Here is a 57,241-nt window from a genome sequence, read left to right on the forward strand (position 1 = left end):
CCCTCACCACCAGCTCCGAAGCCATGATCCACGTCGCCTCCATCGACAACCTCACCAAGCGCATAACGGACGAGACCACACCAACCTGGCGAGGAGCTTACTAGGGCATAAGCGGCAATACGCCTACTTCAAACGCCCTCTCAGAACCTACCGAAGGCGACGAAGAGGCAGATGAGCAGGAGGAGCATATTGGTTCCGAAGACCTGCTTGTACTCCCGAAGGCTCCAGTGCGCGGCGGCTGCACCGATCATGACCGCGACAAGGCCCACGGCAGCCAAGGGGGTCAGGAGTGGGGCTATGCCGGTCAGTTGGGGAGCGATGAGCCCGAGTGCCGCCACGATCTCGAGCGCCGCGACCACACGGATCACCGGCAGGGAGAAGGGCGCAACGCCGGTCTGGCCCGTGGCAATCATTGCCTCCTTCGTCTGCGTCGACTTCAAGAATCCTGAACCCAGGAAAACGGCAGCCAGCAGGCCCTGCGCGATCCACAATGCGATGTTCATCAAACCACTCCCACTATCCGTGTTAGTTGATCAGCTGTGCTGGCACCGCTCAGGAAGCGGGCTGCTGGAGGAGCCCCTCGGCGAGGTCCACGAAGGTAGCCACCAACCGGTCCTCATCGAGGCTGCTGGGGTGGGTGCCGAACACGTCACGCAGTAGCCAGAAGTGCGAGACGGCCCCCACAAGCACCACCGCGATCGCGTCCCAGTCCCGTTCACCAGAGTCGGCCTGCATGCGCAGCCACTGCGCCACCGCGGCGTGGATGCGGCGCATCTCGCCCTCGCGGACCTCTTCCAGCAGCGCCGGAAAGGCGGCCAGGTCGCGCACCATGATCCGGTTGAGGTCGCGCTCCTCGTCCAGACGCCGCAGGCCGGCACGAGCCAGTGTCGCCAGACGCTCGCGCAACGGCAGCGCCGCTGCGGCCTGCATACCACCGAGGAGTGCGAGCAGCCCGGCGTTCTCGGCGACCTTCGAGCGCACACCCTCGGCCAGCAGCGCCTCCTTGGAACGGAAGTGCCGGTAGAGGGCTCCGGACCCAGGTGAGAGCCCGGCGGCCCGTTCAATCTCGGCGATCGTCGTCTTGGCATAGCCCTGCTCGCCGAAGAGCCGCATGGCCTCAGCCACGATGCGCGTACGACTGTCCATGCTTCTTCACCTTCCTACAAGTAAGCACTTACTTATCATCCTAGCGAAAGCTGCGACGCACACAAGAGCGGGCGGACGGCAGGGGCGCGGATGGTAGCCGCGCCACCCCCAGGGCGATGCCGCACGGTGACAGCAACCCGGATGGACCGGTGCTGGGAGTACGGCGCGGGCGCTACGCCGCGGATGGAGTGGCACTTGGGCCGGGAGCCCCCAAGGCGGCCCCTGGAGCGCTCCCTGAATGCGATCCGAGTCGGCTTCGGCTCGGGTACCCCCGACGAGCACGTGGAGTGCTTCGTCCGCGCTGTGAAGGATCTCGTCGCGGGCGGCGCGAAGTGGCAGTATCCGCATGGAAGAGGGCCGCCGCACCCTGGCCGTCTGGCATCGTTCGGACCATGACCTACTGGGACCCGATACCGACACTCGCCATACTGCAGCCCGGGGCCGAGCCGGCCTTCGGTTCGGGGTGGATGGGCCGGTGGGAGGAGCGTAACTGGCGCAACGTACCAGGCCCGTTCTACGGGGCGCAGACGGACACCTGCTGGACCGGGCGGCTGCACGCACCCGACCTGATCCTGTACGACGACGTGTATGGCCAGGAGTTCGTCTACCGCCAGCCCCGCAACCCTGAGGAGGTCAAGGACCTCCTCACGGCCGCCTGTGAAGAGACCGTCGCCGGGTACAACCATGATGGAGACCTGCACTGGACCCCGGATTCGGTCCGGGCCTGGTGGCGGGACCGGGGGCGGGTGCGTGCGTGGGCGACGTCCCTTGGGTGGAGTGACTGGGTGACCTCCGAGCACCCGGAGGAGAGGTCTGCTGCCGCCGCAGCCCGCCACTACGCCGCATACGTCGACGCAGGCTTGGCGGAGTATCTGCGCGGGTACCTGTTCTGGCTCGTGGAGGGCCGCCCGGCCGCGCACGGCCAGACCCTGCCGGAGCTGGCCGCATGACGTACTGGGACCCGATGCCCAGCGCACGCGTGCTGGAAGACGGGCCGCTGCCTGACCCGGACGGCGGAACGTGGCTGCCCGATCCGGCGTACGGAGGGTTGTGGAATCCCCGGCCCGACCGCTGGGCGCAACGCGACTGGCGCAACGTGCCCGGGCCGTTCTACGGAGCTGGGACCGACAGCTGCTGGATGGGCCGGCTGATCGCCCCGGCCAACGTGCTCTACGAGGACGACTGGCACGGGGAGGTCGTCTACCGCCAGCCCCGCAACCCGGCGGAGACCCGCGCAGTCCTGGGAGCGGCCGCTCAGGACCCGGTCGCGGGCTACGCCTGCGACGGCGACAACCACTGGACGCCGGAGCTGGTCCGCGCCTGGTGGCAGGAGCGGGGCAGGGTCCGCGAGTGGGCGGTGGCCCTGGACCGCAAGTGGTCCGGGTGGGAGCGCGAGCAGGAGCGGGAGGCCGCCGGCGGCGCACGGGCGTACGTGGCCCACATTGATGGAGAGCTGGGGGAGTACCTGCGCGGCTACCTCTTCCGCCTGGCCGAAGGCCGCCCGCCGGAGCGGGGCGAGACCGTGCCGAGTCTCTGAACAGGGGCACCCAGGACATCCCGAGGGGCCTCGCGGATGGGCCGGGAGTCAGGATCCCGCCCGGCTGGACGGGCCCTGGCGGCGAACCCCGCTGGAAGCGTCAGGCGTCGAAGCCGATCGCGAAGGCCGCTTCCAGGTCAGGCTCGGAGTACGTGCGGAAGGCCACGTGGGTGTCCGTAGCCTCGACGCCCCGGGATCGGGCACGCTCACCCACTCTCCGAACGTCGAATCCGCCCTAGCCTCGCCGTTTCGGTTGGGGTGATGAGACGTCGCTGATCGTCTGCTGCCAGGTGGGCGAGGTGACTTCGTTGCTTGAGCATGGCGGAGTCCCGGCGCGGGGGTCGGGTTCTCCAAGGTCTTTCGGGTCGTGGGCTGTGAGGGGTCTACTGGTCAGCCAGCGGGACGGGGCAGTGCGGCAAGGCGGTGGAAAGCCGTGGCCAATTCGTGTCTCCAGGGCCGGGTCTGCGATATCCGCAAGCGCAGTCGCCGACCGCCCCTGGTGAGGCGGGCGGCGACGTGCAGCAGCCGGTAGCGGAGCTTCCTCGGCTCGGCGTCAGCCAGCTCCCCGTCCAACAGCAGGACGCGCATCCAGGCCAGCAGGTCGATCGCCGCGACGCTGAGTTCGAGCCAGGCCGAGTTGATCGCGAAGTGGCGGGAGGGAAAGCGGCCGAAGCCGGTGGTCCTGCCGCACCGGATATGGTCCTCGACGGTGGCATGCCCGCGGTGACGGACCTCCAGGAACTGGGCGGAGCCACCACCGGAGTAGGGAGTGTCGGTGAGAAACACCTGGTGCCGCAGGCCCTCGTCCTGGTCGAACAGGGACAGCTGCCGCGCCGGGGTGCGGTCGCTCGCGGCGCACGATGATGCGCGTGCCGGCCGGATAGCCGGTCAGCTCGGCCATCCCGGTCAGCTCGGCGGCCTCGGCACCGGCACGGAGCGAGCCGTCCTGGTCCAAAGCGGGATGCCAGAGACGGTCGGGCATGGCTCGGATCGCGTGGCGAACAGGCTCGGTGACCGCGCATCCGACTCAGAAGAAGGTACGGATTCCTCGTTTCCGCGCATCTCGGACATGGGTGAGGAAGGCCCTCGCGGATCCGGCGCTGTCGGTGCGGACAAGGATGTCAGTGCCGTGCCGGTGGGCGTCGGGGATCTGCGCGAGTGCCTGGTCGAGCACCGTGATGTGGCCGCTCGCCAGAGGACTTCGTTCTGGAGACTGTGTACTGGGACGCGGGCACGGCAGGCTATTGCCCCGGCTGCTCAAGGGGCGTACGAGCGGGCCAGTGTTCGTCACCCACCGCCGAGCTGGCCCTGGGAAGGTGATGGGCCCGCGAGACGTGTGCTTGGACGCAGGCTTCGCCCGGCTGTCATACGGCCAGGCCCGCGCCCTACTGGATGGGCATACCGCAGTTCGTGGACCTGGCAGCGGTTGGGACCTTCACGAGTACCGGCACTCTGCTCTCACGCACCTCGGCGAGCAAGGCGCGTCACTGCTCATGCTGACGGCCAAGTCGCGTCACAAGAAGCCGGAGAACCTCCGGCGTTACTTCAAGCCCTCACCGGCGGCCATCGCCGAGCTGACCAGCCTTCTGGCCCCCGGTGACAGCCGGCGGTGAGCCAGAACCTTGATCAACCTGTGTACGGACGGCAGGCGGGGGTGGATCGGACTCGCGTAGATCGCACACCGTCCGCCGGTGCGCGCTGCGCAGGGAGCCCGATCGAACGATACCGTCACCCTCCGCGACCTCCCCCCAAGATCTCTGCCAGAACCCAGGAATCACCAACGTTCGCTCTCCCCTCTCCGCTCTCGGACAGGCACAAATTCTGTGAGGATGATCAACGAGTTTGGCCTCGGTGACGTAGCGTCGTCTGGGGCCGCCGCGTGATCGTGGGGGCGATGCGCGGCAAGTTGGAGGAGGGGCAGTCAGTGCGGTTGCGTGATGTTGGGCTTGGCGACGTCGAAGCCTACGTTCGGATGCGATGCGACCCGGCCATGATGGTCGACCTCGGCGGACCGCTCCCTCCCGAAGGGATGGCGGCGAAGGTCGAGCGCGATGTTCAGAGTGCGGCAGCGGGCACTCAGTGGATCAAGATGATCATTCCCGACGAGACCGAACCGGCGGTGCTGGCGGGAACCGTGACTCTGTGGTCCCACGACACTGACGGCCAGCAGACTTCCGAGATCGGCTGGATGGTTCTGCCAGAATTTCAGGGACGCGGCCTAGGCAAGTTGGCTGTCCGCACATTGCTTGAACTGGCCCGCGATGAAGATCGGTGGGGTCTCGTGCATGCGTTCCCGGCGATAGCTAATGCTCCATCGAATGGCATATGTCGGTCCCTCGGCTTCAGGTCCGTAGGTGAGGAAGATGTGCCTTTCGCCGACCGGGTCCTGCGAACAAACCACTGGACCATTGATCCTCGCACCGAACTGAAGTGAGGCTGCGGCACGTCATGACAGTTCGGTATTGAGCCATGCGGACAGCGACTCGGTCACATGTCCGTGAGGACGATCAACGGGTGCTGTCACCGCCTACGGACCACTCCTGGCCGAGGGGCGGTCAGCGGTCAGAAGGCTGGCGAGGTCCAACCCGCTTAGCGCTGAAAGTGCTCACGGGTGGCCGCTCGGCCCGCTCCGCCCCCAGTTGGGCGAGTGCGGCGAGCTGCTCGGCGTCGAGTCGGTCGCGGCGGGCCTTCTGGTTCCCGATCCAGATGCCGGTTTGCGGGCGGTACTTGTGCCGGTCTGCCAGGTGAGGTTTCGTGTTTCCCAGCCGAGTGGGAGTTGGGGGAGGCCGATGAGGGCGTCGATGCCGAGGTGTTCGAGGAGGAGTGCCTTGAGGTGTCGGCCGTCGATGAGTTCCAGTCGATGCAGCGGAGCGAAGTCGTGACTGGCTTTGCCGAACCAGGCGGTGGTGACGACGATGCCCTTGGAGGCGACTTTGTCGTCGGCCCTGGTGGCTTCGTAGGCGAGAACTGCTTCTCCCCTATGCAGCCAGAAGCGGCGCCCACCACCTCGTCACACTGGCCGAGCTTATGGCTCCGATGAGGTCTTCGGCCGTGCGGAAGCCCGGGCCGCCGTGGCTTCCTGGTGCCCGGGCGCGTGAGTGGGTCGCCTGCGATGGCATGGCACCCGGGCGGCGAGGTCTGCTGCTTATGTCATCTCGTCGCGGATCGCGTTGCGGTGTTCCTCGTAGATGAGCCGCGCGTCATCGCTGGGGAGCGCCTCGGTGGCGAGGCCGCAGGTGCACGTCACGACGGTGAGGCCGGATGGAGTGCGCAGTGTGTGCCCCTCGGGGCTGGTCCAGGCTTTACCTGCCGGGTTCTCGTACCGGAGGTTGTGGCGGTATTGGGGAGCGCCGACATGGCTCGGTGTGCAGCCGGTGCTGGTCTGGTCAACGGTGGGGCGATGCTCGCTCATGGTTCCAGTGTGGCGAATCAAGACAGCCGCCTCATCACTGCCTTCACACGACGCGCTGAAGGCAGTAACGCCGGATACCGCCGCACCGCCGAATCAGTGAAACCAACGGTCGAGGCTTGAGTCGGGGCGCGCCCGCGGTCCTCGGCGGCCTCGCGCGTACTGTTCCAAGGCGTGACGTGCACGGGGCTTCACGGAAACCCCAAAAGCCCAGGTCAGAACCTTCCTGCGGAAGCTGCCGAAAACGCTCCGCTCCCATTCTCGGAACGCTCGCAACCGGCACCCTGACCCGCCCGCCGCTGCTCATCCTCGGCCGCCACGACGCCGCGGGCCGGCTCCGCGCGGTGGGCCGGACGGTCCCCCTGCGCTCGGACGCGGCCCGGCAGGTCGGGGAGCACCTGGCCGTGACCGGCCCCGGGCACCCCTTCGAAGGGGTGCGATCCACGGCGGCCCGGGGGAGCCGTGATGTCCTGGACACGGTGCTGGTCCGCCCGGATCTGTTGGCCGAGGTCGCGCTGATCGGGCCGTTGACCGGGCCGTTGACCGGGCCGTTGACCGGGCCGTTGACCGGGGCGCTTTCCGTCACCCGCTCCGCTTCAAGCGCTTGCGCTTGGACATGCCGGTGGAGGACATTCCGCGGTTCGGGGCGGGGCTGGCTGCGGCTGCTGGCTGAGCACCCCGCAGGGGCCGCGCGGGATACCCGGTGGCGCCCTGGGGGGAAACTCCTGGTGCAACGCTCTCTGAAATCTGACCCCCATGTTGTTGGTCGCCGAGTGCCCTGATCACTTCGGCAGGCTGTCAGCCGTGGATGTCAGAATCGGCGGTACGGCGCTATGCGACTACTTCTCCGCTGCTGACGACCAGGCTGCCATCGCGGTCCTGCAGTCTCCGGGAGGGCCGGGTCGGGCAGAGCTCGACGTGGTCCTCCTCAAGAACATTGACCCGGTCGTCGCGATTGCCCAGCTTGAAGCCATCATGACGGGCTGCAGTTACGAGGAGGCCAGCGAACGCCCACGGTCCGGGCAACTGCTGTCATCGCCGGAGGACGGCCCTCCCTTCGTGGTCTGCTTGTCGGACACCCTGTTCGATACCCTCGTCACTGCGACGGATGACGACCTCGTTCGCTTTGCAGAACCGTGGTCGAAGACCGACGAACTCCGGCAGATTCGGATCAGCGTTGAGGTTGCGGCGGATGTTCTGAAGGGCCTGGTTGGACTGGCTCAGCGCGCCCGGGCCTCCGGTCAGCGGTTGTATTGCTGGTGGGCGCTGTGAATTACCGGCGTCCAGCGCCGTTTTCCTTGTTCAGCAGTGCGTGTCGTTGGCGGGTGCGGTAGGAGTCGCCGGTCAGGGTGAGAACCTCGGCATGGTCGGCCCAGGACCTCACGATGCCCCGTCGTGTGGGGCAACGATCGGCAAACGGGTGATCCCAGGACCACCGCGGTCTTCGCCCGCCCGCCCATGGGGAAACGTTCACCTGCGAGGCGAATGCCGGGATCTACTCCCGGACCACCGCCACTTCGCGGCGAGCCGCCCTCCGACCGGATGTGAGGCCGGGCGGAGGGCGGCGCAAAGCCAGACGGTGGCTCCCGGTAGGGCGGGGCCGGCCGTCAGTCCCTGGCGATGGCCATGCCGAGGAAGATCCCCACCAGCAGCGAGACGCTGCCGGTGACCATCACGGACCACGTCCCCGCGTGCGTCGCGGTGAACGTCGAGGTCATCCCCGCCTGCGTAGCCGCCTGCGTGGCCTGCGCCCCGGCCATGTTCGCCTCCTGGACGGCCAGAGCCGTCTCCAGCTGCTGAATCTTGTTCTCCAGATCAGACTGTTCCATCGTTCGGTTCCTTTCTCACGGTGTGCCGCCGAGATGCTCCCGGCATATCACCGTCCATGGCTTCCCCGTGACGCGGACACGGTCGCGCCGGCTGCCTGCGGTGCACTCGTTTGCCGACGACGGGCGCCCTCGCCGGAGGTCGGCGCGTTACGCGGAGAGAGTGGGGGACACAGCCCTACCAGCCTGCTGGCACCATCTGGACGTCCCGCGGCCGGCGCCGAATCCACGACGCTCGGCGATCGTCGGCAAGCGCCACAGGCGGAGCCGGTAGCGGTAATCCAGAAAGCGCCCATGGGGGTGTCAGGTGCACGGCGGCGCGTGGCAATGGAAATAATGGCTGATATGCGGACGTACTGGGTGTGTCAGTTTCGGGACGGCCCGGAGCGCAAGGTCGTCGAGGTCTTGGCCGAGCAGGATGGAAGGCCCCGGCAGATCCGGGTACGGGAGTGCCCCGGTACGCATGGGCTGGTGGACGGGTACGTGCTGCAGCACGTCGATGCGACGGCCCGGGCTGCCGTCTACACCTGGGTGCGGCGCGGTGAGCCCGAACCGGTTGCTGCCCATCTGCTGGAGCTCCTGGCCGAGGTCTGCCCGCAGGAAAACGCCTGGTGATGTTCGACCCCTCGGCTGGAGAGCGGTCGCCCAGGACGCGGCGGGGACGCTGGTTGAGTTGTTGCTCGACTTGCGCGAGGTCATGCGCGGTGTATCGGGTCAGGTCGGTCCCCTTCGGAAAGTACTCGCGGAGCAGTCGGTTGGTGTTTTCGTTGGTGCCGCGTTGCCTGGAGTGGCGCGGGGCAGCCAGCCGTCGGCGAAGTCGGAGCGGTCCCGTGCGCGCTGCGCCCGCTCCTCGAGGAGCCGACGGAAGCCCGCCGACGCGTAGCGCTCCCCGGTGGCCGCCCTGGCCTAGGGGATGCCGGCCACCGTGGCGGCGGCGCTTCCGAAGCCATGACCAGGCCCACGTGGCCCTCGCTCTCGAAGTGCTGGCCCATCTATGGCGCGCCATGGCCGAGTTCACCCGGCGTCACATCAACGTCGCCCCGGCCGCAGGCCACATCGAGGCCCCGAACCGGCGGCATGGATCACGTTCCGGGCGAGGCCTGGTGAGGGCAAGGCGCGGATACTCACGTGCGGGAGGGTGCCTTTATCTGGATTCGCACGAGTCATGGCTGGCGAGTCCGCGCCATGGCAAAGACTTGCCTTCGTCAGGCGTTCACCTGCGGATTGGCAGCCAGTAGACCCATGGCATGTTCTCAACCTCACTATCGTCCGCTTTCCGCCGCAGGCGCTGGCAGTTGGTCTCGGCCGCCACCGCGGTGCCGCTGCTGGCGTCGGGACTCGTAGTTCTGCAGACGCCCGCACAAGCCGCTCCGAGCAAGCCCACCGTTCCCGCCAAGCCCTCGGCAACCCACAAGGTCACCCTGATCACCGGCGACGTCGTCACGGTCACCACAATGGCCGACGGCAAGCAGACCGCCGACGTCGACCGGCCGGACAACGCCGTCGGCGGCGTGAAGATCCAGCAGATCAAGGACGACCTGTTCGTCATCCCGGACGAGGCGGCGCCGCTGCTGGGCACGGACAGACTGGACCGGCGGCTGTTCAACGTCAGCGACCTGATTGAGATGGGCTACGACGATACGAAGTCGGCCGCGGTGCCGCTGATCGCGACGTACGCCGAGCCGAACTCCCGCTCGGCGGCCCCGCCTGCCGCCCCCCGGGGCAGCAAGCTGACCCGCGACCTCAAGAGCATCCGGGGTGCCGCGCTCAGTACCGAGAAGCAGCAGGCCCGCACGTTTTGGACCGATGTCGCGCCGCGGGGCAGCGCGTCGTTGGGTGCGGGCGTGGCGAAACTGTGGCTCGACGGGCGGGTGAAGGCCAGCCTGAAGGAGAGCGTGCCGCTGATCGGCGCGCCCGAGGCCTGGGCGGCCGGGTACACCGGCAAGGGCGTCAAGGTCGCGGTGCTCGACACCGGCATCGACGTCAACCACCCCGACTTCGCCGGCCTGATCGACGGCACGACCAGCTTCGTGCCGGGTGAGGGCGTCACCGACGTCAACGGGCACGGCACGCACGTGGCCAGCACGATCGTCGGTTCGGGCGCCGCCTCCGGAGGCGACAACAAGGGTGTCGCCCCCGGCGCCGACCTGTTCGTCGGCAAGGTGCTCGGCGGCGCGGAGGGCTCCGGCCAGGACTCCTGGGTCATGGCCGGCATGCAGTGGGCCGCCGAGTCCGGTGCGGACGTCGTCAACATGAGCCTCGGCAACTCCTACCCGACGGACGGCAGCGACCCCATGTCGCAGACTGTCGACGCGCTGTCCGCGCAGTACGGCACGCTGTTCGTCATCGCCGCCGGTAACGCGGGCCCGGAGAGCATCTCCGCCCCGGGCGCGGCCGCCTCGGCGCTGACGGTAGCCGCCACGGACAAGCAGGACCGGCTCGCGTCCTTCTCCAGCACCGGCCCGCTGGCCTACTCCGGCGGCATGAAGCCGGACATAGCGGCACCCGGCGTGGACATCACAGCGGCCCGCTCGCAGGAGATGACCGACGGTGGCCAAGGCCTCTACCGCACCATCAGCGGCACATCGATGGCTACCCCTCATGTGGTCGGCGCGGCGGCGATCCTGGCCCAGCAGCACCCGGACTGGACCGGCGCGCAGCTCAAGGAACACCTGATGAGCACCGCGAAGGGCTTGGACGGCGGATACTCGCCGTACGAGGTCGGTGCCGGACGGCTCGACGTGGCCGCCGCCGTGCGCACCACGGTCCGCGGCACCGGACCGCTCTTCTTCGGCGATTACACCTGGCCGCACGAGCCGGGCGACACCGCCGTCACCAAGGACCTGACCTTCACCAACTCCGGTTCCACCGGCATCACGCTGAAACTGGCCCTGAGCAACGACGGCGGCCCCTTCACTCTGGGAGCCACCACCGTGACCGTCCCGGCGGGCGGCACCGCCGCCGTCCCGGTGACCGGCGACCCGCGAAACGCCTCGGCAGGCCGGCACGTCGGCTACGTGACAGGCACCGACGCGGCCACCGGGAAGCCGGTGACGCGCACCTCCGTGGCGCTCATCAAGGAGGAGGAGCGCTACGACCTGAACATCAAGCTGGTCGGCCGGGACGGAAAGCCCGCCGCCGGGATGGTCGCGATCAACCTGGCCGGCGACTTCTGGCCGTGGTCGGTCTACGTCGACGGCTCGACCACCATGCGTATGGCGCCGGGCCTGTACACCACCGCGGCGTACCTCGACGTGGCCGGCGAGAAGGCGGACCGCTCGGGTCTGGCCGTGCTGGTCGATCCCGAGACCGTGATCAAGGACCGGTCCGCTGAGGTGGTGCTCGACGCGAGCAAGTCACGCCTGCTGCAGACCGAGGCGCCGCAGCGCACCCAGGACCGTCAGCGGAAGGTCGACTTCAACGTCCACTACAAGGGCTTCGACCCCTTCATGGACTACCGCAGCGCGTACGTGCTGCCGCCTTCGTACGACGACGTCTACGTCGCGCCGACGGAGCCGATGAAGCAGGGCGAGTTCCTGCTGGTCACCCGCTGGCGCAAGGGCGAGCCGCCGGTCAGTCTGAGCACGCCGGGCGACCGGCTTCGTTTCGAGACGCTGATGCAGGCGGGCAGCGCCCTGGGCACGGCCACGGACCGGCGGGACGCCGTCTACGCAGGCAGCGGCGCGGCGGACGCGTACGAGAAGGTCAAGGCAAGGGGCAAGGCCGTCGTCATCGAGCGCAGCGACAAGGTGTCGCCGCAGGAGCGGGCCGAGGCCGCGGTCGCGGCCGGTGCTGAGGCGCTGATCGTGGTCAACGACGGGGTGGGCGCCCTGATGGAGTACGTCGGCGAGTCGACCGTCCCGGTCGTCTCCGTGCACCGCGACGCGGGCAAGACCCTCATCGCGATGGCCAAGGCCGGCGACCTCAAGCTGACCGTCCAGCAGACCGAGTACACGCCTTTCCTCTACGACCTGACCCGGGACTACCCCGGGCAGGTGCCGGACCGGGCCCTGGTCTACAAGCCGACCCGGGGCGACCTCGCCCGGATCGACGCGCGCTACTACTCCGCCGCGGGCGGCCGGTTGGCGGAAGGCTACCGGTCCGACTTCACCCTCAGCCCGTCGTTCAACTTCGCCGAGAAGGAGTGGCACCCGGGTACCCGTACCGAATGGGTGACCCCGGGACAGGTCTGGAGGGAGTTCCACACCCAGGGCGTCGACGGAGCCCTGCCGTGGTCGATGGTGTCGGGCGACAATACGTATGCCAAGGGCAGCGCCACCCGTCTGGACTGGTTCGCTCCGGCGACCCGGCCCGGTCAGAGCGAGTCCTTCGGTGTGTACAACTCCCGCTGGGGGAACTACATGACCTGGAACGTGCAGGCGTGGGCCTCCGCCAGCGACAACATGCGGCTGGGCGGCTACCTGCCGTGGGGCGAGACGCCGTCCCACTTGCAGGTCTTCCAGGGTGACAAGCTGATCCACGACAATCCGGTCGGCGGAGACATGCAGTGGCAGGAAGTGCCGGCGGGCAACCTGCCCTACCGCGCCGTCCTTGACGCGGAGCGGCCCGCTGGCGCCTTCCGGCTGTCGACGCGAACCCACACCGAGTGGACGTTCATGTCGGACACCGTCGACTCGGACCAGTTCGAGCCGTTCCCGGTGCTGAGCCTGGACTACAAGCTGGAGTCGGACCTGCACGGCGACGTCAAAGCCAATGCGACCCAGCAGATAGCACTCAAGCCCGTGTCCCTGAACCTCGCCGCCGTGCCGGGCACCGTGATGACGGTGAAGCTGGACGTCTCGTACGACGACGGCGCCACCTGGCAGAAGGTGGCCTTGACCAGGGGCGCCGACGGCTACTGGAAGGGTTCGTTCAGGACGGCCAAGAAGCCCGGCGGCTTCGTCTCGGTCCGCGCGAGCGCCGATACGAAGAGCGGCCTCAGCGTCGAGAACAGGAGCATCCGGGCCTACGGCCTGCGATGAACTGCATCGTCGGGCCCCGGGGAGGCGATTCCCCGGGGCCCTTCCCTCCACACCCGATCCCAGCAGGCACTATTCAGTGTCTGCCGCCATGGCGCATACTCTCTCCGCTGCGGAAAGCGGAAACGAGGCGGTCGCCGATGCTGGACGTTTTGGGCCTCGAACCCGATGACGAGCGCGTCTACCGGGCGCTCCTCGGACTGCCGAACTCCACCGCAGTGCCGCTGTCGGAGCTGCTCGGCCTCTCGCAACGCCACGTCGACCAGGCGTTGTCCCGCCTGGTCGGGTGGGGCCTGGTGACCAGGTCGGCGGATGAGCGGTTCACCGCCGCGCCGCCAGCCATGGCGCTCGGCGCTCTCATCAGCCAGCGCCGAGACGGCCTGCGCCTGGCCGAGCAGGCACTGGTGACCTTTGCCGAGGAACACCGGGCGGCGATGACCGGGAGCAGCATCAGCGACCTGATCGAGGTGGTCACGGGCGCCGACGCCATTCGCCATCGCTTCCTACAGGTGCAGCAGGCGGCCCGCACTCAGGTCCGCAGTTTCGTCACCGCGCCGTTCGTCGCCTTGCCGCCGGACGAGAACACGGCCGAACCCATGGCCATTGGTCGCGGCGTGCACTTCCGGGCGGTATTGGACCGGACCGTGCTGGCAGAGCCGGGCATCATCGACGAGGCGATCGATTCACTGCACAACGGTGTGGAACTGCGTGTCGCCGACCAGTTGCCGATGAAACTCGTGCTGGCCGACGCCGACCTCGGCCTTGTTCCGCTCGCGGTCACACCAGCCGGAGAGCCCGGCGCCGTGCTGCTGCACCGCAGCGGGTTGCTGGATGCGTTGGACGCGCTGTTCGAGACGGTTTGGCGCACTGCCCACCCACTCGGGCTGTCGGGCACCGGCGGAGAACCCGGAACCACCGTCGAGCTCGGGTCCGGCGGCCCCACTGACGTCGACCGGAAGATCCTCGCGCTCCTGCTGGCCGGTCTGACCGACCTGACGGCCGCGGCACAGCTTGGCCTTTCACCGCGTACGCTGCACCGACGCCTGCGCCACCTCATGGACATGGCCGGGGTCCGGACCCGGATGCAGCTCGGCGGTCATGCCATCCGACACGGCTGGGTGGAGCCGCACTGAAGGCCTGGTGCCGTTCACCATCGTCCCGGGTTCGTGTGAGGCCCGGTGTGACGCACGCACAGCGGGCCAGGTTTCGTCACCGCATCCATGTGGTGTGCGCTCGGTCGTGCCTGGCGGGGGACGGACAGCTCGAACCACGTGGTCTTGCCGATGGTCGTGTGGGCGCTGCCCCAGTTGTGGGCGAGAGCGTCGACGAGCTCGCCTCGCAGGTCGGAACCGTACTGTCCTGGAGGGCGGCTCGGTCGGCGACCTTGCCACTGCGGTCGAGCCGCCGTGATCCGTTTGCGGAGAAGGCTTCTTCAGTTGCTGCGGGGGCCGCGGGCCGCGGCCCCCGAGCGAATCGGGTGGGCTACCTCGGGCTGATCGTGACCTTGTAGGTGGCTCCGGCCCTGCCGTGGGTGCTCACGGTGACGGTCTGGCCGTGGTCGTCCCAACTGGCCTTGCCGCCTTGGATATCGATGCGGTAGCCGCCTGGGTACGTGTCCCTGGGTACGGTGATCTGGGTGGGCCCCTCTGCGTTGTCGCGGGTGCGGAAGGTGAGCGTGTAGGTGCGCGTAGCCGGGTCGTACGCGAACTTGAGCGGGTCGCCCGCGACGGCCCGCGCGTACGGCTGGACGAGCAACTGGGCGTTGGGCTTCGCGGCGCCCGTCTGGTCGAGGAAGCAGTAGCCGCCGCCCCGGCACCACTGCCACCACGTCCAGCCACTGGAGAAGCGGTCCAAGGAGGCCGTCATGTCGGTGACGAACTGGCTTGCGTGCGGAACGTAGGGGTTGCCGCCCCACTCCCCCACGATCACCGGCATGCGGTTACGGGTCGGGTAGTCGCTGATCGCGGCCTCGTAGGCGGGGATGAAGGTGCCGTTGGGGTCATAGTCGGCGCCGGTTTCCATCGCGGTCTCGTAGAAGTGCGGCGCGTAGCCGGCGTGCGGGTCGTCGATGTGGCCCATCTGGGTTGGGACGCCGAGACCGACGATGACGGTTGGTTCGACGAATACCCACGACCTGTGGTCGACCAGGCGGATCGCCTGGGCAAGGCGGTTCCACAGCTCGGTGAGCTCGGTGGCCTCGAAGCGAGCCGCGGCGGCGGGGAGGTCTTCGCCTTCGAGGAACTTCGCGAACGGCTCATTCATCAGGTCGTAGCCGAGCAGCGCCGGGTGCCTGCCCAGGGCGGAGGCGACCGTCATCCACATGCGAGCGTGCGCGGCGCGGAGGTCGGCGTCCTTGTACAGGTGGTCAAAGGCGGTCTGTACGGACGGCTGGAAGTACCCGGCGAACCAGTCGTCGGGTGTGGGCGTGAACGGTAACCCCTCGTCGCGGGTGGCCCAGTCGGGGATGCCGCGGGAGCCGAAGCGGGGGCCGTATACGTCCTGGTGGGCGTCGAGGATGACCTTGATGTGGTAGCGGTTGGCCCAGTCGAGGATGCGGCGCATCTTGGTGAGGTAGCCGCGGTCGTAGTGCCCGGGGGTGGGTTCGAGGTCGTCCCAGAGGAACGCGAGGCGCGCGAGGTTGAAGCCCCGGGCGGCCATGTCTTTGAGGTCGCTCTCGTGGATGTCGGCGAACGCGTTGGCGCCTCGGCTGTTCTTGTCGGCGAGGTTGAAGCCGCGCCACTGGAGCGCGCGGCCCTGGCCGTCGGCGATGAAGGTGCGGTCACCGACAGTGACCCGGTCGGGGGCGCGGTCGGGGTCGGCCTGGGCCTGCGCGGGGAGGACGCCGAGCAGGAGGGCGGCCACGGCGAGGGCGACGGGGGCGACGCGGGAGGTCAAGCGCATGCAGGAGAGCCTTTCGAGGATGGCTGCTTGGGCGCGTGCTACTGGCCGGTCGGATGTTACTGGCGGGTGGGTTAAGTTCCCAGGATTTCGCGGGAGTTGGCGGGACTTCCTTCTTTACGGGCTTCCCCGGCGTCATCGCCGGGGGTTCCTCGGGCTCTTCGCGTCGCCCGGCCCGCGCCAACCGCCTCAAACCCGGCTACCTGCACGGCATCCTCACCGGCTCGCCGAACTGGTTCGGCACACCCCGCCTCGAACGTCTCGCGCTCCTGACCGGACACCCGCCAGAATTCCTGCAACACGTCCTGGCCCATACCCGTTCGTCTCACCGGCGCTGCAAGCCGAGCCTGGCCTCCGCACCTCCCAAGAAGATCGACAAGGGAGAGCTTCGGACGGGCCCTCATTTGCCGTAAGGCCTCGCGGTCCGCCGCTTGAGCTCCCGCCTGCGACCGCCTGCGAGGGCCTGCCGTCCGCTGGGCTTTTTGGAGGCGTTCGGCGGGCTTGCCCTGTGTGTGAGCGGCGAAGCTTGGGCTGTGGGCCGTAGGCCCGCGAGGAGGTGGCGGGGTGACGCTCAGGCCGCCGGCCCGCCTCCGGATCCCAGGCGAGGAGTTCGCCATCAAGGACCAGGCCGCCGGGCAGTGCGGGCTCGGGGTGCTGCGCCCGGTACGGCTGACCACCGCGCCAATCTCACATCGCAGTGTTCATTCGAACTCGGCTGTGTTAGAAAGTGGGTATGGGAGTAGCGAATCGTCTGGATCTGACATTGCGGCTGGTGCAGGGCGCGGGCCGGGTTTCCGTCGCGGAGTTGTCGCAACGTCTGGGCGTCTCGGAGATGACGGTGCGGCGCGATCTGGACGAACTGGAGCGTCAGGGGCTGGTGAAACGGGTGCGTGGCGGCGCGGTCGCCACCCGTTCGCGTGAGGAGGAGGCCGGATTCGCCGCACGGGAGGGATGGCAGGCGGCGACGAAGGACCGTCTGGGGCGCGCGGTGGCGGAGTTGGTGGAGCCGGGCTCCACGGTGCTGCTCGACGCGGGTACGACGACCGTGCATGTCGCTGAACACCTGTGCGCCCGGGCGCCGTTGACGGTGGCGGTGCTCAGTCTGCAGGCAGCGGTGCGGCTTGCGGACCGGCCGGGTATCCGACTGCTGGTGATCGGTGGCCAGTCCCGTCCGGGTGAGCAGTCTCTGGTCGGCCCGCTCGCACTGCGCGCCCTCACGGCGATGGCGTTCGACGTGTTCGTGATGTCGATCGGGGGTGTGCAGGCCCAGCACGGGTGGTCGGAGTTCTCTCTCGACGACGCCGCCGTGAAACAGGCCGGACTCGCCCAGGCTTCGCGGACGATCGCGGTGGCCGATGCCACCAAACTCGGCGTGCGCGCCTTCAGCCAGGTCGCCGCCGCAGGCGCGGTGGACACCTTCGTCACCGATACCGCCGCCGATGACGCCGCCACTCACCCCAAGGGGCCTGAAACGCTGTCGGCCCTGCGCGACGCGGGCGTCGACATCGTCCTGGCCTGACGGCCTCCCGTTCCCCCGTCCTGGCCCTGTCGGCCCAGGACCCCGACTGCGTACGGAGTGATGTCATGCCTGCTTCCCCGCATCCGCTGATGATCCTGGTCGCCGGCCCCTACCGGTCGGGCACCGGGGACGATCCCGTCAAACTCGCCGCGCACGCACGGGCGATGAACGAAACCGCTCTCGACCTCTTCAGTGCCGGACACCTGCCGGTGACCGGGGAGGCCCTGGCCCTGCCCCTGCTGGAGATCGCAGGCAGCGCCCGCCCGGGAGACGGCCCCTTCGAAGAGATCTTCCACCCCGTGGCCGAGCGGCTGCTGGAGCGCTGCGACGGGGTGCTGCGGATCGGCGGCCCCTCGGCGGGGGCGGACATGATGGTGGAGCAGGCCCGTGCCGCCGGCAAGGACGTCTACACCGCCCTCACCGAGATCCCGGTGGCACGATGACCGCGGGCATCGACACTCCCGACCGCCGGGGCCGCACCGGCCTGGACCGCCAAGGCCGCGACCTGACCGGGAACCCACGGGTGCGGGTGCGCGAGGTCGAGGTGCTGTCCTGCGACTGGTACGTGCTGCGCAAGACGACCTTCGACTTCCAGCACGCCGATGGCCACTGGAGCCGCCAGCAGCGCGAGACCTACGACCGGGGCGACGGCGCCACGATCCTGCTCTACGACCCCGACCGCCGCACCGTACTGCTGACCCGACAGTTCCGCTTTCCCGCCTACGCCAACGGTCACCGGGACGGAATGCTGGTGGAAGCTGCGGCCGGCCTGCTGGACGGCGACAGCCCGATCGAGGCAGTCCGCCGGGAGGCGCAGGAGGAGACCGGACGCGTCATCGGCGAAGCCAGCCATGTCTTCGACGTCTACATGAGCCCCGGCTCGGTCACTGAACGGCTGCACTTCTTCGCCGCCCCCTACAGCCCGGCCGGTCCCACCGCCCGCGGCGGCGGTATCGCCGCGGAAGGCGAAGACATCGCCGTCATCGAACTGCCGTTCACCGAAGCCATCGCGATGATCCGCGACGGGTCCATCGCCGACGCGAAAACCATCATGCTGCTGCAGTGGGCCGCCCTGGAGGGCCCGTTCCGGCCGACGTCCGCACACCAGGAACCCACAAGAACGCGCAGTGAACCAGCGCGAAGCCCAGCCCGTATACCCGCGGAGCCGCAGGCGCGGCTCCTGCACGACGCCTATGTGGCAAAGATCAATGCGGCGGTCGCCTCCGGCCAGGAGCACCTGGTCACCGAACTTGCCGCCACCTACGAACGCGAGTCCGGAGAACAGTCCGGAACAGCGTGCTGAGCTCGGTCTGAGCCGACTGTACCCGTCGACCTTGTGTAGTCCGGCGAACAAATGGGCGTCCGGCATGATCCCGTCGGCCGCGATCTCGTGGCCGTCGCCAGGGCGAGGGCTGCAACCGTACTTCGCTGACGCACCAAGGCTTGGCGACGACCCGGTGGCGCGGAGCCCACACCGGGGTACCGCGGCGGCTGAGGGTGGAGCCGGTGATGCCCGGAACCGCCATCACCACGTCACGCAGGAAGCGGTGCTGCACGTGCTCGATGAACGGGGCGAGGACACCATGCCGCGATCCTGCGCCGAGGCGAGAAGCCCTGATGGGTTTTTGTTCCGGTAGCGCCGGACCGTCTTGCGGTCCAACTGCAGTCGGCGGCCGATGACGTTCAGCGACAGGCCGGTGGCGGCGAGCTCGTTATCGTCGCGTGACCAACTTCCTCAGAGAACACCAGACGATCCTGCTCGCCGTCTTCACGGTGCTCATCGGCTTCATCGGCGCCTGGCTTGGCGCCAAAGACCAGGCCGGTGGCGGCATCGCGCAAGCAAAGCCGCCAAGGAAGCCGCCGAGACAGCAGCCGCAGCTACCCTCCAGGCCGGCCGGGAACAGACCGACCGCGCCGCAGCTCCCGCGCACGCCGACGCGAAAGCCCAGGACGCCAAGGTGGGCCTGTCTGGTTGCGTAGGCCACCTCCGAGAACGGTTTTTGCGGCGTCCAGGAACGTTTCGTGGTCACCAGTACCCGGGACGCCGGTCGGTGCGAGGCAGGAACACCTCCCGACCATCGGGGCCGGATCCCTTGGTCCGGCGACCGGCCGGCTGTGGGCCAGGCCGGCTGCGGCCTTAGGGTTCGGGATCATGACGAGGACCACGCCACCGCGCCCGCTCGACGTCGAGGTGCTCTTCCCCGGGCTCGCCGCCCACCGCGGCACGACCACCCGGCTGCACCCGCGGCCGGGCAGCCCCGACGCGTCGGCGAGCTCCGTGGGCGGGCCGATGCTCTGGCCGGCCGACGAGCCGTGGCCGGTGTGCACCGATCCGCACCCCCACGGGCGCGGCCGGCGCCCCGCAGACATTCACCGGGAGCGGCAGCTCCTGGCCGCCGCGTGGGCCCGGGACCAGGACTCCGCCCCCACGGACGAGGAGCGGCGGCTCCTGGAGGAGCTCAGGCGCAGGCACCGGGCGGCGGGGGAGAGCGGGGAGGCGGATCCGCTGCCGATGATCGGTCTGGCCCAGCTGTACCGCCGGGACGTGCCCGACCTGCTCGCGGGGCCGGAGGACTGCGATCTGCTCCAGGTGTTCTGGTGCCCCTTCGACGCACACGGCGAGAAGCGGACCGGCATGCTGCTGGACCTGCGCTGGCGCCGGTCGTGGGAGGTCGTCAGGGCGTTGGCGCAGCCGCCCGTGCCGGAGGTCGTGGGCTTCGAGGGTTACGTACCCGAGCCGTGCGTGCTGCACCCCGAGCAGGTGGTCACGTACCCCTTCGCCGGGCTGCTGCCCGAAGAGCTGTGTGCCCGGATCGAGGCCAGGGAAGAGGCCCTCGAAGAGGAGGCCGAGGAAGCGGACGCAGAGGAATGGGACTGGCCGACCTACCAGTTCGACCTGTCCATCCCGCCCGGCTGGCGCGCCGGGGGCTACGTGTCCTGGAACCTGACCGACGCCGCCGCCACGGACTGCCCGGCCTGTGCGGCCCCGATGGAACTGCTGCTGACCATCGACAGCTCGGAGTGGGACGGCGGCAGCGGCAGCTGGATGCCGCTGGAGGAACGGGACCCGGCCGTCGGCGGGGGCGGGGCGTCCACCGGGGTCACAGTGGGCCGCTGGGGCAAGCTGAACATCTTCGCCTGCCCCGCCGACCCGGGACATCCGCACCTCAGGAGCATCCAGTAGCTGCCGTACGGGCCACCGCGCGAGGACGCGCGGACGCTGGCCCCGGAGCCGGCGGCGAGATGCCGGGCGTACCGGGCCTCCCGGGCACTCGGCATCTGGCCCACCGCATCACCACCTGTTCCGAGTCGACCTGCCCACGAGAAGGGCTTCGAGCAAGTACCGGCGCGTTTCCAGAACTCGGCAACACCAAGGGGGCCCGGGCCTGGACCGCGATCCGTACCGAGGGCATCGCCGAGCAGTTCGGTCTGCACCCCGGTACACCGGGTGGCGCGAGGAGTATGGGGCGATTCACTGGGCCGTCGTCGGCCTGGGCTCCGGCCGCCGCCAAGCGGGCTACCCCACACAGCCCAGCACCGAGGTGGGGCTCGCCCGCACGATGGGCGTCTGAATCACCCACAGCCGAAACCCAGGCAAGCACGCGCCAACGTCGATCGCGGCTCAGCCCGTAACCCTCAGTGACGGGAGTGGTCCCCGGCGCGCCGACTACCGCTGGCCATACTCGCCAACCGCGATTTCGTCACGCTGACGCAGGGCAAGGCATATTTGCGGCTTCGGTCTGTTCGGGTGAGGGAAAACAATCCCGCGCCGTGGGTGGAGGCAGTGGCCGCCCAGCGTCGGGCGACGCCGATGCCGCTCAGCAGTACTGGGCCGTAGCAGCGGCCGAACCCGCGCTGTAACCCTTCTTCCAGTTCGGGTCCAAGCCGGCCGATCCGGTCGGCGGTTCCTTCTGGCAGTCTCCCTTTATGTCATTGAAGCCCTTCAGATAGCCTTCGCTGTATTGGTCCTTGGCCTGTTGCTGCTCATTCTGATTCTGACCCGCCGTGGTGCACGTGACCAGTGGTCCCACCGGGTCGGCAACCTGGTCCACCGCCTGGGCCGTTATGGTCCCAGCGATCAGAGAAGCGGGCGTGAAGGAGAAATTGCCGTTTGCGTCTGATTGCGGGAAGCCCAGGTTTTGCCCGTGGACTTGGATCCTCAATACTGTTGATGGAGTCCAACCCTGGCCCGATATGGCCGGCGCCGTTGAGGCGTCGCCCTTCGGTGCGCTGCACGTGGCGGAAGGTGTGGCGGCATTCGACGAATTCGCCATGAGTGACACGTATCCGAACACCAGTGAGGGCACCAAGAGGGGCGTCAACAGGGTAATGCGAATGTTCCTGTTCACTATTGTCTCCTCTGGGCATGGCATAGTGGGAACGGTCGAGGAGAACCCCCACTCTTTGCAGTGTCCCGCTGGCTGTGTCCCCTGTCGACCCAGGATTCCACGATCCGTAGCCGGTCGTTGGTGGCGGTCATGGAGGTGGCGGTCATGGCGGTGTCGACCCGAGGCAAAGGCGATAGTGAGGTTGACCCCGGGGAGTGGACACCGGGTTTCATGCGACGAGTGACGGTACGGGGTCGGCGGGAACCGCTTTCTCTGGGAGTGGATGGGGTGTGGTGTGACGTGGGGTGATGGGGCTTCGTCAGGCCCTTGGGACTCGTTCTCGGGGGGTGTGGCTCTGCGGCGAGTTGTTGTACGACTCGGAGCAGGAGTTGCTGAAGCAGGCGTTTCCCGTGCTCCTGCCGTCTGGGCAGAGGTACTGGACGTCCTCGATGACGACTCGGAGGTCGTCCCACCCGCTGATCACGGGCTTCGGATCTGCGGTTCGGGCGCAACCGGGAGGAGCTGACGACGGAGCCCTACGCCTGGCTCCGCCGCGGTGTACCTGGGCTGCGCTGCGCTGCGGGGACCAGACAGCGCACCCCGCTCGCCGTGGTCATGGTTGCGGCCTAGCGTGGAGAAGCCCGGACCCGGCCCTTGCCAGGGGCCAGGGCCTCCTGCCCGGCCGTCCGATACGGATCCCGGGTCGGCTGCAGGGCTCTGGGTCGTAGCAGGCCGCACAGCCGCACATACATCACCGGTGTTCGCGCCGCTGATGGGACGGAGACAAATGGCGCAGTCGTCGTGGAGTGAGTACAGGCCGGGGCAGCAGTTCCCGGGGCTGATCGGGCGGACGACCGATGAGTCGAGCCCGGCGTGGCCGCAGCCGGTGCGGGCGGTGGCGGGTGCGCCGAACGTGCTGTTCATCGTGTTCGACGACACGGGGTTCGGGCAGCTGGGCTGTTACGGCAGTCCGATCGAGACGCCGAATCTGGACGCGCTTGCCGCAGGCGGGCTGTTGTACAGCAACATGCACACTACCGCGCTGTGCTCGCCGTCGCGCTCCTGCATCATCACGGGCCGCAACCACCATGCCAACGGCATGGCGGCGATCACGGAGCTGGCCACCGGGTACCCGGGCTACAACGGGCAGATCCCGTTCGAGAACGGGTTCCTGTCGGAGATGTTGCTGCAGCACGGCTACAACACGTACATGGTCGGCAAGTGGCACCTGATGCCCTCGGAGCAGGAGTCGGCGGCGGGCCCGTACGACCGGTGGCCTCTGGGGCGGGGCTTCGAGCGGTTCTACGGGTTCCTGGGCGGCGACACGAGCCAGTGGTATCCGGACCTGGTGTACGACAACCACCAGGTCGAGCCGCCGGCCACGCCGGAGGAGGGCTACCACCTGACGGAGGACCTCGTCGAGCGGGCGATGTCGTTCATCGCCGACGCCAAGCAGGTCGCCCCGGACAAGCCGTTCTTCCTGAACCTGTGCCCCGGTGCGACGCATGCCCCGCACCATGTGCCCAAGGAGTGGGCCAACCGCTACCGGGGCCGGTTCGACGACGGCTGGGATGCCTACCGCGAGCGCACCTTCGCCCGGCAGAAGGAGCTCGGCGTGGTGCCCGCCGACGCGCAGTTGTCCCCGCGCGATCCGGACGTGCCCGCGTGGGAGTCGCTCACGCCCGATGCGCGGCGCCTGGCCGCGCGGATGATGGAGGTCTACGCCGGGTTCCTCTCCCACACCGACCACCACCTCGGGCGGCTGCTGGACTTCCTCAAGGAGACCGGCGAGTTCGACAACACGCTGATCATGATGGTCTCCGACAACGGTGCGAGCCCCGAGGGCGGCGTCACCGGGACCACCAACGAGCTGCAGGCCTTCAACAACGCGCCCGAGACGCTGGAGGAGAGCCTGGCGCGGATCGACGAGATCGGCGGCCCGGCCACGTTCAACCACTACCCGTGGGGATGGACGTGGGCGGGCAACACCCCGTTCCGGCGGTGGAAGCGGGAGACCTACCGCGGTGGCGTCAGCGACCCCTTCCTCGTCCACTGGCCGGCCGGCATCCGGGCCCGCGGTGAGGTCCGCGACCAGTTCGCGCACATCATCGACATGGTCCCCACCGTCCTGGACGTGCTCGGCATCGAGGCGCCCGCGACCATTCGGGGGGTCACCCAGTCGCCCCTGCACGGGGTCAGCTTCGCGCACACCTTCGACGACGCCGCGGCGGCGAGCCGCCACCGCACCCAGTACTACGAGATGTTCGGGCACCGGGCGATCGACCACGACGGATGGCGGGCGGTCTGCCCCTGGCCCGGCCCCTCCTTCGCCGAGGCCGGGCGGCCTTTCGGCGCCCCGATCACCATGGCGGACCTCGACGACCTCGACGCCCATCACTGGGAGCTCTACCACGTCGACGAGGACATCGCCGAAACCCGGAACCTCGCGCAGGAGCAGGAGCACCGCAGCAAACTCATCGAGATGATCACCCTGTGGTACATGGAGGCCGGCAAACACAACGTGATGCCGATCGACGGCAGTGCCTTTGCGCGCCTGATGACCGAGCGACCGCAGATCACCGAGAACCGGACCAGCTACACCCTGCGCCCCGGCACCCAGGTCCTCCCCGCCGCGGTTGCGCCCCGGGTCCTCAACCGCCCGCACAGCGTCACCGCCGACGTCGAGATCCCGCCCGGCGGCGCGCAAGGCGTCCTGCTCTGCCAGGGCACCAACGCCGGCGGCTGGTCCCTCTACGTCAAGGACGGCCGCCTCCACTACGCCCACAACTACGTCCAGCGGGCCCTGCACCACGTGGTCTCCAGCGAGAGCGTGCCCAAAGGCCGGCACGCGCTGCGTTTCGAGTTCGAGCCCACCGGCGCCCCGGACATCGCCCACGGCAAGGGAGCGCCCGGCCGCGCCCAGCTCTACATCGACGGCCGCCTCGTGGGACAGAGCGACATGCCGGTCACCACCCCGGTCACGTTCAATCCGGGCGGCATGGCCTGCGGCGCCAATCCCGGTTCTGCCGTCACCCCCGACTACCAGGCGCCATTCCACTTCACCGGCACCCTCCACAGCGTCACCGTCGACCTGTCCGGCGACCTCATCGTCGACGCCGAGAGCGAGATGCGCATGCACATGGCCCGCCAGTAAGCCGACCGGTCGGTCGGCGAGTCCATCGTGCGGCAGTTGCACCGGGCCGCCCAAGAGAACGCGTCCCGCTCGGGGTGCCGACGGGACCAAGATCAGACGCAGAGACACCACCGAAGCGATCATCGGCGCCATCACCGGCACCCTCGCCGCCCCCAACTCCTCATCCTCGGCCGCCACGACCGGCCGCCTCCGGCCCGTCGGCCGTACCTCCCGCTGCGCCCCGACGCGGCCCGCCAGCTCGCCGAGCACCTCACCGCAGCCGGCGCTGGCCATCCCTGGACCGGCGCGAAGTCTTCCTCGGCATGGGGCACCCGCGACGTCCTCGACACCACCCTCGTCCAGCCCGACCTCGTCACGGAGATCAGCGCCGACACCTCCATTGACCGCGGCGGCGTCTACCGGCACCCGATCCGGTACGTGCGCCTGCGCCTGCGCCCGGACGCGACGGTAGATGAAGTGCCCGGTGCGGCGGGGGCCCGTCCGCGGCTGCGGGATGACCTGGCGCATAAACCCGATTGTTGGCGGCCCGCGCGGGGAAGTAAGCCGGTCGGGCTGACGCCGGGGCGCCTGGTAGGGCGCCTTTCAGAACGCTCGGCAGGGCGTTCGTCATGGCGTCTGGCGGGGCGCTTCATAGGGCGCGGCACAGCCGTGCGGCGGCCGGACAACGGCGCAGGTCAGACGATGTGGTCAGGGGGAAGCGGCCACGCTGACTACTTCCCTGAGAGACCCTTTCCCAGACCTGGTGAAGCTTCGACTGCCTACCCAACTCCCTCGAGACGGCGCGCCCCCGGCCTCCCAGGCCCGAAGGGCCGGGACACGGGAACAGCACCGGACCCCGAGCCTCAAGAGGCCCGGGGCCCGGTGGGTGCGGGAAGCGGTCAGAGGCGGGCCGGGGCGGCCTGGGTGGTCGGCGCCGGTCCCGCCCAGTTCATGCCCAGCTCCGGGAAGGCGGCGAGCTGATCGGCCGTGAGCTTGTCTCGCCTCGCCTTGGTATGAGAAATCCATACGCCCGGCTTCACGACCACCGGCTCCGCTTCGACGTTGACTGCGATCTCTTCGCTGTGGCCGCGCGGCATCGGCCGGTCCGCGCCTTCCCGCTCCATGCACTGGGCGAGGGCCTGCGTGCCCCGCTGGAACGCCTGCTGCGCTGCGTCAGGAAGGGGCCGCACACTCACGGGGGAGACCTGCTCCTGCGGGCGGGGTGGGCTACGGATGGGGTGGCGGGCAGTCGCCCCGGGAGGCGCCTGGGCCACAGTACGGCGAGGTAGAAGCCGGTGGCCTGTCCGGCGCCGGTGTGGGCGTAGGCGGCCACCGAGACGCCCTTGCCGTTCGCGCAGCCGCAGGCGATGGCCCGGAGGGTGGAGCCGGCGTGGTCGCGGGGGGTGGCCGCCACGATGGCGCGGGAGAGGTCCACGTCCTGGTTGGTGATCTCCACGCAGTAGACGTGGGGAGCCGCGACCGTCACGGCCCCGACTCCCTTGGAGTGCACGACGGATCCGTCGGCGTTGACCAGGCTCCGGCCTGGGCGTGGGGGGCCTGGGAACTGTTGGCGGCCGGGGCGGCGATCGCCATCCCTCCGGCTACGGCCAGCGCGGTTACGCAGAGACCGGCGACCGTGATTCCGGCAACTCGCGTCAGACGGAACGTCAAACCGCTGCCCATCACGTCAGTAGCGTGCCCCCGCTGTTCGTCTGGTGATTTTCACTGGAGGGGGTGGGATCGGTGGGATCTCCTCCCGCGCACCCTGATGCTCTGCTGTGCTGGGCCTCGGTCTGTGGTCACCGCGGGCTGGTTGAGGTGGGTGGGGTGCCCTGGTCCGTCGTCGGCTACGTGTCCGCGTTGCGGTCTGGGCGGCCTTCCCTCGAAGCTGCGAGGAGGCTGTGGACGATGGATGCGGTGGTTCGGTCAGTACCGCCCGGTCAGGCTGCGAAGCCGGCCGGTCAGGGCCGGGGGCCCTTCCTGCTGGGCCCCCGGGGGTTGGGGACCTCGGCTGCTCGTATCGTCTGGAACGCGCGGCCTGAACACCACAGCACCAGCGTCCCGCTCTCCTCACGGCCCCCGGTGGTGCCCGGCCTGCCCGTCCGCCGGACTGCCCCGGTGCCGTCATCCCCGCCTGCGGCCACGACTTCTTCCACGGCGCTGGGGGTGTCGTTGTACTGTCCGGGGCCGGTCCGGGTGGACGAGCCGTTGGGGGCCGAGGTCAACGAACGGCTCCTCGCATGGGTGCAGCGCGTGGGCATCTTCCCCGGCCGCCTCGATGCGGTCCGCGCGTGCAACTACGGCCGTTACGCCATGCTCATCCATCCCGACTGCGACGACCCTGACCGGCTCCTGCTGGCCGCGCAGTGCATGGCGGCCCTGTTCGCGGTGGACGACTACTACTGCGATGACGAACGCACCGGATCCGACACCGCGCTGGTCGGAAACCGTCTCACCCTCGCCCAGACGGCTCTGGACCCCGCCTACCTGGTGGGCGGATGGGGACACCAGGAGCAGCTCGAAGAGGCGCTCGCCTCGGATCCCGTCCTGGTGGCACTGCGCTCCTACATCGACCGCGTCGCCGGCTTCGCGACCCCTGCGCAGGTGGGCAGGGTCCGCCACGAGACGGTGGCCATGTTCGTGGCCATGAACGGCGAGGCCGGCTGGCGGACCACCCAAACGACCCCCGCCGTGTGGGAGTACCTGGCCGCACGGCAGGTCAACAGCTTCCTGCCGTGCATGACCCTGATCGACGTCATCAGCGGATACGAACTCCCCGCCACCCTCTACTCCCACCCCCCGGTACGGCGGGCCACCATGCTGGCCGCCAGCGCCAGCATCATCCTCAACGACCTCTACTCGATGAACAAGGAAGCCGAACCCGGCATCGGCGACGGCGGACTGCCCGACGTCATCGCCGCCGAACGCGGCTGCACCCCACGCGAAGCCGTCCAGCTGAGCGCCGCCTACCACGACGAACTCGTCCGCGCATTCGAAGCAGCGCGTAGCGAACTCACCGCCACGATCCCCTCGCCGGAACTCTGGCGCTACCTCACCGGACTCCACGCCTGGCTCGGCGGCAACCACGAATGGCACGCCACAACCGGCCGCTACGCCACAGCAACCGGCGACCGCAGCACATGAGGCCCGGACACGGCGCGCTCTGAGGAACACCCCCGAAGTCAGCAGAGCGACGTCCCACCGTTACACCAACACCACGCCCTGAAGGGCCCAGTCCCCATCCCATCCCATCCCTTCCATCCGTACGAGGGGATGGGGTTGTCCTGCCTGACGCGTCGATCATGCTCGTCGGTGACCAAAAGTGAAGACGTGGAGGGGCGGGGATGATGGCCGACAGCGTTGTGGTGATCGATTGCGGTTCGGAGCAGATCAAGGCCGGTCTGGCCGGTAGGGCTGCGCCGGAGGTGGTGTTTCCCCCGGAGGTTGCCCGCCCGAGACTGCCCGGGCAGGCGGCCGTCCTGGTGGGGGAGAAGGCCCACGCCAAGGCGGGCTCAGGGTCGGTGACGAGCTCCCGCCCGATCAAGGACGGCAAGGTGGTGGACTGGGACGGCTTCGCAGCCCTGTACCGGCATGCCCTGCGGGCGTGGCCGGAGGCCGCCGCTTCGGGCGGCGTGGTGGTGGTGGTGGTGCAGCACCGCGACCTCATCGCCGAGCAGGGCGACCGTCTGGTCCAGGTGGCCCGACTGCATGAAGCGCGTCAGCCAGGACTCCTCGGCGTTCGAGAGCACCGCCACGTAACTCCGAGACTGCCTGCCCAACTACACCAACGGCGCACCGGTGAACGTCATCACGCCGCCCACACCCGGCCACCGGGCCTGGAGCGGCGCCTCAACCCTGGCCGCCACCGGCGCCCTCACCTGGGTCCCGTAACCCCCGCGAGCCCCGGGGCACCCGGAAGCGCCGGAACGCGGCGGGAGAACCCCACGCGTTCCGGCGCGCGGCCTCCGCGCCCCGGATGCGGCCGACCCGGCCTACCCGCAAAGGCCGGTGAGCCTCGCTGCTTCAGCCGCACAGCGTTGTGTACTGCCCAGGTCGCGCCGCCGTGATGTGAGTGGGTCAGCGGCGGCCGATGACGCCCGCGAAGGCGGCCAGCGAGAGGGTGCCGGTCTTCTTGGCGGCGCTTCCGACGGCGTCCCAGCTGCCGATGGACTGGCCGTAGTTGGCGGTCAGGGCGGTTCCGGTGGCGGCGTTCTTCGGGTCGGTCATGTCCGTGCCGGCTGCCATCTCCACGACCAGCGGGACCTGGGTGGCGAGATCGACCGAGCCCTGGAGGACCTTTCCGGCGATCTTCCCGGAGGCGGTGGAGGTCCCGACCACCTTCGCGCCCTTGGTGCCGATGTAGTTGAAGACGGTCGAAGCCTCGGACGCGGCGCTCCCGCCGGTGGTGGCCAGGAACGAGCGGCCCGCGGCCTTGGAGACCACGCTGGCCTTGGACACCGCTCCGCCGGCCACGCCGATAGTCTTCATGGCGGCCCGCCCGGCCTTGAGGCTCTTGGCGACCGCGCCGACCCCGGGCAGTGCCGCGAGGGCGTCGGCGCCCAGGCCGACGAAGGTCATGGCGTCCCAGTCGCCCTGGATCGCCGCGTCGACGGTGTGCGCGCCGAGCGAGGCGACAGCGGTCACGATGGCGATCGGCCCCGCGATCGGGGTGAGGATGGGAATGAGGGCCAGGACACCGGCGACGGCGGAGACGATGCCGAGGATGTCGCCGAAGAGTCCCCAGAAGCCGCCGCCCTCTTCGGCGGCCGCGGCCTCGGCCGCCTTGCGCGCGGCCTCGGCCTTGAGCCACTCGAACTCCTGGCCCCGCGTCTCGATGATCCGGGTGAACTCCCGGTCGGTGAGCAGACACTGGAGCTGGAACTCGGCCTGGAGAGCGATCGCGGTATCGATGAGGTCGTAGAGGTAGCCATCGGGGATCCGGTCGCGCGCGTAGCCGTTGTCCTTCAGCCGCCAGTAGTTGCCCGTGAAGCTCATGCCACCCATGGCGAGGGAGCCATTGGGGCCGGTGTTGCGGGCGATCTCCGGGTGCATGAAGGACAACACACCCTGCACCGAATCCCGCAGCGCGTACATGTCGCGCTCGTCGGGCCACCATGGTGACTCCTTGGAGTACTTCCACTCCTGCATCTGCGTGTGTTGCTTCTGCAGGTCCGACCGGAGGGACTCGGTGAAGGCCTCGGCCTGGGCGGCGGCTTCCGGGTTCGACTCCAGGTACGCGCCGTACTCCTCGTCGAGGCGCCGCAGCGCGGAGAGGATCTGGCTCTCCTGGAAGACGAACATCCGCAGCAGCTGGTCGATCTTGTAGCGTTCGGCGCTGGTCAGCGCGTTGGGGTCCCAGCCCCAGATCTTCAGCGCATCCGACTCGTTGCCGGTGTACATGTTCAGTTCGGAGTGGACCGCGCCGACGAACTTGTCCCTGCCCGGGTCGAAGCCGAGGCTGTAGAGGGGGGAGCTGATCTGGTACGAGATGTGCATGGTGGGGAGGTCCCTTCTCAGGCAGCGGATTCGGCGAAGGCGATGGTCTTGCAGACCTGGCCGATGATCTCGACGCAGTTGTCCCACTCGGCGATGTTCTCGGTGGCGATGGCGAAGTCCGCCATGGCGAGGCGGCCCGGGATGGGCACGAACACGTGGAGCTGGCGCACGGTGGTGGCGCCGCCCCCTTCGCCGAGGAGGTTCACCGGCCGCTCGACCTTCCGCTCCTCGGTGAGCAGCACGGCGGGGCCGGCCTCCAGGCGGACGACACCGACCTCGGCGTCCGGGTAGATCGCCCCCATGGTGCGGGCCAGGCGGTGCACGGTGAGCTCGTTGGACAGCTCGGCGGGGCGGGCGGTCACGGTCAGGGTCACCGAGGAGAGCTTCTTCTCCGGCTCCTCCCGCGAAGGCCCGGACAGCAAGGTGCCCGCGTAGACGGCACCCGCCGCGCTGAGCATCTCGTACATCGACTGCTGAGCCAGCACCGCGTGCGCGATCTCCGCGTCCGACGGCCTCGGATCGACCATGTTCAACCGCTCGATCAGGCGATTGGTGTTCACCTCGGCAGAGACAGCGAAGTCGATGTCCTGGAAATGCTCCGGCACTCCGAAGCTGAGCGGGAGATCGATGGTGACATCGGGCACGAAGCGCTCCTGACGGATCGGGAAAGGGGCAGGAAACACGGACAGCCGCCACAGGAATCGACCCGTGATCGGCTCCGGCCGCGCCATCCTCGGCAGGCCCCTGAATGCCGGACAAGACGACGAATCCGGCCATTCGCGCGTGACGGCCCGTTCCGATGCGCAGAGGCCCACAAAACCCGGATCCCATCCGGAACGCAGAGAATTCCACTGCGAGCGAATGTCCTGATCCGCGGTCACCCACACGAGGGAATCCCAGGCCTATCCGGTGGCTGGCGCGACCGCGAGCCGATCGTCGACGCCCTTCAACGGGGCGGCACTCAGAACCCTGCAGGGACCGGCGGTACCTGAACCTCCTCGGCACCTGCCGCCGCGACCTGCCAGCCCTGCGCACCGTCGTCGCCGAGCTCCTCGCCGGCTGCCAGGCCGACGCCATCCCGTACGGAGCGCGAGTACGTCATCCTGACCGGCCGCACTTCCACGGCGGCGACGATTACCTCTCCTCGGCGTCGTCGTCCTCGTCGAGGCCCACGCAGTTGCGGTTGGCGTGCTTGAACTGGCGGGCCTACCAGTCCCGGAGCCGATGCAGTTACTCGGCGCCACACGTCCGCCCGCCGTAGCCACACGCGGGTAGCAGCCCGGCGCCAAGCACCGGGAGCAGGACCAGGCGCGCGAGATGCCCCGTGCGGGCTCCACAGGCGGCACCGGAGGCGGTGAAGGCGGGGGGCGTGGCCAAGAATGCCGGCGGTGGCGGTGGCGGTGGCGGTGGCGGTGGCGGTGGCGGCGGGATGGGCGGCGTCGGCGGCAGCGGCGGCCATGCCAGCAGTGCAGGCCCGGCGGGCGGGGGCGGTTACAGCGGCGGCTTGATCGACAAGATCGACAAGGGCGAGCCGCATCGGCGGGAAGGCGGCACGGGCGGGCAGGGCCGGAGTTCTCGCGCGTGTGCAGGGCCTTCAGGGCGAAGACGCTGGTGAGGTAGGAGGAGCCGCAGTACACGGGGAACCGGCCCGGAGCATCCCGGCCTGTGGACGTGGGCTGCTTGTACGTCACCCCACTGGCGCCCCAAGGCTTCGACCCGCCCGGGTGCGGGCCTTCTGCCGGTGGTGAGGCCGCCGCCCCCGCCGCCCGGGGCAGGTGGCGGGGGCGGCATGGATCACGCGTGACAGGCTGGCCGCGGTGACCGGCGCGGGGCGGGGCCGTGAAGCCGGCCGTGGGGTCAGGAGACGGTGAAGGAGAACGAGGCGTCGGCCCAGACGCCGGGCTTGCCCGTGACGACGAGGTAGGTGTCGCTGCGGGTGCCGCAGGTCGGGTGCGGCCAGTTCGAGATCTGGACGTCGTAGTCGAAGGAGTATTTCTGCAGGGTGGCGTTGGCGACGAGCTTGTTGATGTCCAGGCTCTTGTCCTCCAGCTCGATGCAGTACTGGCCTTCCGCCGGCTTGGTGACTCGCTCGATGCCCTTGGACCGGTTTACGCTGCCGTCGGCATTGAGTACCGCGGCGGCCTGCGCGTAGGGGGCGTTCGCCTTCGCCGCACCCGGCGGGGCGGCGGCCATGGCCACCCCCGCGAACACCCCTCCGGCCACGAGGCTGAGCGTGGCCCCGGTCCACAGAGCCGTGCGGATCTTCTTGTTTTCGAGCATGCGAAGTCCCTTTCCCCAAGCAACGCATCCGGCTTCAACAAGCCCGGTCACCAACGACCTTAGGGACGCGGTTCACTTGCTGGGTGTTACGCAAGAGCAAACCGCCCGCAAGAACGTCGGGGGAGCATGGCCGGGTGCACACGTGCGGGCGCGGGCGACCCCAACTGCCGACGCGGTGACCCCTGGGGGGTCAGTGATATCCGCGGTGCAGTGGGTGGCGAGACTGGCAGGCACCGGGCGTACGGGGCGCAGAGGGGGCGCGTTTGGCTTGGTCGGTGTGGCGCTTTTCCGCTGTTTTGTGCTTGCTGGCTCTCGCCGGACACGTGGTGCCGCCGCCTCCTAGCCGATGGGGGTGTCCTTATAGCGGGAACTCCGGCCCAGAGATCACGGCATCGGGCCTCGCCGACTGGTCGAGGTCGTCCTGTGCGGCCGTACGGGCCCTGCGGCGCCCCCCGAAGACGGGTATGCCCTGAAGACGTTCATGTTGCTGAACGCGGTCTCCGCGCGGCTGGATGAGAAGTCCTTCGCGGCTGTTCACCTGGCCGGATCCCGGTACGGGCTGCCCGTCGCGGACGTCGATCCCACGGAGGTTCCCGGATACCGGCCGCTGGACAACGACCGTGCCCTGCGCGCGCTGTACTTGCCGCAGGAGGGCTTCCTGGACGCCCGGCGCTGGCTGGCCACCCTGGACGCGGCCCTTGACGCCCTGCCCCAAGTGACCCGCAGCACCGAGGGACGCCTGAGCGCCACCGCCCGCGGCTACAGCCTGCACAGAACGGAAGGCGTGTACGCCGCCCCGGCGGTGGTCGTCGCAGTCGGCGCCTGGACCACCTCCGTGCTCCACTCGCTCGATCCGGACGTCTCGGTGCTGCCGGTGCTGTCCGTGGAAGGGACCGCTTTCACGGCGGGCGCCCCTGCTTCGCTGCCCGCGGTGTTGCGTACGCCGAACCGTGCGTACGCCTGTGGCCTGCACACCGTCCCCCAGGCCGACGGCTCCTGGTACGTCGGGGCGTCCGCAGCCCCGGCCCTGGTCCCCGGATCCGCCCCGACGGCGGGCGGTCTGCGCTTCCTGTTGGATTCGGCACTCGGGCAGCTCCATCGCGGCCTCGCCACGGCCCCAGTGCAGCAGCTGCGTCATGGGAACCGGCCTATCGGGCTCGACGGTCACCCGCTGCTCGGCCCCACCGTCCGACCCGGGTTGTGGGTGGCCACCGGCACCCACCGCGACGGCCTGCACGCCTCCCCACTGATCGCGCAGGAACTCGCCGGTGCCCTCCTCCACGACCAACCCGCCCGGTGGCTCACCCCTTGGCGGCCCGACCGGGCCCCGATCAGCGACTGGAACATCGAGGACGCGGCCGGGGAAGCCGCCGACCACCACCACGCTCTGACGGCGGAGTCCCGCATGCGACCGCCGCTGACCGGGAGCTGGCCCCAGGCGCTGGAATACGCGTACGGGCGTCGCATGAGGGAGGTGTACGCGGCCATGCCCGAGGGCTACGTCCTGCCGCCAGACCTTGCCCCCGCTCGGCTACGAGCACCAAGACGCAATCGCCGCCATGGCACGCGACTACCTGGACCGCCTGCCGGCACAAGGCGCAGGAACCAAGGGAACCGGAGCCACGGACGGCCACTGAGGGAACGCGACCTTGTGACGGTACGGCAGGCGTGGCTTGTCCTGGCAGGGCAGGCTCTTGACCCGCGTCGGTCAACGCCGGTGACCTTGACCGCGTCAACGGAGTTGGAAGGGCATGGGCAGAGAACAGGTGTGGGTGCGGGCCGCCTCGCCGACCTCTGCCGCCGGCACGGCATCCGCCGCAGCATGGGCCGGGTCGGCTCGAGTTACGACTGTCAGTCTTTTCGCACCGGATCCCGCAAGGATCGGGTAGCCCCGGCCGAGGCGGTCTGACTCTTGCTTACGACTGACCCCGCGGGTGTCCTGGCGTTGATCTGTCGACGGCCCGGCCGGGCACGCAGCAAGCGCTGCCGCCGGACGCATCGGCTCGCTCCAGCGCCTCCGCCTCCGCCGCGCCGTCGAGCAGAGTGAGTTCCTAACGCTCAGGTGTGGCTGCCGTCGGCCCTCGCGTCTCGCTCCTGGAGAGCAGACATTCCGTCATTTTGGTACGCCAACCGAGATGTTCCGAGCGCATGCGTAGGTGGCCGGGAAACGACGGTCACACGGTCGCGGGGTGCGGGAAACCCTGCAGAGCACCCTCGCGACATCTGTAGCGTGCAAGGAATGGAACGAGGTCAGCCTGTCGTCGCCGGAGTGGCGATTGCTTTCATCGGCTACACGAGCACCTTCGCGGCCGTCCTGGCGGGCTTGCGGGCCGTCGGTGCCGACCGGGCCGAAGCGACCTCGGGTCTGGTCGCGCTCTGTCTGTTGCTCGGGCTCGGCACGTTGTGGCTGAGCCGACGCACCCGGATGCCGATCACCGCCGCCTGGTCGACGCCAGGGGCCGCTGTGCTGACGAGCGCGGGTCAGGTGGCCGGCGGTTGGCAGGCTGCCGTGGGCGGATTCCTGGTCGCGGGTGCCCTGGTGACGCTGACCGGCCTCTGGCCGCGGCTTGGCGCCCTGGTGGCGGCGATCCCGGCACCGATCGCGCAGGCGATGCTGGCGGGCGTCCTTCTCGAACTCTGCCTGGTGCCCGTCAAAGCACTCTCCTCCCACCCCCGGGAGGTCGTGCCGATCCTCGTCACGTGGCTCATCGTCATGGTGACCGCGCCACGCTGGGCCGTTCTCGCCGCCTTCGGGGCGACCGCCGTCGTCGTCGGCTTCCTCGCCGCCCGGGGCGAAGGGTTGCACGGGCCGTGGCTGCCCCAACTCGCACTGACGGCACCCCACCTGTCATGGGCCGCGATCGCGGGCATCGCGCTTCCGCTGTACGTCGTGACGATGGCCGCGCAGAACGTGCCCGGTATCGCGATCATGAGTTCCTTCGGCTACCAGGTGCCATGGCGTGCCTCCATGACGGTCACCGGTGTCGGCAGTGTGCTCGCCGCTCCGTTCGGCGGGCACGCCGTCAACCTCGCCGCAATCAGCGCGGCCCTGCCCGCGTCGCCGGAGGCGCACCCGGAGCCGGCACGAAGATGGCTGGCGTCTCAGGCCTTCGCCGTCACATACCTTGGGCTCGCCGCGGGAACCACGGCGCTCACCAGCTTTCTCGCCGTCGCCCCGGCGGACGTCGTCGGGACCGTGGCCGGTCTCGGTCTCCTCGGGACCCTGGGGCATGCGCTGACCGCCGCGGTCGTCGGCCCCGGCGGCACCGGATCCGCCTCCACCCCCGCCTCCACCCCCGCTTCCGTCTCGTCGGCGGACCGGACGGCGGCGACCGTTACCTTCGTCGTCGCCGCATCGGGCACAACGCTGGCCGGGGTCAGTTCCGCCTTCTGGGCGCTGGTCGCAGGCCTTCTGGTACGTCTTGCCTTCACGGCTTCGCCACGGAGCTCCGAGGCGAAGTCCGTCGAGGACGAACCGGCCTGACTACCACCGGGATCGGCGCATGGAAGCCGCCCTCGGCGGTCGAGGGCCGGTCCGCCCTCGACGTGGAAGTCGCTGACCGGCCGTCAGCCGCGCGGTCTGACGCCCGGTGGCAGATTTGGGGCCTGCTCCGAAAGCGTCACCCAGACCGCGCCGTCGACGATCTCGGCCATGTGTACCCGTACGGGCAACTGCGCGGGCGGAGCGTCCACCGCTCCGGTGCGCAGGTCGAACCGCGACATGTGCAATGGACACTCCACGATGCAGCCGTCGACCCAGCCGTCCGTGAGCGCCGCCTGTTGGTGCGTACAGGTGTCGTCCAGCACGTGGACCGCTTCGTCCTCGGTGAGGAAGACCGCGAGGGGCGGTGACGTGGACGTGACCCGGTAGCCCTTGTCCGTCGACAGGTCCGAGATCTCGCAGACCTTGATCGGATCAGCGGCCATGTCCCCGGTCCTCCCAGAGCTCGATGGAGTGGTTTTGGTACCGGACCTTGTCCTGGTACGTCTTTCGCATGAGGGGGTTGTCCGGGACGACGGCCAGGTTCACCGTGCCGGAGACCTGGATGCCCCGGTCGGTCAGCCCGCTCGCCTTCTCCGGGTTGTTGGACATCAGCGTCACCGAGCCCACGCCGAGGAACTCCAGAATCTCCGCCGCCCGGTCGAACGACCGCGCGTCGCGCTGGAACCCGAGCTGCGCGTAGGCCTCGGTCTGCGCGACCCCCTCCTCACGGAGACGGGCCGTGAGCAGCTCGGCCATGCGGCCGTTGCCCTTGCCGTCCTGATCCAGCCAGATGACCAGTCCGCTGCCCGCCTCGTCGATCCTCTCCTGCGCCATGGCCATCTGCTCACGGCAGTCGCACTCGATGCCGTTGAAGACGTGCGCGGTGGTGCACTGCGAGTGGACCCGGCACAGGACGTCCTCCTTGCCGGCGATCTCCCCCTTGACGATGGCGATCGACTCGCTCTGGCCGTCGTAGAACAAGTACTCCGTGAAGTCGCCGAACCGCGTGTGCAACGGTCCCTGCGCGAGAAGGACTATCACTTCGATCCAATCTGAGAACGCGACGTGATCGCCGCGTACGAGTCGTCCGCTTCCATGAACCGTTCCGTGACCAGCACGTACTGCTCCTCCACCCGGCTCCACGCGCTCGGCGCCTTCCCGTCGAGCACGTGGTCGGCGGAGCCCAGCCGCAGGCGTGCCACATTCCGGACGCCGAGCGCGGTCGACGTGGTGAACATGCTCAGGTCCGCCGCTCGCGCGAGCGCGTCGGCCACCTCCGAGATGTGGATGTCCCGTTCGAGGACCGGCTCCCCCATCCCGGCCAGCAGGTCCATCACGGTCCTGCGGGTGATGCCGGGCAGGATGGAGCCGAGCTTCGGAGTGACGAACCGCCCGTCCAGCCACAGGAAGACGTTCATGGTCGTGCATTCCTGGAGGTGGCCGTCGCCGTCGAGCCACAGCAGGGTGTCGTATCCCGCGGCCTGCGCGTCCCGCATGGCCAGTGCCGAACTCGTGTAGTTGGCGGCGGTCTTCACGCTCGCGAACACCGGATGCGTGCGCGGCGTGCCGCCCTCGACGAGGACGCCGATGCCCTCGGCGTCCACGACCGGGTCGAACCTCTTGACGAGGACCGCGAAGACGTACGTCGCGTTCCGCTGCGGCATGATGTCGCCGCCCGCCGCGAACACGACGGGCCTGACGTAAAGGCTCCGCGCCGCGCCGGCGTCCCAGTTGGCGCGCACTGCGCTCTCGATCGCCTCGACGAAGACGTCGTACGCCGGGCAGGGCAGAGCGAGTGCCGTGCACGAGGCCCTGAGTCTGTCGTGGTGGTCCCGCGCCCTGAAGACCAGGAAGGCGGGATCCGCGAGGTAGGCGCGCATCCCTTCGAAGACCGAGAACCCGAACTGGATCCCGTCCGCGCTGAACTCGGCCAGGCTCCCGACTTCGTTCGCCCTGAGCGTGGGTCGGTCGTACCGGAGACCGTCACAGTCACCACCGCCGGAGCCGACGCATCGGGACACCGCGACCGCGGGCAGCCAAGCGTGCCCGCTCTCCTGCGTCATTCTGATCTCCTCGGTTCGCGAAGTGCCACGGTCAGGAGGACAGGAACGGACACGAGTCCGCAGTCGCCACGCCCTCCGTCGCGCCCCCGGGACCGATTGCGATCTGGAGCTGGGAGTGCGAGAGGTTGTTGAAGTGGACGTCCTTGTCCGCGGCGTTGGTGATCCGGGCGCCGGGGTATGAGGTGATGAACTGCCCGACGAAGTTCTTCGCCATCACCATGCCGAGATTGCGGCCGGGGCAGCTGCGACGTCCCTTGCCGAACGGCATCACGTACGGCTCGGCCCCCTTCTCCTGCTGCAGGAACCGCTCGGGCTCGAAGGCGCCGCCGTACTCGGCGTGCAGTGCATGGATGTTGGGCATTACGCGGGTGCCCGTCTTCAGCAAGTACCTGCGCCCCTCGACGTCCACGTCGAAGTCCTTGACGATCTTGTTGTTGATGACCGAGCCAGGGGGGCTCAGGCGCAGCGTCTCGCTGACGCACGCTTCGACCAGCTCGTCCTTGTGCTCTCCGGTGCAGGCCGCGATGGCATCGCGCCACTTCGCGTTCTCAGGGAGGAGCACGTACCACAGAGTCGCCAGGATGGTGTTTTGTACGGTGTCCAGACCGGCGATGGAGGCTGTCAGAAGGTCGTCCCGGGTGATCTCGGTCGCGATGCCGAGCTTCTCGTTTCCCGTGGCGACGTGCTCCCACACCGTGCCGGGTCCGGGCGTCCTGCGGAGCACGCCGGCCAGGTGGTGCTGCAGGTGCTTGATGTTGTGCTGCAGACGTCGTGCTTCCCGGGTGACGGGCCAGGTCGCCATCGGGAAGTAGACCCGGTTCCAGAAGCGGTTGGAGTAGAACCTCAGTCCCGTGAAGGTCTCGTTCAACGCGAACATGAAGGGGACGTCCGACACGGTGCCGTCGCGGTCCTTGAAAGGAACGGTCAGACCCATGGCGTCCTCGCCCCAGACGAACTCCCCCATGACGCCGCGGGTGTAATCACCTGCGATGCGCTTCATGTCGAGCGGGGCGTCGTCACCGGTGAACGAACTGCATAACTCGGCTGCCTGCCGACTGGATATCGTGAATATCCTGGCCTGATCGAACCCCTTTCCGAGGTTGCGCTTCCGGTCCCCGAAGTGTTCCGTGGTGATCTTCTGGAACGTCATCGCCGACGGCGAGAGCTGTCCGAACGAATAGAGGGCCGGCGTGTCCCGGTCGATGTACTTTCCGGTGACGGCCGGGTTGACGAGGATCTCCGTTGTCTGCTTGTTCACGGCATAGAGCTGGATGTCGAAGCCGCGGATGCTTCCGACGAAGTCGGTTGCAGGGTGGTCCAGGTACAGGTAGTCGCGCGTCTTGTTCCGGTTGATGAGGCCGGAGACGTCCGCCTCGGAACCGATGAACGGATAGGTCCTGCTGAACACGACGCCCTGCTTCTCGTAGTACCTGCGGTCGAGAACCGTGCGCATCACTTTCGTGGCGAAGGCGAGAGAGGCGACACTGCCTGCTGCCGCCGGGGCGTACAGGTATAACCTCATAATGGCTCCTCAACACTTCAGGGACGGAGCATGCCTGACGAACTGGTTCGCCCGCCCCGTCCGCGACGCTGTTGACCTCACGGAGTGGGCTAGGGATATGTTGAGCTCGGAGTCGACGGTCGAGTCATCTTTGAATCCGTCGTCGTGCGCAGCTGTGAGTCGGCCGCCGCGGCTTCTTCCGTCTCCTTCTCCAGAACGTCCCGCGAGGCGCACATCCGCTCGCAGACGTCCCGGTCGACGCGGCCGTGCCAGACCCCGCCGATCTTGACCGCGCTGCCGACGATGGCGCCGTCGGCGTACGCGAAGATGTCACCCAGATTGTCGACCCGCGCACCGGATCCGACGACGAGCGGCAGGTCCGTAGCCGCGCGGATCGTCCGCAGATGCTCCGTTAGGGGCGCGTCGCCGAGCCGGGTGCCGGTGACGATGAGGGCGTCGGCGTCGAACCAGGTGGCGTCCTTCGCCTGCTCGGCCAGCGAGCGGTCCGCCGTGATCGCGTGCGACCCGAGCTTGACATGGACGTCAGCCCAGACGGTGACGTGGTCGGCACCGATCGCCCGCCGGTAGCGCACCATCCGGCCGGCTCGCCCTTCGACGAGGCCCTCGTTGGCCACGTAGGCGTTGACCCACTGGTTGGAGCGCACGAACCGGGCTCCTGCGGCAGCAGCGACGGCCAGCGAGCGGTCGACGGCGTTCGCCAGACAGTTGATCCCCAGCGGAACCCCGACGGTACGCGCCACCTCGGCTGCGACGACCGCCATTGCGGCCGGGGTCTCGGGGCCGATGTCGTCGGGCTTGAGGAAGGGGATGTCCCAGGCGTTCTCGATGACGAGCCCGTCGAACCCAGCGTCGACGAGCACCCGGGCCTCGTCCGTCGCCTGCCGGATCACCGCCGCCATCCCGCGCTCCGGCGTGAACCGCGGCGAACCGGGGAGCGGCAGCAGATGGATCATGCCGACGAGGGCGAACCGCCGCCCGAAGAGCCGCTCCAGATCACCGCCCTCGGGGGTTCCGCCGGCAGAGGGGCGGTCAGTCACGGTCACTCCTCCTGCAGATCTCGTCGAGGCTCTCGCAGAACCCGATCAGCCTGTCACAAGGCCGCACGGTGAAGAAAAGCCTCTTTGAGCCAACCTCTGCCGACCGGCGAGACTTGCCGGGAGATCAGATTGCGCCGGTGGCCGAATTGCGTGTGGTGAGCTGGGACGTGGTCGGCCTCGGGTGCTCCAGCATCGGCTGCACGAGGGGCTAGGCCAACAGGAGTTCCTGTTGGCCTAGCCCCTCGCCTCGATCGTTCATGAGCCCTCGTCGGCTCTGTCCGTACCGGGTCACGGGCCGGGCGGGGCGCGGTGTCCGGGTCACAAGCCGGCGGGGCGCCTGGAGGGTCCCGCCGGCCTGTGGGCCGGTGTTACCGCACCAGTCGGGCTCCGGCCCAGTCGGCGTGGTCGCTGTTGATGCCGTCGCCTGCGTCCGTCACCTTCAGTACCAGTGTGTTCACGCCGGTGATGTCGACGTCGATGGACTGGGTCGGGCTTGTCGGCGTCAGAGGTGTCGGGCTTTCGTGGAGTTTGACGCCGTCGCCCCAGACTTCGTACGTGACCGTCGCGTTGGCGTTGACCTCGTCGTCGATGCCGAGGTCCGACTGGAAGCGTGTGTAGGCGCGGTTCAGGGTGTAGGTGATGGTGCTGTTGGCGTGTGTGCCGATGCCCTTGGTGTAGGCGGTGCCGTTCAGCTTGATCGGGTTCCCGTCGACGCTCTTGTCCTTGCGCACGGTGCCGAAGTCGCTCCTGGCATCGCTCCAGGTGAGATCGCTCAGATGGGCCGTCTGTCCGCTTCCGCTGGTGGCGGTCGTGACGGCGACGGTGCTGCTGGCCCCGGAGACGTTCTCGGCGGCGTCGAACGCCTTCACCGTGAACGTGTACGGCGTCGAGGCCGACAGCCCCGTCGCGGTGAAGCTCGTGCCCGTCGACGTGCCGACGAGCGTGCCGCCGCGGTAGATCTTGTAACCGCTCACGCCGACGTTGTCGGTCGATGCCGTCCACTTGAGGTCCACGCTGTTCGACGTCACATTGCTCGATGCGAGGTTGGTCGGCGCGGTGGGGGAGATGGTGTCGGCCTCCGGCGTCCCGGCCGTGGCGGTCACGGACGCGCCGGCGGCCACCGGTACGGTCACGTACGACACGGTCTTGCCGTACAGCGACTTGGTCTGCGGCGTCTGTGCGGTGCCGTTCACGGTGATCGTGGCGGGGGTCCCGTAGAACTGGGCTTCCCAGTTGACGGTGCCGCCGGAGTTGTTGGTCAGCGTGGAGCCCGTCGTACCGGTGTGCTTGAGCTTCAGGTCGTTGTCACCGACCTTGAGGTGGTCGATCTCCACCCACGGCGTCTCGGACGTCAGCCGTGAGACGGTGGCCACCTTGTCGTTCGGGGCGTCCGGCTGTACTCCCATCATGCCGTCGATGACGCTGCTGACCGCCAGGAACGAGATCTCCGGATAGCTGTTCTTGCCGGTCATGAGCTTCTTGAGCCACGCCCAGCCCTCCGTGGACCGGTTGTACTGGTAGTACATCTCCGGCAGGTAGGAGGACGCCTCGACATTCAGATCGTCATCGTTGGCGGCGATGAAGTCCAGGTAGCTGCCGGTCTTGGTGCCGTGGTCGCCCAGCCCGGTCAGCATCATCAGGAAGCTGGCCTCGTGGCCCCAACTGCTGTAGCCGGTGCCGCTGGCGTCCTTGCCCCGGATGTACCGGTTGGCCGACGCATCCCACCAGTTCGTCTCGAAGTGGTCGCGCACCCGCTTCGCACGATCGGCCCACTTCGCGCTGTTGGCGTTGTCACCCTTGGCCTTCAGGATCTCCGCATAGGCGAGCATCGACTGGTACTGGTAACCGAGGGAATCGGCTGCGGAGACGAGGTTCTCGTTCGGGAACTCGAAGAACGTCGCCGTGTACTCCCCGGGCTGCTTCCTCGAAACCGGCTGCTCGCCGGACGGGTTCGCGTCGTTCCACTTCACCTCGTGGCCGGCCAGGAACGAACCCATCGTCGAGTCGTAGAACGCGGAGAGGGCCGGATCGTTGATCCAGTCCGAGTTGCCGGTCCACTGGTACTGCTTGTACGCCTTGGTCATCAGGTTGAACGGCGACGGCAGTTCCCGGAAGCCGGTGCCGTCGATGTAGTACATGGCACCGGAGGAACTGTGCGCCCACAGCGGCCAGCCGTTCTGACCCGGATCGTCGGCATCGGCGGCGAACGTCTTCATCATGTGGAGCGTCTCGGCGTCCAGGCCGAGCGCGTGCGCGCCGTCCGACTGGTGGGAGATGTCCCGGTTGTAGTAGGACTCCCGATTGGTGTACGCACCCCAGTAGCCGGGTTCCACCGTCGGGTGCGTGGAATTCTTGAGGCGCCACCACTCGGGTTCGTGCCCCATCATCGGGTTGCCCGGGTAGAACGTCATCCCCAAGGCCCGGTCCTTGCCCCAGTTGAAGCCGTCGTTCAGTGTCGCGTTCGGCGAGTTCAGGGTCAGCGTGCTGGTCGGCGCCCCCGCGTGTTCCTGGATCGTGATCTTGTCGACGCGCGGTACCTCGCCGGTGGACGTGGCCGTCAGCTCGACGATGTCACCGGCCTTGAGCGTCACCTTGCTCGACGTGCGGGTGTCGATGCTCATCGGGTCGGTGTAGTCACGGCCGTACCGCTGGGACGTGGCCCAGGAATCCACAAGGGCGGAGTTCACGGAGATCTCGTACTTCACCCCGTTCGCGGTCTTGCCGTTGTAGCGCGTGATGACGTCGTAGGTTCCGGCAGAGCCGTTGAAGGTCGTTCTGGCCGTGCTCGTCTGTCCTGACGCACCCCGCGCATAGGTGACGTTGTCGACTGACGTGCCGTTCCAGGTGTGATTCACGGTGTCTGTCGCGAAGTTGGTCAGCGACATGTTCTCGACTTCGATCACGTAGGGCCCTGCCTTCGCTCCCGACACGGCCACCGCGGGCGTGCTGGGAACGGCGATCGCGGTGCCGACTGTTGCGAGTAGGGCAGTTAGTACACAAGCAGAACGATGCATGTGCAATTGATCCTTTCGAATGGGGGGTTCCTCGCGCGATGACGGAGGGTCTCGAACGCCGATCCGTGCTGTCCCAAGCCGACCGCCGAGGCAGTGCAGGGCGATTGGGGCCGGACGAGGTCGCCTGAGGCGTACTCACGGTCGCGCGAGTGTGGTTGCCGCCGTCGCGTCGCGTCCCGCAGGGCGGGACCGGGAAGATCGGGCCGATGTGCCGGCCGGGCGTCGAAGGGCCCGCAGGGTCCGCGCGGTGGCTATGCGCGCGGCGGGGGAGAGGGAAGGGCGTGCGCCGCACCGGTCGCGACGGCAGGCACGGGCGGCTCCCTTCATCGCACGCCGTGTTGCAAGTTGTTGAACTGTGTTGCCTATTGATGCTTTGAGGAGGAGTGGTGTCAATAGATGTGTTCAGTTCGATCGCGCTGGCTTACTCGCGTGTGGGTCGGGCGTCTCGGTCCAGGTGCGCCGCCTCGGTGCGCCCGGACCGGATGGCGCCGGCCTGGGCGATGCCGCGAATCGGCAGGTCAGCGGCCCGATGTGACCGGATTCCACCTGCTCCGCGTTGGCGGTCGGCGGTGGAGTGGCCACACCTGGAGCAGGCCGCCGCGGCGGGAGCAACTAGCAGCTTGCAACGGGTGACTGACGAAGATTCAGAAAAGTTTCATCGCTGGGTTGCATGCTGCGACAGGCGTGCGTAGGGTCCTGGCCCGTAAGGCTCATCTGTGCACCCCTCGGGAGCCCTCGCTGCTGTTCGCCCGTCGGGGCCGCTGTGATGGAGGGTGGACGGATTCTCGGGGCGGCCGGGCGGCCGGGCGGCATCCTGGCGATCACTTAAATGCTTGACGCGGTGATGGGGGATTGAGGTGACCTGACGGTTGCTCAGTGGGGGAGGCGTCGGCCGCTTCCGCGGGCTCGGAGACGGCGAAGGCCGACCATGGCTCCGAAGCGGTTGACCGCCTCCCCGCTGCCCACGGCGTAGCCTGCAGGCAGCGGCACGGCTTGCACGGAAGCGCCCAACCAGTAGGCGGGCCGGTTCCGGGGGCGGCCGACCGTGTCGGTCGAGGCCGCGGGTGCGGGCAGGGCCACGGCCACCGTGGCGAGCGCGATGCCCGCCGTCCGCCCGCACCGCGTAGATCTCGGGGTTGCGGCCGGGGGCTGGAGGACCGTGGGCAGGGCGGCGGCGGTTCCGGCCGGCCAGAGCAGGCCGGGGCTGAGGGAGTAGTCGCGGTCGGGGTCGTCCGGCTCGGCGAAGACGCCGTAGGCGGACCCGATGATCTGCCCGGCGCCGTTGATGCCGGTCACTTCCTCGATCCGGTAGCCGGCCGGGACGGGGAGCTCCCGGCGGACGGTGGCGCCCACCCACTCGAATCCGAGGGTCCGGTACGGCTCCTCGTCGTGGCGGTAGCCGACGATGTGGCCCGCGTCGTTGACTCCGGTGGCGGTCTGGCCGCCGGGCAGGAGCGTCACCCGGCGCGCGCCGGGCCGGTAGCTGAAGGCCTGCGCGGGGACGCCCTCGTCCTCGGCGCGGAGGGTCCCGACGATGAGGCCGAAGCGGTTGACGGCCTCCACCGAGCCCCGTACGTCGTACGTACCCGTCGGGGAGCGGGACCGCGTGTACTGCGGTGCCGGTCCAGTGGGCGGGCTTGTCGTTCGAGCGGCCCACGGAGAGGCCGTGCGCCCCGATGTCGTCCCACTCCGCCGGGCTCCGTGACAGCACCATCAACGGGCCGGCAGCCTGGAAATCCGGCTGCCGACCACAGGCCCTGATGGCAGAGTCTGCCCATGGTCTTCCTACGTTGTGAAGCGGTCCGACGGGTCGATGACGAACCCCAGCCCGGCCTGATCGAGGTCCGCTTCACATACGCCCACCACCAGCAGTGGGTCTTCATCGACAAGTGGCCCGTCTTCGCCGAAAGCGACGACTTGTCCCCCGGCTCCCGCTACCCCGTCGAGGTCAGCATCCTCTGCGACATCCTGACGACCGGCACCACCACGGATACTTCGGACACGGTCAAGATCTCCGTCACTCCTTGGGGACTCGAATCGCTCGAAGGACACGTTGAGTTCGAGGTGCGGGCTGATCAATTGACCACCAGCTGAGGTTCACGATCACCAGGCCCCGCCGACCTGACGGTCGACGGGGCCCACGCATGCTCTCGGGCTCCCCGTCTTCCCCACACCGGTCACGCTGCAACGAAGTGAGGCGAAGAGCGATAGCGGGTGTTTTCAAGATTCCCCATCATGGTGTTGCGGCTGGACCGGGAGGGGCGGTGCCGGGTGCCCGTCGGAGAAGCCGTCGGGGACGTCGGGCGGCTCGCCCGAGTCCCCTTCGGCCTCCCCCCGTGGTCGGGAAGGGCAACGTCACCGTTGGTTTCCGCGTCGGCGTCCGCGTCCTCGCCGGCGCCACCGTCCTCGTGGTCGGCGTCAAGCGGCTACTGCTGCGGGGTTGAACGTGGACCGGCGGGTCAGCAGGGGCTCACGTACCAGACCCAGCGCCAGTCGGCCGCGGCGTCGTAGCTGAGACCGCCGGGCGAGGACCATTGGGGAACCGTGTTCCGGTCGTAGAACGTCGCGTACAGGGTCGAGCGCTGGTTGTTGATCCACGAGCCGGTCGTGTTCCACGTGATGCGGAACAGATGGTTGCAGGTGAACATGTCGAACCGGTCACCCGTGAAGTCCTCGTACTTGTAGGCGCACACGTACGAGTAGCGGCAGCCTTCCACTGTGTCGCCCGGGACCGCCGCTGCGTCGAGGTCGCGAGCCTTCTGCTCGCCGGGCAGCGCGAGCAGCAGCTCGCCGCCGGGCAGGGCGATCTTGTTGGCGCCGATCTGGGTGCCCTTGGTGCTCGCCAGGTAGCCGTCGACCCGTTTCTGCAGGCTCCTGGCCTGGGTGGCGTTCAGGCCGGCGCTCGCGGCCTGCACCGCGAAGTCCGCGCGCGCCCCGTCGGCGGCTCCGGCGGCGCCCGGTGCGGCCATGAGCGCCAGGAGGGCCATGACGAGGGCGGTGAGGAGCTTGCCCAGCCCGTCGGACCGTAAGATTCCGTGCTTCGTCACTGCGTTGCCTCTCTGCTTCACACTTCGGCACGGTGCCGGCCACCACTGTGTGGGGGAGGCGTCGGCCGGCGTCGATGGCGCGGCGCGCAGATTCGTTGCGCACCGAGCGCAGACAGGCCGCGGATGACGGGGAGTTGGCCGGTACCCCGCTATCCCGACGGCCCGCCGACCGCCAACTATGGGCGTGTACACATCACCGTGGGGCGGGGGCTTCGTGACGGGTACAGAGCCACGTACACAGACGGTCAGCGTCCGCGCGCGGGACGGTTTCGAGTCGTGGGCGGGCATGGTCGGCGACCTCGTGATGCCGGTCTCCATCACCAGCCCGCACGTCGAGCGCTTCCGCGGCACGGCGACGGCGCTTGACCTCAACCCTATCGACCTGTCCGGGTTCGCCTTCTCGCCGATGTCTGCCCGGCGCGGCGCGGGGAACATCCGGCGCGCGGACCCGGAGAACTACTTCCTCTTCCTCGTCCACGGCAGCCCGGTCGGCCTGGAGCAGAACCGAAGCAACACCCTGCTCCGCGCCGGTGACATGGCGCTCTTCGACTCCTCGCACCCGTTGAGCTGCGAGTTCCTCGACGAGGGCCGGCTCTCCCGCGTCTCCATGCTGCGGGTGCCCCGGAGCGCCCTGCCACTGCCCCAGGACCACGCCAACCGGCTCCTCGGCACCCGGCTCGCTACTGGCACCGTCTCGGGCGCCCTGCTCGCCTCGTACCTGACCGGGCTGCGCACCCACGCCGAGCGCTCCGCCCCCGCCGAGCTGTCCCGCCTCGGCTCCGTCGGCCTCGATCTGTGCGCCGCGTATCTCGCTATGCAGTCGGGCGGCCCCGGCGCGCTGCCCGCCGAGACCCGCCGTCAGGTCCTGCTGGCCCGGATCCGGGCCTTCGTCGACCACAACCTGCCCGACCTGCGGCTCGGCCCGGACACCATCGCCGCCCACCACCACATCTCCGTAAGGCTGCTCCACTCGCTGTTCCGCGAGGAGCCGGAGACCGTCGCCGCTACGATCCGCAGGCTCCGCCTCGAACGCAGCCGGGCCGACCTGGCCGACCCGCGGCTCGGCCACTCCAGGATCGGCGAGATCGCGGCGCGCTGGGGCTTCCGCCACCCGGCGGACTTCAGCCGGGCCTTCCGCCGCGCGTACGGCATGCCGCCCAGCGACTACCGCCGCCTGGCGCTGCTGCGCGGTGCCGGACAGACCGAGGGCCCGGCATCGACGCTCGCCGATGCCGGGTGTGAATGGGCGCGGTGATGGCACTGGATGGGCGTCAGCCGGGACGGGACGGATGTCCCTGCTCGCGTGGCGCAGCAGTGGTGATCTTGACTGTCACCGGGTGACCAAGCTGCTGCCGTCAGGCGCCAATCGCCAAGATGGCTGGCTGTCATGGGCGTGCCTGTTCACGGATAGGCGCCACGGATTTTTCATAGGTCGGCGGCAATGCAGTGCAAGCGGTACGCCAAGCACCGCACGGTCGGCAGCCCGGACCTTCAGAAGTTGTCCTTGCATGGCAGTCGGCCAGGTGTCGCAGAGCTGTTGCCCGATGTTGAGACGTTGCCGGGGCCCTGGTGCGCGGGTGGCGGCCGGGCAGGCTACTTTGCTTGGATGACTCTCCTTGATGATGTGGCCAAGCGCGACGGCTGGCGGTGCTGGGTGTGTGACGAACCGGTCGACCCCGACGAGTCGGTGAACGACCCGCGGGGGCCCAGTGTCGACAGCCGGACCGCCGACCGGAAGGCCAAGGTCGCCGAGCGGCTCGCGCACCGCGGGTGCAATAGCCGCAAGGGTGCGGTCAAGGTGGTCATCGCCTGGCCGGAGCGCCTGTACGTAGTCGAACCCGCGCCGCTGATCGCCGTTGCCGACAGGCTGGAGCGCAAAGGGGGCCGTGAGATGGTGGGCCGTTGTCCGACCAGGAAGGACGCCCAAGAGGCGGCGGATTGGCTGGTGGACCGGTTCTCCCGACTGGTACCGGGGCTGCCGGTGACCGCCGGCATCGAGGCGGGCGGCGGCCAGTTCCTCGTCATCCTGGCCACCGGCCGCCGCTGATCGGGGATCACCCGCGCACACTCGCGTCGAGATGGTGGTCATCGACTATCCAACGCTGCAAAGCCTGGCTAGCTAGGGCTCTTGCGCCTGCGTAGACACAGCTGACGGGAGCCCCGTTCCGGGTCCCCTTCGAGGTCCCGTTTCGGGTTCCGTTCCATTCTCGCCGAGGAACACCAAACAGGCAGGTCACAGGCCCCAAGAGGGGCCGCGGGTGCGCCGACTGCTTCCTGTGGAGGGGTCCTGGAGAAGCCCGTACCCGTACCGACGTCCGATGCGGTCACCTCGCGCTGCTGTCCGTGTTCTTCCGCCACGGCTCCGGTGGTTGTGCCGAGACACGGTAGACGTCATCGAACGACCTCCACGGCCTGGTACTCGACGGCGCGCGGGACACGGTGGTTGTCACCAGCAGGACGCGGTTCTTGTCACCGCGGGCTGTGCGGACGGCGGATCTGTCGCCGGGCCGATGACGGCGACCTGTACCGATGGCCCGGCTGTACGTACGCCGCCGCTCGCCGGTGACAGAAACCGTGTCCATGTGACATCCACCGTGTCCCGGCACAGTGGTGCGGCCCACGGGGCGAGCGGCGCAGGAGAGGGTTGCACCGAGAGGCGGTTGAACCGTTGGCTGGGCGGTTGCTTTCAGCGGGGGATCGCAGGTGTGACCGGAGGTGTGAGCCCCCGAAACCGGCGACCGCCCGTTGATGCAGGTCAGCCTGGTGGGCAAGCCTGTCTCGGGGCGTCCGGGCGGCGGCGCTGGGCAGGCCATTGAGGAAGGCGGTCGCCTCGTAGCCTTTGGGGGTCAACGAGTCACAGCGGAACTGTTCGGACGCCGCGGAAGCGGAAGCAGTGGCGGCAGCGAGGAGCGGGAGACGACGCAGCACTTCGCAGGGGAGGAGCAGCCAGGGTCACTAGGCGTTGCTCCACCCGGCTGTTCTGGAAAACGAGTCAAGCAGGTCCACCACGAAAATTAGGGTCGAGCCCGCCGGGATCAACGGCGAGGGCGACTGATTGCCGTAGCCGAGACGCGGGGGAACGATGATCTCGCGCCGACCGCCGACCTTCATCCCCCTCACCCCCCGGTCCCAGCCCTTGATGACCTTGCCACTGCCCAGGGCGAACTTGAACGGCTGGCCCCGGTCCCAGGAGGCATCGAACTCCTTCCCGGACTCGAAGGTCACCCCGACATAGTGGACCCTGACCACCATGCCCGGCTTCACCTCAGCCCCGTCCCCGACGACCAGGTCCCGGATGGTCAGCTCGGTAGGAGCGTCACCCGCCGGAACGTCGACCTCGGGCCTCGTCAGTTCACTCATTGCCGCCTCATCACTCTCCGTCGGAAGCCCTCGCACGGACCAGCCGGACACATGGACACTCCATGCAGCAGAGGTCACGCTACCGAGAATGCCGATCCCCGGAGCACACCCCGGCCACACGTGATGATCTTTCGCATAGCCGATGATGCGACCCCGCATGCACAGGTCACGCAGCAATCGCCCGAACGAGACGAGGCACAGACGGCAGCCGGCACACTGCGAGGTATCTCGACCGAACGTCGGACTTCGCAGGCACAACTCTCTCCGGCTCCCTGGCAGGCCTGGACGTGCGGCCGCCTCTCCTCCTCAGCATCGCCGGGAATGCGGCATCCTTCCGAGTGGGTGGAAGTCGCTTTGGGCGGTACCGGCGTCCCGGGTCCCGCCATGCGGGAGGAAGCCCCGTCACTGGCCCTCGAACCGCGCAGGTGCGCGGCCTTGGCGCGGAAGGCACGACCGTCACCCTGCACGACCACGGACTGCGCCGGGGCTGCATGACCTACGCCGTTCCCGACGGGGCTGGCCCCCTGCTGTGGACGGCCGCTCTGCTCTGGCGGGATCGGGGCCGGCACCAGCGGACCGCTGTTCAGCGATCCGCTGGGAGGCGAGGGGTTGCCGTCCTTGACGGCCTTCGCCGAGGACTGCAGGCTGCGCCCGCCCCAGCCGCCGCGCCCCAAGCTGCCTGGAGTCGGCGGGGACGGTGCCGCTACCACCGGACTACGGACTACGCGAGCTTCGCCACCTGCGCTGAGAGCCAGCGAATCTGCAGTAGAGCGGCCACAACAGACGTCTACGCCGCCGGAGTCCCCGTAGCGCCCGGGCCCTCTGCTCCGTACCAGGGTCGAAGTTGTAGGTAGCTCTCCCTCATGGCTGGCCCGAGATGCGCTTCGATGCCGTACCCGGGTTCTCCCTCGTACGGGAGGTCGTAGAGGAACGAGGTCACGATGACCTCGATCGCCCCGGGCACGCGACGCTGTGTCTCCTCTTCCAGGAACGCAAGGACCCGGCGCCAGTTGGGACCATCCGGGTCGCCCTCCGCCAGGTACGAGCGAACGGTGTCCTGTACGACGTCCCAGAAGAACACGTGCGAGAGCACCCCGCTCTCGTTGAAGACGTGGCACTCGTAGGCGTCCTCGAACCCGGGTACCTGAGCGACCAGGTCCTCCACGAGCCGTACGCCGGCAGCAGCCTTCTCGGCAGTCCCGTCTGCCTTGTGCTCTTCTCGCTCTTCGTTGTCGTCGGCCGTCAGGTGCCGGGACGCCGTCTCATCGCGTCAGCACCACCCACGGCCTCGTCCGCTTGACTGCGCATACCTGGTTTCTCGTTCGGTGTGAGTGTGCGGTGTGGTGGCACCGGTTGTGCGTCAGCGGGTGGTTGTCAGCGGGTGGTTGTGCTGGGGATCGGCTGGGTGAGGCTCCCGATGTCGTCGACCAGCTCGGGTGTGAGGGCCGGGGAGAGCGGTCAGTCGAATTTTTGGGGATTCGGCCAGAGTTTCGTTGCTGTGCCAGTGGGATCGAGCATCGTGACAAGGCCGGCGTGAAGCTCCTTCGAATCGGCTTCGGCGATGAAGAGCGCGAGGTGGTTGACCACGATGGTGGTCACGTGCCCCAGACTGTGAGGTTCGCCGGCGGGTGTTGGCGGTCAGATGTGGGTTCGGTGGTCTGCGGGGGCCGCGCAGGGTTCGCCGTTCACACGTGCTCTGACCATGGCAGTCTTCGCTGCCCAAGTGGGGGCGGGATCACCGCCAGGTGCGTCCGCCCCGGCCCGGTGGCGGGTCAGATCCAGCCGCGGCGGGCCGCGACGACGCCGGCCTGGAAGCGGTTCACCGCGCCCAGGAGTTCGTGGAGGCGGCTCATGCGCCGGCGCATGGTGCGGACCGACCAGCCGAGCTGGCGGGCTATGGCCTCGTCCTTGAGGCCGCTGACCAGCAGGGTGAGCACCAGGCGATCCTCCTCACCGAGCGGGTCCTCGGCGGGGACGTCGAGCGGCAGGGCCTGTTTCCAGCACAGCTCCCAGTAGTCGGTGAGGGCGTCCAGCAGGGTGGAGGGGCGGATGACCGCAGCGCGCACGCCGTCGAGGTCCAGGGAGAGCGGCATCAGCGCCAGCCGGCGGTCCGCGATGGCCAGTTTGATCCGCAAGCCCGGCATCACCCGGGCCTCCTCGCCGCGGCGCACGAGTCCGCGGATGTCCTCGAGCACCCCCGGCCACTCCAGCGCCTCGGGGGCGTAGACCGCGCGGTAGCGCACGCCGCGCCCCAGCGCCGTGCTCTCCACCGGGTTGGAGGTGGTCAGTGCGTACGGCGGCCGGTCCAGCGTCATGACGTCCTCGCGCGCCTCCTGCTGGAGGCGGACAAACCAGCGGCCGAGCGCCTCGCGGCCGGTGGCGATCTCCACCTCATCCTCCCCGGCGGTGCCGTCCTGGGCCGCCGCGAAGAGGCGGGACAGCTCGCCCGCCACCGAACGGACCCGGTCCAACTCCGCGGCCCGGGCCCGTACCAGGGACTCGACCGCTGCTCCCGGCTCGATCGCCGCGTACCGGCGGCGGACGCCCGCGAGCCGCCCGACCAAGCCGTGGTCGTGCAGCCGGTCCAGTGCCCTGGCGGCACGGAGAGGGGAGCAGCCGAGGTCGGCGGCGAGCTCGGTCGGGAACGCCGTACGCCGGGTCAACACGGCCCGGTAGACGCTCTCGTCGAACGGATCGATGCCTGCGGCGGTGAGCTCGTTCGTCATATGCAGATACTGGCCCACTTGTGCCAGCGGCAGCAATGGGCCGCCAGGATCTGTTGTACGGAGAGTGACTTCGGCGCTAGGACTTCTCTCCATGGCCAAGAACCCACGAAGAACCCGACGCCTGGTGGCCGTCACGGTCACCACCGTCGCGCTTGCCGGGACGCTCACCGCGATACCCGGCACCGCGACCGCGAAGTCACCCGACCCGGACCAGCGGGTCATCGTCGAACTGTCCGGGAACGCCGCCGTCGCAGCCGCCCCCGGCGGCGCGCTCACATCCCTGGCCGCCGGCACCGCTTCCGCCGTCGGCGACGCCCGGCGGACCCTGGCGGCACGGCAGGACGCCTTCGTCGGGACGGTGCGGAACGCCGGACTGCACCCCGCCTCACCCCGCAAACTCGGCCTGCTCGTCAACGCCGTGGCGATGACGGTGCCCGCCTCCGAGACGGCGCGGCTGGCCGCGCTGCCGGGCGTCACCGCCGTCCGGCCTGACACCCGGATACAGCTGCGCACGGACACCAGCGTGCCGCTGACCGGCGCGCCCGAGGTCTGGAAGCGCGAGGACCCGGCCGGGGTGAAGGCCACCGGCAAGGGCACCGTCGTGGCGGTCCTGGACAGCGGCGTGGACTACGGCCACCCCGACCTGGGCGGCGGCTTCGGCAAGGGCCACAAGGTCGTCGGCGGCTTCGACTTCGCCAATGGCGACGACGACCCGATGGACGACAACGGTCACGGCACCCACGTCGCGGGCATCATCGCGGGCAAGGCGGCCAAGAAGGGAGGCGTCACCGGCATGGCGCCCGACGCGAGCCTGCTGGCCTACAAGGTCACCGGCGCCGACGGCAGCGGCTACACCTCCGACATCATCGCCGGCATCGAGGCGGCGGCCGACCCGGCCAACCCCCACCCGGCCGACGTCATCAACATGAGCCTCGGCGGCCCCGGTGACGGCACCGACCCGCTGGGCCGCGCGGCGACCGCCGCCGTGCGGGCCGGAGTGGTCGTCGTCGCGGCGGCGGGCAACGACGGGCCCGGCAGCGGCACCGTCAACACTCCGGCGTCGGCCGACGGCGTCATCGCGGTCGGCGCCTCCACCAGCGGGATGCGGATGCCCAGCGCGTACCTGGCGGGCAAGGAGCCCGAACTGATCCAGACGTACCGGGGCATCCTGTCCGCGAACCCGCCCCGGGAGCCGGTCACCGCGCCGCTCGTGGACGTCGGCGCGGGCACCGCCGAGGACTGGAAGCGGGTCGGTGACGTACGGGGCAAGATCCTGCGGGCCGACATTCTCGTCCCGCCCAGTACGGAGGTCCTGAGCGGGAGCGACATCGACTGGGCACGCGAGGCCGAGAAGCGCGGCGCGCTCGCCGTGCTCGGCGGCCTCCCGTCCCACGACGGACCCGTGCTCGCCGCCACCCCGGGAACGGTCGAGGCCCCGGCGACCCCCGCCCGCCCCGACCTCACCCGGACCGCCGCCTCCGGCGACTCGTTGCGCATGGACCGCCTGGTCGTCATGGGCATCGACACGACCCAGTACGCCCAGCTGAGCCGTCAACTGGCCGCCGGCAAGGTGTCCGTCACCCTGCGCGGCACCGACTCCACCGACGAGATCGCCTCGTTCTCGTCGCGCGGACCCGGCACCGGCTTCGGCCTCAAGCCCGACCTGGTCGCACCCGGCGTGGAGATCCGCTCCACGATCCCCACCTCGATGTACGAACCCGGCGTCTACCGCATGTCGGGCACCTCGATGGCGAGCCCGCACGTCGCCGGAGCCGCCGCCCTGCTGCGCCAACTGCGCCCGGACCAGGACCCCGACGGGATCAGGTCCGCACTGGTCGGCACCGCGAAGCAGCTCGCCGGCACCGGCCCCACCGTCCAGGGCAACGGACGGCTCGACGTGGCCGCCGCGGCCTCGGCCACCCTCAGCGCCTCCCCGACGGCCGTGTCGTTCGGCCTCGCCGACCTGGCGGACAAGACCGTCGGCGCCACCGCGAAGGTACGCCTGGCCAACCCCGGCAAGGAACCGCTGACCGTCGCCCTCAGCAGTACCGGGCCCACCACCGTGTCCCCTGCGCGGGCCACCGTCCCCGCCGGGGGATCCACGACCGTCACCGTCACCCTGCGCGCCGACCGCCCGGCCACCGACACGGAGATCAGCGGCCGGATCACGGCCACCCCTGAGCGCGGCCCGGCCCTGCGGGTGCCGTACCTGCTCGTCGCCCGGCACCTGGTCGTCCAGGCGTCCCCCGACCCGAGCGACGGCCGCTCCACCGTGCACGTCGCCGCCCCGGCCGCTCTGAACGCGCCGCCGGAGATCACGGTCACCCCGCCGCACGGCAAGGCCTTCACGCTGCCCACCACCATGAACGGCGCCGGCTACTACCAGGCCGACGTGACCGGGAAGGCGGCCGGCGCCTACCAGCTGGCCGTGCGGGCCACGACCACCGACGGCCGGCGGATCACCGGAACCGGCGCCTTCGAGGTCACCCCCGCCGACAGCCGCGGCGACCGCTGGGAGCCCATCGGCCCGAACAGCGAGGCCGGCCACGTCGCGCTCTCACCCGCCCGGCCGAAGCAGGCCGTCGTGACCCAGTTCCGGAAGGCCGCCCCCTGGCTGACGACCGACGGCGGCGCCAACTGGCGCCAGGTGGGCAGGTTGCCGATCGCCGACGGCAACGGCACCGGAGCGGTCGTGGTCGACGCCCGCCGCCCCGATCGCTGGTGGTACGCCGTGAACACGGCCGCCGACCCCACCCGCCGGGGCACGATCCTGCGCACCGACGACAACGGCCGCACCTGGCGCAAGCTCGACGTGCCCGACGCGCACATCGACGAGTTCGTCGCGGACGAGCAGACCCGTACCCTCGCCGCGCTGGTCGACGGCACGCTGCTGGTCAGCACGGACGCGGGCGACAGCTGGGCGACGTACCCCACCGGCGTGACCGGTGCCGTCCGCGACGCCACCCTCGTCGGCGACACCCTGTACCTGTCGACCTTCGACAGCGTCTGGCGGATCGACGGCGTCGGCAAGGGCGACCCCGGTACGGCGCACCTCGTCCTCGACGAGCCGGTGAACACCATCCGCGGCCTGGCGGCCGACTCCACCGTGGTGGCGGCCTACGTTCCCGGTACGGGCGTCCGCGGCTCCTACGACAAGGGGCGCACCTGGTCCACCCTGCTGCCCCTGGCGGAGGGCGGCAACGGGCTGTCCGCCTCAGGCGGCGACCTGTACCTGCGCGCTCTGTTCGGCGCCGGGCAGGTGAGCCGCGACCACGGCAAGACCTGGAAGCCCGTGCCCGCCCCCTCGAAGGCCGCCATCGCGATGGACTACGACCGCTGGGCCGACGGCTCGGTGACCGTGTCCAGCGAACAGGACGGCCTGTACCGCGGCTCGGCCGACGGCACCGGTTACCGGCGGATCGGCGTCCAGGGCCTGACCACCTTCGCCCTCGCGGCCAGCGGCGACCAGCTGCTCGCCGGAACGGTGAGCGGCACCTACCGCACCGCGATCCCCGTCGCCGGCCCCGAGTGGGGCCAGTCCGGGGCAGAGGGCAGGACCGGTCGTCTCACCTCGCACATCGCCGTCTCGCCCAAGGACACCAAGGTGGTGTGGCAGGTCCGGCGCACCGCGACCGGCCTCTTCGAGGTCTCCCGCAGCGGTGACGCCGGCCGGACCTGGCAGGTGAAGGGCACGTCGTCGGAGATACCGACCTCGATCCTGGTCCACCCGGCCGACCCGGACCGGGTGGCGATCAGCTTCAGGAGCATCTTGGGCGATGGGCTGTTCGCGACTTCCGACGGCGGCAGGACATGGAAGAACCTCTTCCATGAGAGGTCCTTCGATGCCATGGCCGGTGACCCGCGCGATCCGCGGCGCCTCTGGCTGGGCAACGCCTCGGGCCTCTACCGCTCGGACGACGGCGGCGTCACCAAGACCAAGGTCGCCGAGGGCCCCGTCTCCGCGATCGTGATGGACGGCCGACGCCTGGTCGTCGGCGGTTCGTCCGTCCGGGTCAGCACCGATGACGGCAAGACCTTCCGCACCGCCGACACCGGCCCGCTCGCGGTCCACGTCTCGGACCTGCTGCGGGTCGGCGGAGCGCTCTACGCGGCCACCGCCGGCTCGACCGCGTCCGGACTCGTCCAGGGCGGCCGGGGCGTACTGCGCAGCACCGACAACGGCCTCACGTGGGAGAACATCTCGAGCGGTCTGCAGAACACCGACACCACCAAGCTGACCGCGGCCCCTGACGGCCGCACGCTCTACGTCGGCGCGGTCGACGGCGGGGTATACCGCCTGAAGCTGCGCCGCTGACTCACCCCGCGCATGACGGGTGTGACCGTATGACCGGCACGTCCGTATGACGGGCGCGCCCGTACGACCGGCGCGAGCAGGTGACCGGAACGAGCGCCGACCGGGCCCGGAAGTCCCGGGCC

44 protein-coding genes and 7 pseudogenes are annotated in these 57,241 nt (G+C 69.2%); 23 read left to right on the forward strand and 28 right to left on the reverse strand.

Going from position 1 to position 57,241, the window contains the following annotated elements; all coding sequences use genetic code 11:
- Positions 1 to 104: pseudogene (locus tag ACFWB8_RS21510) on the forward strand (IS5/IS1182 family transposase); the annotation flags it as partial.
- A 36-nt stretch (positions 105 to 140) separates the two neighbouring features.
- Here the strand turns inward: ACFWB8_RS21510 and ACFWB8_RS21515 are convergent.
- Together ACFWB8_RS21515 and ACFWB8_RS21520 are read right to left on the reverse strand one after the other, a co-directional pair.
- Positions 141 to 503, reverse strand: a complete 363-nt coding sequence (locus ACFWB8_RS21515; RefSeq protein WP_385229249.1) for a DoxX family protein — start codon at positions 501 to 503, stop codon at positions 141 to 143.
- Between the two features lie 49 nt (positions 504 to 552).
- On the reverse strand, positions 553 to 1,146 hold the full coding sequence (locus ACFWB8_RS21520; protein WP_385229252.1) for a TetR/AcrR family transcriptional regulator: 594 nt from the start codon (positions 1,144 to 1,146) through the stop codon (positions 553 to 555).
- 219 nt (positions 1,147 to 1,365) lie between these two features.
- Between ACFWB8_RS21520 and ACFWB8_RS21525 the strand changes: the two are divergent.
- The 3 genes and pseudogenes from ACFWB8_RS21525 to ACFWB8_RS21535 all read left to right on the forward strand — a co-directional run.
- A pseudogene (locus tag ACFWB8_RS21525) lies at positions 1,366 to 1,522 on the forward strand (cysteine desulfurase); the annotation flags it as partial.
- 16 nt (positions 1,523 to 1,538) lie between these two features.
- Positions 1,539 to 2,096 (forward strand): ferredoxin, encoded by a 558-nt coding sequence (locus ACFWB8_RS21530; RefSeq protein WP_385229255.1) that lies wholly within the window; start codon positions 1,539 to 1,541, stop codon positions 2,094 to 2,096.
- Positions 2,093 to 2,683, forward strand: coding sequence for a ferredoxin (locus tag ACFWB8_RS21535; protein ID WP_385229258.1), 591 nt, complete (start codon positions 2,093 to 2,095; stop codon positions 2,681 to 2,683). Before ACFWB8_RS21530 ends, ACFWB8_RS21535 begins: the two co-directional genes overlap by 4 nt.
- A 100-nt stretch (positions 2,684 to 2,783) precedes the next feature.
- On the opposite strand, the pseudogene ACFWB8_RS21540 reads toward ACFWB8_RS21535, so the two are convergent.
- Together ACFWB8_RS21540 and ACFWB8_RS21545 are read right to left on the reverse strand one after the other, a co-directional pair.
- Positions 2,784 to 2,873 (reverse strand): annotated as a pseudogene (locus ACFWB8_RS21540) (Lrp/AsnC family transcriptional regulator); the annotation flags it as partial.
- A 200-nt stretch (positions 2,874 to 3,073) separates the two neighbouring features.
- Positions 3,074 to 3,884 (reverse strand): annotated as a pseudogene (locus ACFWB8_RS21545) (transposase); the annotation flags it as partial.
- Between ACFWB8_RS21545 and ACFWB8_RS21550 the strand changes: the two are divergent.
- Positions 3,866 to 4,296 (forward strand): annotated as a pseudogene (locus ACFWB8_RS21550) (site-specific integrase); the annotation flags it as partial. The pseudogenes ACFWB8_RS21545 and ACFWB8_RS21550 sit on opposite strands and share 19 nt — an antisense overlap.
- Before the next feature lie 311 nt (positions 4,297 to 4,607).
- Positions 4,608 to 5,117: a GNAT family N-acetyltransferase gene (locus tag ACFWB8_RS21555; RefSeq protein WP_385229368.1), complete on the forward strand. Its 510-nt coding sequence runs from the start codon at positions 4,608 to 4,610 to the stop codon at positions 5,115 to 5,117.
- Positions 5,118 to 5,288: 171 nt separating this feature from the next.
- Here the strand turns inward: ACFWB8_RS21555 and ACFWB8_RS21560 are convergent, their stop codons facing one another.
- Together ACFWB8_RS21560 and ACFWB8_RS21565 are read right to left on the reverse strand one after the other, a co-directional pair.
- The gene (locus ACFWB8_RS21560) at positions 5,289 to 5,669 is read right to left on the reverse strand and encodes a restriction endonuclease (RefSeq protein ID WP_385229371.1); all 381 of its coding nucleotides are present in this window, start codon (positions 5,667 to 5,669) and stop codon (positions 5,289 to 5,291) included.
- Between the two features lie 159 nt (positions 5,670 to 5,828).
- Positions 5,829 to 6,095 (reverse strand): hypothetical protein, encoded by a 267-nt coding sequence (locus ACFWB8_RS21565; RefSeq protein ID WP_385229261.1) that lies wholly within the window; start codon positions 6,093 to 6,095, stop codon positions 5,829 to 5,831.
- 801 nt (positions 6,096 to 6,896) lie between these two features.
- Between ACFWB8_RS21565 and ACFWB8_RS21570 the strand changes: the two genes are divergently transcribed.
- Positions 6,897 to 7,364 carry a hypothetical protein gene (locus ACFWB8_RS21570; RefSeq protein ID WP_385229264.1) on the forward strand — a complete coding sequence of 156 codons (468 nt, stop codon included), beginning with the start codon at positions 6,897 to 6,899 and terminating at the stop codon, positions 7,362 to 7,364.
- 335 nt (positions 7,365 to 7,699) lie between these two features.
- Here ACFWB8_RS21570 and ACFWB8_RS21575 read toward each other — a convergent pair whose 3' ends face one another.
- Positions 7,700 to 7,921, reverse strand: a complete 222-nt coding sequence (locus ACFWB8_RS21575; RefSeq protein WP_385229267.1) for a hypothetical protein — start codon at positions 7,919 to 7,921, stop codon at positions 7,700 to 7,702.
- A gap of 333 nt (positions 7,922 to 8,254) precedes the next feature.
- On the opposite strand from ACFWB8_RS21575, the gene ACFWB8_RS21580 reads away from it, so the two are divergent.
- Positions 8,255 to 8,533: a hypothetical protein gene (locus ACFWB8_RS21580; protein WP_385229377.1), complete on the forward strand. Its 279-nt coding sequence runs from the start codon at positions 8,255 to 8,257 to the stop codon at positions 8,531 to 8,533.
- Positions 8,534 to 8,543: 10 nt separating this feature from the next.
- Here the strand turns inward: ACFWB8_RS21580 and ACFWB8_RS21585 are convergent.
- Positions 8,544 to 8,714 (reverse strand): annotated as a pseudogene (locus ACFWB8_RS21585) (transposase); the annotation flags it as partial.
- Between the two features lie 451 nt (positions 8,715 to 9,165).
- On the opposite strand from ACFWB8_RS21585, the gene ACFWB8_RS21590 reads away from it, so the two are divergent.
- Both ACFWB8_RS21590 and ACFWB8_RS21595 read left to right on the forward strand, forming a co-directional pair.
- Entirely contained in the window at positions 9,166 to 12,900 is a 3,735-nt protein-coding gene (locus tag ACFWB8_RS21590; RefSeq protein ID WP_385229270.1) for a S8 family serine peptidase, read from the forward strand.
- Between the two features lie 137 nt (positions 12,901 to 13,037).
- Entirely contained in the window at positions 13,038 to 14,030 is a 993-nt protein-coding gene (locus tag ACFWB8_RS21595) for a helix-turn-helix domain-containing protein (RefSeq protein WP_385229273.1), read from the forward strand.
- A 349-nt stretch (positions 14,031 to 14,379) separates the two neighbouring features.
- On the opposite strand, the gene ACFWB8_RS21600 is transcribed toward ACFWB8_RS21595, so the two are convergent.
- Positions 14,380 to 15,798, reverse strand: a complete 1,419-nt coding sequence (locus ACFWB8_RS21600) for a cellulase family glycosylhydrolase (RefSeq protein ID WP_385229276.1) — start codon at positions 15,796 to 15,798, stop codon at positions 14,380 to 14,382.
- 730 nt (positions 15,799 to 16,528) lie between these two features.
- On the opposite strand from ACFWB8_RS21600, the gene ACFWB8_RS21605 reads away from it, so the two are divergent.
- From ACFWB8_RS21605 to ACFWB8_RS21620, 4 genes and pseudogenes are all read left to right on the forward strand, one after another.
- On the forward strand, positions 16,529 to 17,314 hold the full coding sequence (locus ACFWB8_RS21605) for a DeoR/GlpR family DNA-binding transcription regulator (protein ID WP_385229279.1): 786 nt from the start codon (positions 16,529 to 16,531) through the stop codon (positions 17,312 to 17,314).
- Positions 17,315 to 17,379: 65 nt separating this feature from the next.
- Entirely contained in the window at positions 17,380 to 17,757 is a 378-nt protein-coding gene (locus ACFWB8_RS21610; protein WP_385229282.1) for a DUF4406 domain-containing protein, read from the forward strand.
- A pseudogene (locus ACFWB8_RS21615) lies at positions 17,754 to 18,401 on the forward strand (NUDIX domain-containing protein); the annotation flags it as partial. The gene ACFWB8_RS21610 and the pseudogene ACFWB8_RS21615, both read left to right, overlap by 4 nt.
- Positions 18,402 to 19,466: 1,065 nt before the next feature.
- Positions 19,467 to 20,498, forward strand: a complete 1,032-nt coding sequence (locus ACFWB8_RS21620) for a hypothetical protein (RefSeq protein ID WP_385229285.1) — start codon at positions 19,467 to 19,469, stop codon at positions 20,496 to 20,498.
- A 634-nt stretch (positions 20,499 to 21,132) separates the two neighbouring features.
- Here the strand turns inward: ACFWB8_RS21620 and ACFWB8_RS21625 are convergent.
- Positions 21,133 to 21,663, reverse strand: coding sequence for a hypothetical protein (locus ACFWB8_RS21625; RefSeq protein ID WP_385229288.1), 531 nt, complete (start codon positions 21,661 to 21,663; stop codon positions 21,133 to 21,135).
- Positions 21,664 to 22,429: 766 nt separating this feature from the next.
- Here ACFWB8_RS21625 and ACFWB8_RS21630 point away from each other — a divergent pair.
- On the forward strand, positions 22,430 to 24,796 hold the full coding sequence (locus ACFWB8_RS21630; RefSeq protein ID WP_385229291.1) for an arylsulfatase: 2,367 nt from the start codon (positions 22,430 to 22,432) through the stop codon (positions 24,794 to 24,796).
- Between the two features lie 878 nt (positions 24,797 to 25,674).
- On the opposite strand, the gene ACFWB8_RS21635 is transcribed toward ACFWB8_RS21630, so the two are convergent.
- Positions 25,675 to 25,971 carry a hypothetical protein gene (locus tag ACFWB8_RS21635; RefSeq protein WP_385229294.1) on the reverse strand — a complete coding sequence of 99 codons (297 nt, stop codon included), beginning with the start codon at positions 25,969 to 25,971 and terminating at the stop codon, positions 25,675 to 25,677.
- Positions 25,968 to 26,285, reverse strand: coding sequence for a hypothetical protein (locus tag ACFWB8_RS21640; protein WP_385229297.1), 318 nt, complete (start codon positions 26,283 to 26,285; stop codon positions 25,968 to 25,970). Before ACFWB8_RS21640 ends, ACFWB8_RS21635 begins: the two co-directional genes overlap by 4 nt.
- A gap of 398 nt (positions 26,286 to 26,683) precedes the next feature.
- Here ACFWB8_RS21640 and ACFWB8_RS21645 point away from each other — a divergent pair, with 398 nt between their 5' ends.
- Complete coding sequence (locus tag ACFWB8_RS21645; RefSeq protein ID WP_385229300.1) at positions 26,684 to 27,919, forward strand: family 2 encapsulin nanocompartment cargo protein terpene cyclase; 1,236 nt, start codon at positions 26,684 to 26,686, stop codon at positions 27,917 to 27,919.
- A gap of 203 nt (positions 27,920 to 28,122) precedes the next feature.
- The gene (locus tag ACFWB8_RS21650; protein ID WP_385229374.1) at positions 28,123 to 28,842 is read left to right on the forward strand and encodes a hypothetical protein; all 720 of its coding nucleotides are present in this window, start codon (positions 28,123 to 28,125) and stop codon (positions 28,840 to 28,842) included.
- Between the two features lie 10 nt (positions 28,843 to 28,852).
- Here the strand turns inward: ACFWB8_RS21650 and ACFWB8_RS21655 are convergent, their stop codons facing one another.
- The 4 genes from ACFWB8_RS21655 to ACFWB8_RS21670 form a co-directional block, all read right to left on the reverse strand.
- Entirely contained in the window at positions 28,853 to 30,271 is a 1,419-nt protein-coding gene (locus ACFWB8_RS21655; RefSeq protein WP_385229303.1) for a hypothetical protein, read from the reverse strand.
- 17 nt (positions 30,272 to 30,288) lie between these two features.
- A complete protein-coding gene (locus ACFWB8_RS21660; protein WP_385229306.1) occupies positions 30,289 to 30,915 on the reverse strand; it encodes a hypothetical protein in 627 nt (208 codons plus the stop codon).
- 317 nt (positions 30,916 to 31,232) lie between these two features.
- Positions 31,233 to 31,394, reverse strand: a complete 162-nt coding sequence (locus tag ACFWB8_RS21665; protein WP_385229309.1) for a hypothetical protein — start codon at positions 31,392 to 31,394, stop codon at positions 31,233 to 31,235.
- Positions 31,395 to 32,128: 734 nt separating this feature from the next.
- A complete protein-coding gene (locus ACFWB8_RS21670) occupies positions 32,129 to 32,551 on the reverse strand; it encodes a hypothetical protein (RefSeq protein ID WP_385229312.1) in 423 nt (140 codons plus the stop codon).
- A gap of 481 nt (positions 32,552 to 33,032) precedes the next feature.
- Between ACFWB8_RS21670 and ACFWB8_RS21675 the strand changes: the two genes are divergently transcribed.
- On the forward strand, positions 33,033 to 34,460 hold the full coding sequence (locus tag ACFWB8_RS21675) for an NAD(P)/FAD-dependent oxidoreductase (RefSeq protein ID WP_385229315.1): 1,428 nt from the start codon (positions 33,033 to 33,035) through the stop codon (positions 34,458 to 34,460).
- Between the two features lie 330 nt (positions 34,461 to 34,790).
- Positions 34,791 to 36,035 carry a benzoate/H(+) symporter BenE family transporter gene (locus ACFWB8_RS21680; protein ID WP_385229318.1) on the forward strand — a complete coding sequence of 415 codons (1,245 nt, stop codon included), beginning with the start codon at positions 34,791 to 34,793 and terminating at the stop codon, positions 36,033 to 36,035.
- A gap of 83 nt (positions 36,036 to 36,118) precedes the next feature.
- On the opposite strand, the gene ACFWB8_RS21685 is transcribed toward ACFWB8_RS21680, so the two are convergent.
- The 7 genes from ACFWB8_RS21685 to ACFWB8_RS21715 all read right to left on the reverse strand — a co-directional run bounded on the left by ACFWB8_RS21685 (position 36,119) and on the right by ACFWB8_RS21715 (position 45,234).
- Positions 36,119 to 36,478, reverse strand: coding sequence for a non-heme iron oxygenase ferredoxin subunit (locus ACFWB8_RS21685; protein ID WP_385229321.1), 360 nt, complete (start codon positions 36,476 to 36,478; stop codon positions 36,119 to 36,121).
- Complete coding sequence (locus ACFWB8_RS21690) at positions 36,468 to 37,076, reverse strand: GTP cyclohydrolase II (protein ID WP_385229324.1); 609 nt, start codon at positions 37,074 to 37,076, stop codon at positions 36,468 to 36,470. The genes ACFWB8_RS21685 and ACFWB8_RS21690 overlap by 11 nt, the downstream gene beginning before the upstream one ends.
- Positions 37,073 to 38,098: an aminotransferase class IV gene (locus tag ACFWB8_RS21695; RefSeq protein WP_385229327.1), complete on the reverse strand. Its 1,026-nt coding sequence runs from the start codon at positions 38,096 to 38,098 to the stop codon at positions 37,073 to 37,075. The genes ACFWB8_RS21690 and ACFWB8_RS21695 overlap by 4 nt, the downstream gene beginning before the upstream one ends.
- Positions 38,099 to 38,129: 31 nt before the next feature.
- Entirely contained in the window at positions 38,130 to 39,620 is a 1,491-nt protein-coding gene (locus tag ACFWB8_RS21700) for a cytochrome P450 (protein ID WP_385229330.1), read from the reverse strand.
- An 89-nt stretch (positions 39,621 to 39,709) separates the two neighbouring features.
- Positions 39,710 to 40,657, reverse strand: coding sequence for a BtpA/SgcQ family protein (locus ACFWB8_RS21705; protein WP_385229333.1), 948 nt, complete (start codon positions 40,655 to 40,657; stop codon positions 39,710 to 39,712).
- 368 nt (positions 40,658 to 41,025) lie between these two features.
- On the reverse strand, positions 41,026 to 43,671 hold the full coding sequence (locus tag ACFWB8_RS21710) for an NPCBM/NEW2 domain-containing protein (protein WP_385229336.1): 2,646 nt from the start codon (positions 43,669 to 43,671) through the stop codon (positions 41,026 to 41,028).
- A gap of 873 nt (positions 43,672 to 44,544) precedes the next feature.
- Entirely contained in the window at positions 44,545 to 45,234 is a 690-nt protein-coding gene (locus tag ACFWB8_RS21715) for a hypothetical protein (RefSeq protein ID WP_385229339.1), read from the reverse strand.
- 213 nt (positions 45,235 to 45,447) lie between these two features.
- Between ACFWB8_RS21715 and ACFWB8_RS21720 the strand changes: the two genes are divergently transcribed.
- Complete coding sequence (locus ACFWB8_RS21720; RefSeq protein ID WP_385229342.1) at positions 45,448 to 45,765, forward strand: hypothetical protein; 318 nt, start codon at positions 45,448 to 45,450, stop codon at positions 45,763 to 45,765.
- 365 nt (positions 45,766 to 46,130) lie between these two features.
- On the opposite strand, the gene ACFWB8_RS21725 is transcribed toward ACFWB8_RS21720, so the two are convergent.
- Positions 46,131 to 46,718 (reverse strand): hypothetical protein, encoded by a 588-nt coding sequence (locus tag ACFWB8_RS21725; protein WP_385229345.1) that lies wholly within the window; start codon positions 46,716 to 46,718, stop codon positions 46,131 to 46,133.
- Between the two features lie 214 nt (positions 46,719 to 46,932).
- Between ACFWB8_RS21725 and ACFWB8_RS21730 the strand changes: the two genes are divergently transcribed.
- Both ACFWB8_RS21730 and ACFWB8_RS21735 read left to right on the forward strand, forming a co-directional pair.
- Positions 46,933 to 47,973, forward strand: coding sequence for a helix-turn-helix domain-containing protein (locus tag ACFWB8_RS21730; protein ID WP_385229348.1), 1,041 nt, complete (start codon positions 46,933 to 46,935; stop codon positions 47,971 to 47,973).
- A gap of 351 nt (positions 47,974 to 48,324) precedes the next feature.
- Positions 48,325 to 48,765: a hypothetical protein gene (locus ACFWB8_RS21735; RefSeq protein WP_385229351.1), complete on the forward strand. Its 441-nt coding sequence runs from the start codon at positions 48,325 to 48,327 to the stop codon at positions 48,763 to 48,765.
- A 908-nt stretch (positions 48,766 to 49,673) separates the two neighbouring features.
- Here the strand turns inward: ACFWB8_RS21735 and ACFWB8_RS21740 are convergent.
- The 4 genes from ACFWB8_RS21740 to ACFWB8_RS21755 form a co-directional block, all read right to left on the reverse strand.
- A complete protein-coding gene (locus ACFWB8_RS21740) occupies positions 49,674 to 50,078 on the reverse strand; it encodes an FKBP-type peptidyl-prolyl cis-trans isomerase (protein WP_385229354.1) in 405 nt (134 codons plus the stop codon).
- A gap of 787 nt (positions 50,079 to 50,865) precedes the next feature.
- A complete protein-coding gene (locus tag ACFWB8_RS21745) occupies positions 50,866 to 51,243 on the reverse strand; it encodes a hypothetical protein (RefSeq protein ID WP_385229357.1) in 378 nt (125 codons plus the stop codon).
- A 293-nt stretch (positions 51,244 to 51,536) separates the two neighbouring features.
- The gene (locus ACFWB8_RS21750; RefSeq protein WP_385229359.1) at positions 51,537 to 51,677 is read right to left on the reverse strand and encodes a hypothetical protein; all 141 of its coding nucleotides are present in this window, start codon (positions 51,675 to 51,677) and stop codon (positions 51,537 to 51,539) included.
- A gap of 173 nt (positions 51,678 to 51,850) precedes the next feature.
- Positions 51,851 to 52,804, reverse strand: a complete 954-nt coding sequence (locus ACFWB8_RS21755; RefSeq protein WP_385229362.1) for a hypothetical protein — start codon at positions 52,802 to 52,804, stop codon at positions 51,851 to 51,853.
- Between the two features lie 91 nt (positions 52,805 to 52,895).
- Between ACFWB8_RS21755 and ACFWB8_RS21760 the strand changes: the two genes are divergently transcribed.
- Positions 52,896 to 57,119: a S8 family serine peptidase gene (locus ACFWB8_RS21760; RefSeq protein ID WP_385229365.1), complete on the forward strand. Its 4,224-nt coding sequence runs from the start codon at positions 52,896 to 52,898 to the stop codon at positions 57,117 to 57,119.
- Positions 57,120 to 57,241 lie beyond the last annotated feature (122 nt).

This window comes from Streptomyces sp. NPDC060031 (genome assembly GCF_042736805.1).
Lineage (GTDB): Bacteria > Actinomycetota > Actinomycetes > Streptomycetales > Streptomycetaceae > Streptomyces.

Coding starts and splice junctions, on each gene's coding strand:
- ACFWB8_RS21535 (WP_385229258.1), top strand. CDS start 2,093: ATGACGTACTGGGACCCGATGCCCAGCGCACGCGTGCTGGAAGACGGG.
- ACFWB8_RS21520 (WP_385229252.1), bottom strand. CDS start 1,146: ATGGACAGTCGTACGCGCATCGTGGCTGAGGCCATGCGGCTCTTCGGC.
- ACFWB8_RS21755 (WP_385229362.1), bottom strand. CDS start 52,804: ATGACGAACGAGCTCACCGCCGCAGGCATCGATCCGTTCGACGAGAGC.
- ACFWB8_RS21700 (WP_385229330.1), bottom strand. CDS start 39,620: ATGAGGTTATACCTGTACGCCCCGGCGGCAGCAGGCAGTGTCGCCTCT.
- ACFWB8_RS21630 (WP_385229291.1), top strand. CDS start 22,430: ATGGCGCAGTCGTCGTGGAGTGAGTACAGGCCGGGGCAGCAGTTCCCG.
- ACFWB8_RS21645 (WP_385229300.1), top strand. CDS start 26,684: ATGGATGCGGTGGTTCGGTCAGTACCGCCCGGTCAGGCTGCGAAGCCG.
- ACFWB8_RS21530 (WP_385229255.1), top strand. CDS start 1,539: ATGACCTACTGGGACCCGATACCGACACTCGCCATACTGCAGCCCGGG.
- ACFWB8_RS21685 (WP_385229321.1), bottom strand. CDS start 36,478: ATGGCCGCTGATCCGATCAAGGTCTGCGAGATCTCGGACCTGTCGACG.
- ACFWB8_RS21605 (WP_385229279.1), top strand. CDS start 16,529: ATGGGAGTAGCGAATCGTCTGGATCTGACATTGCGGCTGGTGCAGGGC.
- ACFWB8_RS21610 (WP_385229282.1), top strand. CDS start 17,380: ATGCCTGCTTCCCCGCATCCGCTGATGATCCTGGTCGCCGGCCCCTAC.
- ACFWB8_RS21600 (WP_385229276.1), bottom strand. CDS start 15,798: ATGCGCTTGACCTCCCGCGTCGCCCCCGTCGCCCTCGCCGTGGCCGCC.
- ACFWB8_RS21740 (WP_385229354.1), bottom strand. CDS start 50,078: ATGAGTGAACTGACGAGGCCCGAGGTCGACGTTCCGGCGGGTGACGCT.
- ACFWB8_RS21590 (WP_385229270.1), top strand. CDS start 9,166: ATGTTCTCAACCTCACTATCGTCCGCTTTCCGCCGCAGGCGCTGGCAG.
- ACFWB8_RS21575 (WP_385229267.1), bottom strand. CDS start 7,921: ATGGAACAGTCTGATCTGGAGAACAAGATTCAGCAGCTGGAGACGGCT.
- ACFWB8_RS21675 (WP_385229315.1), top strand. CDS start 33,033: ATGTTGCTGAACGCGGTCTCCGCGCGGCTGGATGAGAAGTCCTTCGCG.
- ACFWB8_RS21710 (WP_385229336.1), bottom strand. CDS start 43,671: ATGCATCGTTCTGCTTGTGTACTAACTGCCCTACTCGCAACAGTCGGC.
- ACFWB8_RS21650 (WP_385229374.1), top strand. CDS start 28,123: ATGGCCGACAGCGTTGTGGTGATCGATTGCGGTTCGGAGCAGATCAAG.
- ACFWB8_RS21735 (WP_385229351.1), top strand. CDS start 48,325: ATGACTCTCCTTGATGATGTGGCCAAGCGCGACGGCTGGCGGTGCTGG.
- ACFWB8_RS21655 (WP_385229303.1), bottom strand. CDS start 30,271: ATGCACATCTCGTACCAGATCAGCTCCCCCCTCTACAGCCTCGGCTTC.
- ACFWB8_RS21680 (WP_385229318.1), top strand. CDS start 34,791: ATGGAACGAGGTCAGCCTGTCGTCGCCGGAGTGGCGATTGCTTTCATC.
- ACFWB8_RS21760 (WP_385229365.1), top strand. CDS start 52,896: ATGGCCAAGAACCCACGAAGAACCCGACGCCTGGTGGCCGTCACGGTC.
- ACFWB8_RS21515 (WP_385229249.1), bottom strand. CDS start 503: ATGAACATCGCATTGTGGATCGCGCAGGGCCTGCTGGCTGCCGTTTTC.
- ACFWB8_RS21580 (WP_385229377.1), top strand. CDS start 8,255: ATGGCTGATATGCGGACGTACTGGGTGTGTCAGTTTCGGGACGGCCCG.
- ACFWB8_RS21670 (WP_385229312.1), bottom strand. CDS start 32,551: ATGCTCGAAAACAAGAAGATCCGCACGGCTCTGTGGACCGGGGCCACG.
- ACFWB8_RS21720 (WP_385229342.1), top strand. CDS start 45,448: ATGGTCTTCCTACGTTGTGAAGCGGTCCGACGGGTCGATGACGAACCC.
- ACFWB8_RS21695 (WP_385229327.1), bottom strand. CDS start 38,098: ATGACGCAGGAGAGCGGGCACGCTTGGCTGCCCGCGGTCGCGGTGTCC.
- ACFWB8_RS21565 (WP_385229261.1), bottom strand. CDS start 6,095: ATGAGCGAGCATCGCCCCACCGTTGACCAGACCAGCACCGGCTGCACA.
- ACFWB8_RS21595 (WP_385229273.1), top strand. CDS start 13,038: ATGCTGGACGTTTTGGGCCTCGAACCCGATGACGAGCGCGTCTACCGG.
- ACFWB8_RS21620 (WP_385229285.1), top strand. CDS start 19,467: ATGACGAGGACCACGCCACCGCGCCCGCTCGACGTCGAGGTGCTCTTC.